Annotated in this window: 65 protein-coding genes and 1 pseudogene (2 of these 66 only partly in view); 37 read left to right on the forward strand and 29 right to left on the reverse strand. The window is 45.6% G+C overall.

The window, feature by feature from the left end; translation table 11 throughout:
• The 19 genes from rpmC to rplQ all read left to right on the forward strand — a co-directional run.
• Positions 1 to 42, forward strand: partial view of a 50S ribosomal protein L29 gene (rpmC, locus tag VIB_RS02995; protein WP_004394530.1) — the final stretch only. Its footprint begins 150 nt before the window's first position; the window shows 42 of its 192 coding nt (coding positions 151-192); its start codon lies beyond the left edge, outside the window; the stop codon is at positions 40 to 42.
• Positions 42 to 296: a 30S ribosomal protein S17 gene (gene rpsQ / locus VIB_RS03000; RefSeq protein WP_004394531.1), complete on the forward strand. Its 255-nt coding sequence runs from the start codon at positions 42 to 44 to the stop codon at positions 294 to 296. The genes rpmC and rpsQ overlap by 1 nt, the downstream gene beginning before the upstream one ends.
• 160 nt (positions 297 to 456) lie before the next feature.
• Positions 457 to 828, forward strand: a complete 372-nt coding sequence (gene rplN, locus VIB_RS03005; protein ID WP_004394532.1) for a 50S ribosomal protein L14 — start codon at positions 457 to 459, stop codon at positions 826 to 828.
• Positions 829 to 841: 13 nt separating this feature from the next.
• Positions 842 to 1,159 carry a 50S ribosomal protein L24 gene (gene rplX, locus VIB_RS03010; RefSeq protein WP_004394533.1) on the forward strand — a complete coding sequence of 106 codons (318 nt, stop codon included), beginning with the start codon at positions 842 to 844 and terminating at the stop codon, positions 1,157 to 1,159.
• A gap of 22 nt (positions 1,160 to 1,181) precedes the next feature.
• Positions 1,182 to 1,721: a 50S ribosomal protein L5 gene (gene rplE / locus VIB_RS03015; protein ID WP_004394534.1), complete on the forward strand. Its 540-nt coding sequence runs from the start codon at positions 1,182 to 1,184 to the stop codon at positions 1,719 to 1,721.
• Positions 1,722 to 1,738: 17 nt separating this feature from the next.
• Complete coding sequence (gene rpsN, locus VIB_RS03020) at positions 1,739 to 2,044, forward strand: 30S ribosomal protein S14 (RefSeq protein ID WP_004394535.1); 306 nt, start codon at positions 1,739 to 1,741, stop codon at positions 2,042 to 2,044.
• Positions 2,045 to 2,073: 29 nt separating this feature from the next.
• Positions 2,074 to 2,466 (forward strand): 30S ribosomal protein S8, encoded by a 393-nt coding sequence (gene rpsH, locus VIB_RS03025; RefSeq protein ID WP_004394536.1) that lies wholly within the window; start codon positions 2,074 to 2,076, stop codon positions 2,464 to 2,466.
• A gap of 16 nt (positions 2,467 to 2,482) precedes the next feature.
• Entirely contained in the window at positions 2,483 to 3,016 is a 534-nt protein-coding gene (gene rplF / locus VIB_RS03030; RefSeq protein ID WP_004394537.1) for a 50S ribosomal protein L6, read from the forward strand.
• Between the two features lie 9 nt (positions 3,017 to 3,025).
• Positions 3,026 to 3,379 (forward strand): 50S ribosomal protein L18, encoded by a 354-nt coding sequence (rplR, locus tag VIB_RS03035; protein ID WP_004394538.1) that lies wholly within the window; start codon positions 3,026 to 3,028, stop codon positions 3,377 to 3,379.
• A gap of 14 nt (positions 3,380 to 3,393) precedes the next feature.
• A complete protein-coding gene (gene rpsE / locus VIB_RS03040; protein ID WP_004394539.1) occupies positions 3,394 to 3,897 on the forward strand; it encodes a 30S ribosomal protein S5 in 504 nt (167 codons plus the stop codon).
• Between the two features lie 6 nt (positions 3,898 to 3,903).
• A complete protein-coding gene (gene rpmD, locus VIB_RS03045) occupies positions 3,904 to 4,080 on the forward strand; it encodes a 50S ribosomal protein L30 (RefSeq protein ID WP_000201159.1) in 177 nt (58 codons plus the stop codon).
• Between the two features lie 5 nt (positions 4,081 to 4,085).
• On the forward strand, positions 4,086 to 4,520 hold the full coding sequence (gene rplO / locus VIB_RS03050) for a 50S ribosomal protein L15 (RefSeq protein WP_004394540.1): 435 nt from the start codon (positions 4,086 to 4,088) through the stop codon (positions 4,518 to 4,520).
• Positions 4,521 to 4,540: 20 nt separating this feature from the next.
• The gene (gene secY / locus VIB_RS03055; RefSeq protein ID WP_004394541.1) at positions 4,541 to 5,875 is read left to right on the forward strand and encodes a preprotein translocase subunit SecY; all 1,335 of its coding nucleotides are present in this window, start codon (positions 4,541 to 4,543) and stop codon (positions 5,873 to 5,875) included.
• A 38-nt stretch (positions 5,876 to 5,913) separates the two neighbouring features.
• The gene (gene rpmJ, locus VIB_RS03060; RefSeq protein ID WP_000868186.1) at positions 5,914 to 6,027 is read left to right on the forward strand and encodes a 50S ribosomal protein L36; all 114 of its coding nucleotides are present in this window, start codon (positions 5,914 to 5,916) and stop codon (positions 6,025 to 6,027) included.
• A 149-nt stretch (positions 6,028 to 6,176) separates the two neighbouring features.
• Positions 6,177 to 6,533 (forward strand): 30S ribosomal protein S13, encoded by a 357-nt coding sequence (gene rpsM / locus VIB_RS03065; protein ID WP_004394544.1) that lies wholly within the window; start codon positions 6,177 to 6,179, stop codon positions 6,531 to 6,533.
• A gap of 19 nt (positions 6,534 to 6,552) precedes the next feature.
• Positions 6,553 to 6,942 (forward strand): 30S ribosomal protein S11, encoded by a 390-nt coding sequence (gene rpsK / locus VIB_RS03070; protein WP_001118870.1) that lies wholly within the window; start codon positions 6,553 to 6,555, stop codon positions 6,940 to 6,942.
• Positions 6,943 to 6,969: 27 nt separating this feature from the next.
• Positions 6,970 to 7,590 (forward strand): 30S ribosomal protein S4, encoded by a 621-nt coding sequence (rpsD, locus tag VIB_RS03075; RefSeq protein WP_040903976.1) that lies wholly within the window; start codon positions 6,970 to 6,972, stop codon positions 7,588 to 7,590.
• 24 nt (positions 7,591 to 7,614) lie between these two features.
• Positions 7,615 to 8,607 (forward strand): DNA-directed RNA polymerase subunit alpha, encoded by a 993-nt coding sequence (locus VIB_RS03080; protein ID WP_004394549.1) that lies wholly within the window; start codon positions 7,615 to 7,617, stop codon positions 8,605 to 8,607.
• A gap of 26 nt (positions 8,608 to 8,633) precedes the next feature.
• A complete protein-coding gene (rplQ, locus tag VIB_RS03085) occupies positions 8,634 to 9,020 on the forward strand; it encodes a 50S ribosomal protein L17 (RefSeq protein ID WP_001216361.1) in 387 nt (128 codons plus the stop codon).
• Positions 9,021 to 9,171: 151 nt separating this feature from the next.
• On the opposite strand, the gene VIB_RS03090 is transcribed toward rplQ, so the two are convergent.
• Together VIB_RS03090 and VIB_RS03095 are read right to left on the reverse strand one after the other, a co-directional pair.
• The gene (locus VIB_RS03090) at positions 9,172 to 9,663 is read right to left on the reverse strand and encodes a DUF2780 domain-containing protein (protein ID WP_004394550.1); all 492 of its coding nucleotides are present in this window, start codon (positions 9,661 to 9,663) and stop codon (positions 9,172 to 9,174) included.
• Positions 9,664 to 9,842: 179 nt separating this feature from the next.
• Positions 9,843 to 10,463 (reverse strand): BamJ family beta-barrel-assembly machinery protein, encoded by a 621-nt coding sequence (locus VIB_RS03095; RefSeq protein WP_004394551.1) that lies wholly within the window; start codon positions 10,461 to 10,463, stop codon positions 9,843 to 9,845.
• Between the two features lie 230 nt (positions 10,464 to 10,693).
• On the opposite strand from VIB_RS03095, the gene VIB_RS03100 reads away from it, so the two are divergent.
• Entirely contained in the window at positions 10,694 to 11,320 is a 627-nt protein-coding gene (locus VIB_RS03100; protein WP_004394552.1) for a LysM-like peptidoglycan-binding domain-containing protein, read from the forward strand.
• A gap of 18 nt (positions 11,321 to 11,338) precedes the next feature.
• Here the strand turns inward: VIB_RS03100 and VIB_RS03105 are convergent, their stop codons facing one another.
• Positions 11,339 to 11,791, reverse strand: coding sequence for a GNAT family N-acetyltransferase (locus VIB_RS03105; RefSeq protein ID WP_040903979.1), 453 nt, complete (start codon positions 11,789 to 11,791; stop codon positions 11,339 to 11,341).
• Positions 11,792 to 12,090: 299 nt separating this feature from the next.
• Here VIB_RS03105 and dbpA point away from each other — a divergent pair, with 299 nt between their 5' ends.
• Positions 12,091 to 13,476 carry an ATP-dependent RNA helicase DbpA gene (gene dbpA, locus VIB_RS03110; RefSeq protein WP_040903981.1) on the forward strand — a complete coding sequence of 462 codons (1,386 nt, stop codon included), beginning with the start codon at positions 12,091 to 12,093 and terminating at the stop codon, positions 13,474 to 13,476.
• 33 nt (positions 13,477 to 13,509) lie between these two features.
• Here dbpA and VIB_RS03115 read toward each other — a convergent pair whose 3' ends face one another.
• Positions 13,510 to 14,085, reverse strand: coding sequence for a Crp/Fnr family transcriptional regulator (locus VIB_RS03115; protein WP_040903982.1), 576 nt, complete (start codon positions 14,083 to 14,085; stop codon positions 13,510 to 13,512).
• 231 nt (positions 14,086 to 14,316) lie between these two features.
• Positions 14,317 to 16,278, reverse strand: a complete 1,962-nt coding sequence (gene cpdB, locus VIB_RS03120) for a 2',3'-cyclic-nucleotide 2'-phosphodiesterase (RefSeq protein WP_040903984.1) — start codon at positions 16,276 to 16,278, stop codon at positions 14,317 to 14,319.
• A gap of 255 nt (positions 16,279 to 16,533) precedes the next feature.
• On the opposite strand from cpdB, the gene cobA reads away from it, so the two are divergent.
• The 4 genes and pseudogenes from cobA to cysC all read left to right on the forward strand — a co-directional run bounded on the left by cobA (position 16,534) and on the right by cysC (position 20,461).
• On the forward strand, positions 16,534 to 17,415 hold the full coding sequence (cobA, locus tag VIB_RS03125) for a uroporphyrinogen-III C-methyltransferase (protein WP_040903987.1): 882 nt from the start codon (positions 16,534 to 16,536) through the stop codon (positions 17,413 to 17,415).
• 66 nt (positions 17,416 to 17,481) lie between these two features.
• Positions 17,482 to 18,393 (forward strand): annotated as a pseudogene (gene cysD, locus VIB_RS03130) (sulfate adenylyltransferase subunit CysD); the annotation flags it as partial.
• A gap of 17 nt (positions 18,394 to 18,410) precedes the next feature.
• The gene (gene cysN, locus VIB_RS03135) at positions 18,411 to 19,844 is read left to right on the forward strand and encodes a sulfate adenylyltransferase subunit CysN (protein ID WP_004394557.1); all 1,434 of its coding nucleotides are present in this window, start codon (positions 18,411 to 18,413) and stop codon (positions 19,842 to 19,844) included.
• Complete coding sequence (gene cysC / locus VIB_RS03140; RefSeq protein WP_004394558.1) at positions 19,844 to 20,461, forward strand: adenylyl-sulfate kinase; 618 nt, start codon at positions 19,844 to 19,846, stop codon at positions 20,459 to 20,461. The genes cysN and cysC overlap by 1 nt, the downstream gene beginning before the upstream one ends.
• A 69-nt stretch (positions 20,462 to 20,530) precedes the next feature.
• Here the strand turns inward: cysC and VIB_RS03145 are convergent, their stop codons facing one another.
• The 9 genes from VIB_RS03145 to msrA form a co-directional block, all read right to left on the reverse strand.
• A complete protein-coding gene (locus VIB_RS03145; protein ID WP_004394559.1) occupies positions 20,531 to 21,427 on the reverse strand; it encodes a TIGR03899 family protein in 897 nt (298 codons plus the stop codon).
• A 307-nt stretch (positions 21,428 to 21,734) separates the two neighbouring features.
• Positions 21,735 to 22,190, reverse strand: coding sequence for a DUF3299 domain-containing protein (locus tag VIB_RS03150; protein ID WP_004394560.1), 456 nt, complete (start codon positions 22,188 to 22,190; stop codon positions 21,735 to 21,737).
• A 58-nt stretch (positions 22,191 to 22,248) separates the two neighbouring features.
• Complete coding sequence (locus tag VIB_RS03155) at positions 22,249 to 23,508, reverse strand: ABC transporter permease (RefSeq protein ID WP_004394561.1); 1,260 nt, start codon at positions 23,506 to 23,508, stop codon at positions 22,249 to 22,251.
• Complete coding sequence (locus VIB_RS03160; protein ID WP_004394562.1) at positions 23,505 to 24,221, reverse strand: ABC transporter ATP-binding protein; 717 nt, start codon at positions 24,219 to 24,221, stop codon at positions 23,505 to 23,507. Before VIB_RS03160 ends, VIB_RS03155 begins: the two co-directional genes overlap by 4 nt.
• Positions 24,222 to 24,301: 80 nt before the next feature.
• Positions 24,302 to 24,922 (reverse strand): zinc uptake protein ZrgA, encoded by a 621-nt coding sequence (gene zrgA, locus VIB_RS03165; RefSeq protein ID WP_004394563.1) that lies wholly within the window; start codon positions 24,920 to 24,922, stop codon positions 24,302 to 24,304.
• Between the two features lie 59 nt (positions 24,923 to 24,981).
• On the reverse strand, positions 24,982 to 25,272 hold the full coding sequence (locus tag VIB_RS03170; RefSeq protein WP_040903996.1) for a DUF2607 family protein: 291 nt from the start codon (positions 25,270 to 25,272) through the stop codon (positions 24,982 to 24,984).
• Between the two features lie 69 nt (positions 25,273 to 25,341).
• Positions 25,342 to 25,899, reverse strand: a complete 558-nt coding sequence (locus VIB_RS03175; RefSeq protein WP_040903998.1) for a YtfJ family protein — start codon at positions 25,897 to 25,899, stop codon at positions 25,342 to 25,344.
• Positions 25,896 to 26,573: a hypothetical protein gene (locus VIB_RS03180; RefSeq protein ID WP_004394565.1), complete on the reverse strand. Its 678-nt coding sequence runs from the start codon at positions 26,571 to 26,573 to the stop codon at positions 25,896 to 25,898. Before VIB_RS03180 ends, VIB_RS03175 begins: the two co-directional genes overlap by 4 nt.
• Before the next feature lie 95 nt (positions 26,574 to 26,668).
• Complete coding sequence (msrA, locus tag VIB_RS03185; RefSeq protein WP_004394566.1) at positions 26,669 to 27,292, reverse strand: peptide-methionine (S)-S-oxide reductase MsrA; 624 nt, start codon at positions 27,290 to 27,292, stop codon at positions 26,669 to 26,671.
• Positions 27,293 to 27,587: 295 nt separating this feature from the next.
• Between msrA and tamA the strand changes: the two genes are divergently transcribed.
• The 3 genes from tamA to VIB_RS03200 are packed head-to-tail and all read left to right on the forward strand — an operon-like array spanning position 27,588 to position 33,423.
• On the forward strand, positions 27,588 to 29,306 hold the full coding sequence (tamA, locus tag VIB_RS03190) for an autotransporter assembly complex protein TamA (protein WP_004394567.1): 1,719 nt from the start codon (positions 27,588 to 27,590) through the stop codon (positions 29,304 to 29,306).
• The gene (gene tamB, locus VIB_RS03195) at positions 29,303 to 33,064 is read left to right on the forward strand and encodes an autotransporter assembly complex protein TamB (RefSeq protein ID WP_004394568.1); all 3,762 of its coding nucleotides are present in this window, start codon (positions 29,303 to 29,305) and stop codon (positions 33,062 to 33,064) included. The genes tamA and tamB overlap by 4 nt, the downstream gene beginning before the upstream one ends.
• Positions 33,065 to 33,075: 11 nt before the next feature.
• Entirely contained in the window at positions 33,076 to 33,423 is a 348-nt protein-coding gene (locus tag VIB_RS03200) for a gamma-glutamylcyclotransferase family protein (protein ID WP_004394569.1), read from the forward strand.
• An 80-nt stretch (positions 33,424 to 33,503) separates the two neighbouring features.
• Here VIB_RS03200 and ppa read toward each other — a convergent pair whose 3' ends face one another.
• Both ppa and fbp read right to left on the reverse strand, forming a co-directional pair.
• Positions 33,504 to 34,034, reverse strand: coding sequence for an inorganic diphosphatase (ppa, locus tag VIB_RS03205; protein WP_004394570.1), 531 nt, complete (start codon positions 34,032 to 34,034; stop codon positions 33,504 to 33,506).
• 254 nt (positions 34,035 to 34,288) lie between these two features.
• Positions 34,289 to 35,302 (reverse strand): class 1 fructose-bisphosphatase, encoded by a 1,014-nt coding sequence (gene fbp, locus VIB_RS03210; protein ID WP_004394571.1) that lies wholly within the window; start codon positions 35,300 to 35,302, stop codon positions 34,289 to 34,291.
• 301 nt (positions 35,303 to 35,603) lie between these two features.
• On the opposite strand from fbp, the gene mpl reads away from it, so the two are divergent.
• From mpl to thiQ, 5 genes are all read left to right on the forward strand, one after another.
• Entirely contained in the window at positions 35,604 to 36,965 is a 1,362-nt protein-coding gene (mpl, locus tag VIB_RS03215) for a UDP-N-acetylmuramate:L-alanyl-gamma-D-glutamyl-meso-diaminopimelate ligase (RefSeq protein WP_040904002.1), read from the forward strand.
• A 31-nt stretch (positions 36,966 to 36,996) separates the two neighbouring features.
• Positions 36,997 to 37,617 (forward strand): flavin prenyltransferase UbiX, encoded by a 621-nt coding sequence (locus VIB_RS03220; protein WP_004394573.1) that lies wholly within the window; start codon positions 36,997 to 36,999, stop codon positions 37,615 to 37,617.
• A gap of 253 nt (positions 37,618 to 37,870) precedes the next feature.
• A complete protein-coding gene (gene thiB / locus VIB_RS03225) occupies positions 37,871 to 38,884 on the forward strand; it encodes a thiamine ABC transporter substrate binding subunit (protein ID WP_004394574.1) in 1,014 nt (337 codons plus the stop codon).
• A 3-nt stretch (positions 38,885 to 38,887) separates the two neighbouring features.
• Positions 38,888 to 40,480: a thiamine/thiamine pyrophosphate ABC transporter permease ThiP gene (gene thiP / locus VIB_RS03230; RefSeq protein ID WP_004394575.1), complete on the forward strand. Its 1,593-nt coding sequence runs from the start codon at positions 38,888 to 38,890 to the stop codon at positions 40,478 to 40,480.
• A gap of 3 nt (positions 40,481 to 40,483) precedes the next feature.
• Positions 40,484 to 41,197, forward strand: a complete 714-nt coding sequence (gene thiQ / locus VIB_RS03235) for a thiamine ABC transporter ATP-binding protein (protein ID WP_004394576.1) — start codon at positions 40,484 to 40,486, stop codon at positions 41,195 to 41,197.
• A 112-nt stretch (positions 41,198 to 41,309) separates the two neighbouring features.
• Here the strand turns inward: thiQ and yjgA are convergent, their stop codons facing one another.
• Positions 41,310 to 41,837, reverse strand: a complete 528-nt coding sequence (gene yjgA / locus VIB_RS03240) for a ribosome biogenesis factor YjgA (protein ID WP_004394577.1) — start codon at positions 41,835 to 41,837, stop codon at positions 41,310 to 41,312.
• A 111-nt stretch (positions 41,838 to 41,948) separates the two neighbouring features.
• Between yjgA and pmbA the strand changes: the two genes are divergently transcribed.
• A complete protein-coding gene (gene pmbA / locus VIB_RS03245) occupies positions 41,949 to 43,292 on the forward strand; it encodes a metalloprotease PmbA (protein WP_004394578.1) in 1,344 nt (447 codons plus the stop codon).
• A 71-nt stretch (positions 43,293 to 43,363) separates the two neighbouring features.
• On the opposite strand, the gene mgtE is transcribed toward pmbA, so the two are convergent.
• The 12 genes from mgtE to VIB_RS03305 all read right to left on the reverse strand — a co-directional run bounded on the left by mgtE (position 43,364) and on the right by VIB_RS03305 (position 52,628).
• A complete protein-coding gene (gene mgtE / locus VIB_RS03250; protein ID WP_004394579.1) occupies positions 43,364 to 44,719 on the reverse strand; it encodes a magnesium transporter in 1,356 nt (451 codons plus the stop codon).
• Positions 44,720 to 44,877: 158 nt separating this feature from the next.
• Positions 44,878 to 45,156 (reverse strand): HPr family phosphocarrier protein, encoded by a 279-nt coding sequence (locus VIB_RS03255; protein ID WP_004394580.1) that lies wholly within the window; start codon positions 45,154 to 45,156, stop codon positions 44,878 to 44,880.
• Positions 45,157 to 45,162: 6 nt separating this feature from the next.
• Positions 45,163 to 46,023, reverse strand: a complete 861-nt coding sequence (gene rapZ / locus VIB_RS03260; protein WP_004394581.1) for an RNase adapter RapZ — start codon at positions 46,021 to 46,023, stop codon at positions 45,163 to 45,165.
• Between the two features lie 8 nt (positions 46,024 to 46,031).
• The gene (gene ptsN, locus VIB_RS03265; protein ID WP_004394582.1) at positions 46,032 to 46,484 is read right to left on the reverse strand and encodes a PTS IIA-like nitrogen regulatory protein PtsN; all 453 of its coding nucleotides are present in this window, start codon (positions 46,482 to 46,484) and stop codon (positions 46,032 to 46,034) included.
• A 1-nt stretch (position 46,485) separates the two neighbouring features.
• Positions 46,486 to 46,773, reverse strand: a complete 288-nt coding sequence (gene hpf, locus VIB_RS03270) for a ribosome hibernation promoting factor (protein ID WP_004394583.1) — start codon at positions 46,771 to 46,773, stop codon at positions 46,486 to 46,488.
• Positions 46,774 to 46,796: 23 nt separating this feature from the next.
• Complete coding sequence (locus VIB_RS03275; protein WP_004394584.1) at positions 46,797 to 48,251, reverse strand: RNA polymerase factor sigma-54; 1,455 nt, start codon at positions 48,249 to 48,251, stop codon at positions 46,797 to 46,799.
• Between the two features lie 99 nt (positions 48,252 to 48,350).
• Entirely contained in the window at positions 48,351 to 49,076 is a 726-nt protein-coding gene (gene lptB, locus VIB_RS03280) for an LPS export ABC transporter ATP-binding protein (protein ID WP_004394585.1), read from the reverse strand.
• Positions 49,077 to 49,078: 2 nt separating this feature from the next.
• A complete protein-coding gene (gene lptA / locus VIB_RS03285; protein WP_040904005.1) occupies positions 49,079 to 49,576 on the reverse strand; it encodes a lipopolysaccharide transport periplasmic protein LptA in 498 nt (165 codons plus the stop codon).
• Positions 49,557 to 50,120, reverse strand: coding sequence for an LPS export ABC transporter periplasmic protein LptC (gene lptC, locus VIB_RS03290; RefSeq protein ID WP_040904008.1), 564 nt, complete (start codon positions 50,118 to 50,120; stop codon positions 49,557 to 49,559). Before lptC ends, lptA begins: the two co-directional genes overlap by 20 nt.
• Positions 50,117 to 50,674 (reverse strand): 3-deoxy-manno-octulosonate-8-phosphatase KdsC, encoded by a 558-nt coding sequence (gene kdsC, locus VIB_RS03295; RefSeq protein ID WP_004394587.1) that lies wholly within the window; start codon positions 50,672 to 50,674, stop codon positions 50,117 to 50,119. The genes lptC and kdsC overlap by 4 nt, the downstream gene beginning before the upstream one ends.
• On the reverse strand, positions 50,674 to 51,648 hold the full coding sequence (locus VIB_RS03300; protein WP_004394588.1) for a KpsF/GutQ family sugar-phosphate isomerase: 975 nt from the start codon (positions 51,646 to 51,648) through the stop codon (positions 50,674 to 50,676). Before VIB_RS03300 ends, kdsC begins: the two co-directional genes overlap by 1 nt.
• Positions 51,649 to 51,662: 14 nt before the next feature.
• Entirely contained in the window at positions 51,663 to 52,628 is a 966-nt protein-coding gene (locus VIB_RS03305; protein WP_004394589.1) for a calcium/sodium antiporter, read from the reverse strand.
• Between the two features lie 371 nt (positions 52,629 to 52,999).
• Between VIB_RS03305 and mlaF the strand changes: the two genes are divergently transcribed.
• The 3 genes in view from mlaF to mlaD are tightly spaced (at most 2 nt apart) and all read left to right on the forward strand, a layout consistent with a single transcriptional unit that may run on beyond the window.
• Complete coding sequence (gene mlaF, locus VIB_RS03310; protein WP_040904029.1) at positions 53,000 to 53,803, forward strand: phospholipid ABC transporter ATP-binding protein MlaF; 804 nt, start codon at positions 53,000 to 53,002, stop codon at positions 53,801 to 53,803.
• Entirely contained in the window at positions 53,793 to 54,584 is a 792-nt protein-coding gene (gene mlaE / locus VIB_RS03315) for a lipid asymmetry maintenance ABC transporter permease subunit MlaE (RefSeq protein ID WP_004394591.1), read from the forward strand. Before mlaF ends, mlaE begins: the two co-directional genes overlap by 11 nt.
• Before the next feature lie 2 nt (positions 54,585 to 54,586).
• On the forward strand, positions 54,587 to 54,752 hold the 5' portion of the coding sequence (gene mlaD, locus VIB_RS03320) for an outer membrane lipid asymmetry maintenance protein MlaD (protein ID WP_040904011.1). Its footprint extends 323 nt past the window's final position; the window shows 166 of its 489 coding nt (coding positions 1-166); the start codon lies at positions 54,587 to 54,589; its stop codon lies off the right edge, out of view.

A 54,752-nucleotide genomic window follows, 5' to 3' on the forward strand; every position in this document is an offset into this window, starting at 1 on the left:
GCACGTGTGAAAACTGTTTTGACTGAGAAGGCAGGCGCATAATGAGCGATAAAATTCGTACCCAACAAGGTCGTGTTATCAGTAACAAGATGGACAAATCTATCGTTGTTGCTATCGAACGTTTCGTGAAGCACCCAATTTACGGTAAATTCGTTCGTCGCACGACTAAAGTACACGCACATGATGAAAACAACGAGTGTGGCGCAGGCGATACCGTTGAAATCCGTGAGTGTCGTCCATTGTCTAAGACTAAGTCTTGGACTTTGGTAAAAGTAGTAGAAAAAGCGAAAATTTAATTGAGCTTTTAATGCGAATACAGCGGCCCCGATTATTTTTGGGGCCGCTTGTTTTTTGACTACCCAATCACAAAAAAGGGTGGTACAATTCGCGTCCCTTTAAAGAGGCAGCCCGACCCGAGATGGGTCTAGTTTTTTTAATATTTAGCGGAGCACTAACATGATCCAAATGCAAAGTATGCTGGACGCAGCTGATAACTCAGGCGCTCGCAGCGTAATGTGTATTAAGGTTCTGGGTGGCTCTCACCGTCGTTACGCCCATGTTGGCGACATCATCAAAGTTACTGTGAAAGAAGCAATTCCTCGCGGTAAAGTGAAAAAAGGTGATGTATTGAAGGCGGTGGTAGTTCGCACCCGTAAAGGCGTACGTCGTCCAGACGGTTCTGTCATTCGCTTCGACCGTAATGCTTGCGTATTGCTAAACAACAATACCGAGCAACCAATCGGTACACGTATCTTTGGTCCAGTGACTCGTGAGCTTCGTAACGCGAAATTCATGAAGATTGTGTCACTAGCACCTGAAGTTCTGTAAGGAGCGGCAAAAAATGGCAGCTAAAATCCGTCGTAATGACGAAGTGATCGTTCTTGCTGGGAAAGACAAAGGCAAGAAAGGTAAAGTAACTAAGGTTCTAACAACTGGTAAAGTTATCGTTGAAGGTATCAATCTAGTTAAGAAACATCAAAAGCCAGTTCCTGCGCTTGGTATCCAAGGTGGTATCGTAGAGCAAGAAGCAGCGATTGATGCATCTAACATTGCGATCTTTAATGCAGCAACCGGTAAAGCGGACCGTATCGGTTTCCGTTTCGAAGATGGTAAGAAAGTTCGTTTCTTTAAGTCTAACAACGAAATCGTTTCTAACTAATAGAGTAATTTGGAGTTCTACTATGGCGAAACTGCATGATTACTACAAGTCGTCTGTAGTCGCTGAACTGGCCAAACAGTTCGGTTACACAAGCGTCATGCAAGTCCCTAGAATTGAGAAAATCACCCTCAATATGGGCGTTGGTGAAGCAATCAACGATAAGAAACTACTAGAAAACGCAGCTTCTGATATGGCGACCATCTCTGGTCAAAAGCCACTTATCACTAAAGCTCGCAAATCTGTAGCTGGTTTCAAAATCCGTGAAGGCTACCCAATTGGTTGTAAAGTAACCTTGCGTGGCGAGCGCATGTGGGATTTCTTAGAGCGTTTGATTTTTATCGCTCTACCACGTGTACGAGATTTCCGTGGTGTTAGCGCTAAGTCTTTTGACGGACGCGGTAACTACAGCATGGGCGTTCGCGAGCAAATCATCTTTCCGGAAATCGACTACGATAAAGTCGATCGTGTACGCGGTCTTGATATCACTATCACGACGTCTGCTGGTACCGATGAGGAAGGCCGTGCTCTGCTGGCTGCCTTTAACTTCCCATTCCGTAAGTAAGGTGAAGGGTTACTGTTATGGCTAAACAATCAATGAAAGCACGTGAAGTAAAACGTGCCAAGCTAGTAGTTCAGTACGCAGAAAAGCGTGCAACACTTAAAGCTATCATCAGCGATGTAAACGCATCTGAAGAAGATCGTTGGAATGCAGTTCTTAAACTGCAATCACTTCCACGTGATTCGAGTGCATCACGTAAGCGCAACCGTTGCAACCAAACTGGTCGTCCACACGGTTTCCTACGTAAATTCGGTCTGAGCCGTATTAAAGTTCGTGAAGCTTGCATGAAAGGCGAGATTCCTGGACTTCGTAAGGCCAGCTGGTAATTGCCACTTAATCATTTGGAGTAAAGTTTATGAGCATGCAAGATCCGATTTCGGATATGCTGACCCGTATTCGTAACGGTCAGGCAGCAAACAAAGTTGCTGTTAAAATGCCTTCTTCAAAGCTTAAAGTTGCAATTGCTGCACTACTTAAAGCTGAAGGTTATATCGCAGACTTCGCTGTTGAAGGCGAAGCAAAACCTGAGCTAGAAGTTACTCTTAAGTACTTCCAAGCTAAACCAGTAATCGAGCAAATCAAGCGCGTGTCTCGTCCAGGTCTTCGTGTTTATAAGAAGAAAGACGAACTACCATCAGTGATGGGCGGTCTTGGTGTTGCTGTTGTTTCCACTTCCAAGGGTCTCATGTCAGACCGCGCTGCACGTAAAGCAGGTCTTGGCGGTGAAATCATTTGCTACGTAGCTTAATAAATAGGAGTAGAACATGTCTCGTGTTGCTAAAGCACCTGTCGCTATTCCAGCTGGCGTAGAGGTGAAACTAAACGGCCAAGAGATCACGGTTAAAGGTCCTAAAGGTGAACTATCTCGTGTAGTTCATACTGGCGTCGTGATCGCACAGGAAGAAAACAACCTAACGTTCGGTCCTCGTGAGGGAATCGCAAACGCTTGGGCTCAAGCAGGTACTGCTCGTGCACTAGTGAACAATATGGTTGTTGGTGTTACTGAAGGCTTTACTAAGAAGCTCGTTCTTAAGGGTGTAGGTTACCGTGCTGCTATGAAAGGCAACGCTGTAGGTCTAACTCTAGGCTTCTCTCACCCAGTTGAGCACGAGTTGCCAGCGGGTGTTAAAGCCGAATGTCCAAGCCAAACTGAAATTGTCCTAACTGGTTGTGATAAGCAAGAAGTTGGTCAAGTTGCGGCTGACATTCGTTCTTACCGCGCGCCTGAGCCTTATAAAGGTAAAGGTATTCGTTACGCAGATGAAAATGTGCGTACTAAAGAAGCTAAGAAGAAGTAAGGTAACACTATGGATAAGAAAGCATCTCGCATCCGTCGTGCTACACGCGCACGTCGTAAGATTGCAGAACTGGGTGCAACTCGCCTAGTAGTACACCGTACTCCTCGTCACGTGTACGCTCAAGTGATTGCAGCTAATGGCTCTGAGGTTATCGCCGCAGCTTCTACTGTAGAAAAAGCGATCCGTGAGCAAGTGAAGAATACTGGTAACATCGATGCAGCAAAAGCAGTAGGTAAAACTGTTGCTGAGCGTGCGCTTGAAAAAGGCGTATCGTCAGTTGCGTTTGATCGTTCTGGTTTCCAATACCACGGTCGAGTAGCCGCGCTAGCAGAATCTGCTCGCGAAGCTGGTCTGAAATTCTAAGGTAGGGTTGGAAGATGGCTAAAGAACAACAAGTTCAAGCGAATGATTTGCAAGAAAAATTAATCGCAGTTAACCGTGTTTCTAAAACGGTTAAAGGTGGTCGAATCATGAGCTTCACTGCACTAACAGTTGTTGGTGACGGTAATGGTCGTGTAGGTTTCGGTTACGGCAAAGCACGTGAAGTACCTGCAGCGATTCAAAAAGCAATGGAAAAAGCGCGTCGTAACATGTTTACTATCGCACTTAACGAAGGCACTCTTCACCATCCAGTGAAAGGTCGCCACTCGGGCTCTAAAGTTTACATGCAGCCAGCTGCAGAAGGTACAGGTGTTATCGCCGGTGGTGCGATGCGTGCTGTACTTGAAGTTGCCGGCGTACATAACGTTCTATCTAAAGCATACGGTTCTACGAACCCTATCAACATCGTTCGTGCTACGATCGATGCTCTAGTAGATGTTAAGTCACCAGAAATGGTTGCAGCTAAACGTGGTCTAACTGTTGAAGCGATTTCGGAGTAAGAACACATGGCAACGATTAAAGTAACTCAAACTAAAAGCTCAATTGGTCGCCTACCAAAGCATAAAGCTACTTTGCGCGGTTTAGGTCTTCGTAAAATCAACCATACAGTAGAACTTGAAGATACACCGTGTGTACGCGGTATGATCAACAAGGTTTACTACATGGTTAAAGTTGAGGAGTAATCAGAATGCATTTGAATACTCTATCGCCGGCTGCGGGTTCTAAGCCTTCTAAGAAGCGTTTAGGTCGTGGTATCGGTTCTGGCCTTGGTAAAACTGGTGGCCGTGGTCACAAAGGTCAAAAGTCACGTTCTGGCGGCGGTGTTCGTCCAGGTTTTGAAGGCGGTCAGATGCCTCTGAAACAACGTCTACCTAAATTCGGTTTCACTTCTCGTAAGAGCCTTGTGACTGCTGAAATTCGTCTAGCTGAGCTAGCGAAAGTAACGGGTGATGTTATTGATCTAAACAGCTTGAAAGCAGCAAACCTTGTAACGAAGAATATTGAATTCGTTAAAGTTGTTCTTTCTGGCGAGATCAATAAAGCAGTGACTGTTAAAGGTCTACGCGTGACTAAAGGCGCTAAAGCTGCAATCGAAGCTGCAGGCGGTAAAATCGAGGAATAATCTCGAGGATTGAGGTACAGATGGCTAAGAAACCAGGACAAGATTTTCGTAGTGCTCAGAGCGGCTTAGGTGAGTTAAAGTCGCGCTTATTATTCGTAATTGGTGCACTTTTAGTATTCCGAGCGGGCTCTTTTGTGCCGATTCCTGGTATTGACGCTGCTGTACTTGCCGATTTGTTCGAACAGCAAAAAGGTACCATCATAGAAATGTTTAACATGTTCTCTGGTGGTGCTCTTGAGCGTGCATCTATATTAGCACTGGGCATCATGCCGTATATTTCGGCGTCAATTGTTGTCCAGTTGCTAACTGTAGTTCATCCAGCGTTAGCCGAGCTCAAAAAAGAGGGTGAAGCAGGCCGTCGTAAGATAAGCCAATATACACGCTACGGCACGCTTGTACTTGCAACATTCCAAGCGATAGGTATTGCAACAGGCCTACCAAACATGGTCAACAATCTGGTTGTTATTGACCAAACCATGTTTACCCTGATTGCGACCGTGAGTTTAGTAACCGGTACCATGTTTTTGATGTGGTTAGGTGAACAGATTACAGAGCGAGGGATTGGGAATGGTATCTCCATTCTTATATTTGCAGGTATTGTTGCTGGATTGCCATCGGCAATAGGACATACTATCGAGCAAGCGCGTCAAGGTGAACTGCATGTGCTTCTTCTGTTGTTGATTGCGGTATTAGCTTTTGCTGTTATCTACTTTGTTGTTTTCATGGAGCGTGGTCAACGTCGTATCGTTGTTAACTACGCAAAACGTCAACAAGGTCGTAAAGTTTTTGCAGCGCAAAGTACTCACTTGCCATTAAAAATCAATATGGCTGGTGTTATACCTGCAATTTTTGCATCAAGCATTATTTTGTTCCCAGGAACACTCGCTCAGTGGTTTGGTCAAAATGGTGAGAGCCAATGGTTCGGTTGGTTAACCGACGTATCATTAGCGCTTAGCCCTGGTCAACCATTGTATGTAATGCTTTATGCCGCAGCGATTATTTTCTTCTGTTTCTTTTATACGGCGTTGGTTTTCAACCCACGTGAAACAGCTGATAACCTGAAGAAGTCAGGTGCATTCGTACCCGGTATCCGCCCAGGCGAACAGACAGCAAGATACATTGATAAAGTAATGACTCGTTTAACCCTAGCCGGTGCGTTATACATTACCTTTATCTGTCTGATCCCTGAGTTCATGATGGTCGCGTGGAACGTACGTTTCTACTTCGGCGGTACATCATTACTGATTGTAGTAGTGGTTATTATGGACTTTATGGCACAGGTACAGACTCATTTGATGTCAAATCAATATGACTCTGTGTTGAAAAAGGCAAATTTAAAAGGCTATGGCCGCTAATACGGTCGCCATTTAAGTTAGATTTACGGAGTTTAGCAATGAAAGTTCGTGCTTCCGTTAAAAAAATCTGCCGTAACTGTAAAGTTATCAAGCGTAACGGTGTCGTTCGCGTGATTTGCAGTGAGCCAAAGCACAAGCAGCGCCAAGGCTAATAAGCAGAAATTTTTACTTGAAAATTAAAGGGTGGTCGAGTATATTTCTCGGCCTACCTTTTGCGTGCAAAAGAAGTAGTATCCCGCAGCGTATCCTCGACGGGCTTTGCTGCGGATAATTCTTTTATAGAAAGTACTAGGAGTGAATAGTGGCCCGTATAGCAGGCATTAACATTCCTGATCAAAAGCATGCTGTGATCGCATTAACTGCAATCTACGGCATCGGTAAAACCCGTTCAAAAGCTATCCTAGCTGACGTGGGTATTGCTGAAAGTGTTAAGATCAGTGAACTAACTGAAGAGCAGATCGATCAACTGCGTGATGGTGTAGCTAAATACACTGTAGAGGGTGATCTTCGTCGTGAAGTTTCCATGAACATCAAGCGTCTTATGGACCTTGGTTGTTACCGTGGTCTTCGTCATCGTCGCAGTCTACCACTACGTGGACAGCGTACTAAAACCAACGCTCGCACCCGCAAGGGTCCGCGTAAGCCGATCAAGAAATAATCGGGAAGGGTAGAGTACAATGGCTAAACAACCAACTCGCGCACGTAAGCGTGTACGCAAGCAAGTTGCTGATGGCGTAGCGCATATCCACGCATCTTTCAACAACACAATCGTAACCATCACTGACCGTCAAGGTAACGCATTAGCTTGGGCTACTGCTGGTGGTTCAGGTTTCCGCGGTTCTCGTAAATCAACACCGTTTGCTGCACAGGTTGCTGCTGAACGTTGTGCTGAAATGGCTAAAGAATATGGCCTAAAGAACCTAGAGGTTATGGTTAAGGGTCCAGGTCCAGGTCGTGAATCTACAGTTCGCGCACTGAATGCTGCTGGTTTCCGTATCACAAACATCGTTGATGCGACACCAATCCCTCATAACGGTTGTCGTCCACCTAAGAAACGTCGCGTTTAACGTTTCTGGGAACATTGGAGAAAGATCATGGCAAGATATTTGGGTCCTAAGCTGAAGCTTAGCCGCCGCGAAGGTACTGACTTGTTCCTTAAGTCAGGCGTTCGTGCGATTGATACCAAGTGTAAAATTGATAACGCACCAGGTGTACACGGCGCTCGTCGCGGTCGTCTATCTGAGTATGGCGTTCAGCTTCGTGAGAAGCAAAAAGTTCGTCGTATCTATGGCGTTCTAGAAAAACAATTCCGTAACTACTACAAAGAAGCTGCTCGCCTAAAAGGTAACACAGGTGAAAACTTACTTCAGCTTCTTGAAGGCCGTTTGGACAACGTAGTTTACCGTATGGGTTTTGGTGCGACTCGCGCTGAAGCTCGTCAGCTAGTTAGCCATAAAGCTATCCTAGTAAACGGTAGCGTTGTAAACGTACCTTCTTTCAATGTTGCGGCTAACGACGTTGTTGCAATCCGTGAGAAAGCGAAAAAGCAATCTCGCATTAAAGCAGCTCTAGAAGTTGCAGAACAACGCGAAAAACCAACTTGGATTGAAGTAGATGCAAGCCAGATGGAAGGTACATTCAAGCGTAAGCCTGAACGTTCAGACCTATCTGCTGACATCAACGAACAATTGATCGTCGAGCTTTACTCTAAGTAAGGTTTAAACTAAAGAGAGGACACAATGCAGGGTTCTGTAACAGAATTTCTTAAGCCACGTCTTGTTGATATCGAACAGGTCAGCACGACACACGCAAAAGTAACTCTTGAGCCATTAGAGCGTGGTTTCGGCCATACTCTTGGTAATGCACTTCGCCGAATTCTTTTATCATCTATGCCGGGTTGTGCCGTAACAGAGGTAGAAATTGAAGGCGTACTTCATGAGTACAGTACCAAAGAAGGTGTACAAGAAGATATCCTTGAGATTCTTCTTAACCTGAAAGGACTGGCTGTTCGCTTAGGCGAAAATAAAGATGAAGTGTTCATTACATTAAATAAATCAGGCTCGGGCCCTGTGGTTGCAGGTGACATCACCCATGATGGTGATGTAGAGATCGTAAACCCTGAACACGTTATTTGTCATCTCACTGATGACAACGCTGAGATCGCTATGCGTATCAAAGTAGAACGTGGACGTGGTTATGTTCCTGCTTCTGCTCGTATTCATACTGAAGAAGATGAACGTCCAATCGGTCGTTTGCTTGTCGACGCAACATTCAGCCCAGTAGACAAAATTGCCTACTCTGTTGATGCTGCTCGTGTTGAGCAACGTACAGACTTAGACAAACTCGTCATCGATATGGAAACGAACGGTACTCTAGAACCTGAGGAAGCTATCCGCCGTGCAGCAACGATTCTTGCTGAACAGTTGGATGCGTTCGTAGATCTTCGTGATGTACGCGTTCCTGAGGAGAAGGAAGAGAAGCCAGAATTCGATCCGATCCTACTGCGTCCTGTAGACGATCTTGAACTAACAGTTCGCTCTGCTAACTGTTTGAAAGCAGAAGCGATTCACTACATCGGTGATCTAGTACAGCGCACTGAGGTTGAGCTACTGAAAACGCCTAACCTTGGTAAGAAATCTCTTACTGAGATTAAAGACGTGCTTGCATCACGTGGTCTTTCTCTGGGCATGCGCCTAGAAAACTGGCCGCCAGCGTCAATCGCTGAAGATTAATCGATATTAGTTAGAAGGATTTGGTCATGCGCCATCGTAAGAGTGGTCGTCAACTCAACCGCAACAGCAGTCATCGCAAAGCGATGTTCAGCAACATGGCTAGCTCTTTAGTACGTCATGAAGTTATCAAGACTACTTTGCCAAAAGCGAAAGAGCTGCGTCGCGTCGTTGAGCCTTTGATTACACTAGCTAAGACTGACAGTGTTGCTAACCGTCGTCTTGCATTTGCACGTACTCGTGATAACGAAGTTGTTGCAAAACTATTTAACGAATTAGGTCCACGTTTTGCTGCACGTCAAGGTGGCTACACTCGTATTCTTAAGTGTGGTTTCCGTGCTGGCGATAAAGCTCCAATGGCTTACATTGAGCTTGTTGACCGCCCAGAAGTAGCTGTTGAAGCTGCTGCTGAGTAATCAGTTCGCGAATAAAAGGCCGAGCATTAGCTCGGCTTTTTTATTACCCTATCGGGGTATCTTATCTATAGCTCACGTCAAACATAATCTTGTCTTCCGATCCTCTGCTTGGATTTTCTTTGTCCTTTAATATTGGACCGTTCTCTTATTGTTATTTCCAGAGACCTTGCAACGCACCAACTAAACTGCTTCCAGCCCCCTGACTTGTTAAATACTGAATAATAATTGGTGTAAATTGTCCGATCATATTGGCATCCAAACCTAATTGGTTAAAGACATGAGTAACGTCGCTGAGATTAGCCATCTTTGCTGGCGATAAACCGGTTGTCGATAAGCCTAATTGAGTGAGTTGCTCAAGGTTAGGGATTAATCCGTTAAGTTCAGTTTGATGTTGATCCGCTAATTGATTCTCGGCGAGGGCTAATAATGCTGCTATTCCACTACCAGCCTGTTGGTCTGAGATTGGAAGTTGACTTTTTACTTGGTTAATCAGTGTGGTATGTTGCTTGGTTTCCAATAAGCCACTACCCACTAATGTGGCTAGGTCTTGATTTGATTGTCCACCAATTTTGATAAAAGCCATGCTAGGTGTACTACTGAGTAGCGTTGAGATCAGTAGTGTACGGAATAAGGTTTTGTTCATGGGGGGATAGGCTCCTAAAATGCTATTGATCACTTTTTGTCGTAAATAGAGGTTATGTGTCTGAACAGTGTAGCAAACCTATGATGACTGATTCATCTCTGGCGATTAATCTCAGAAAATTCGTATAAAAAAAGCGGTGCATTGCACCGCTTAACAATAGAATAGCGTATTAATGATGATTAAAGAATATCGAGCAATTCTACTTCAAATACGAGTGCGGCAAAGGGTGGAATTGCTGCGCCAGCGCCACGTTCACCGTATGCGAGTTCATGTGGAATATACAGTTTCCACTTTGAGCCTACAGGCATCAATTGTAGGGCTTCGACCCAGCCTTTAATAACGCCGGTCACAGGGAACTCTGCAGGCTGGCCACGAGAAACTGAACTATCAAAAACGGTACCATCCGTCAGCTCACCATGATAATGGACACGGACAGATTTATCAGACGTCGGAATTTCACCAGAACCTTGAGTGATCACTTCATACTGTAAGCCTGAGTCAAGCACGGTAACTTCTGAGCGTAGAGCATTATCTTTAAGGAACGTTTCACCTTCTGCAGCAGCGACTTTAGCGGCCGCTTGCATTGCTTCTTCAGCACGCATATGCATCGCTTGTAAGGCTTGGTTAATTTCGTCGATTTCAATTGCCGGCATATCACCGACAAGCGCTGTCGCGATACCAGCAGCAATGGCATCCACATTTAGCCCTTCAAGGCCGCTGCCCGCTAGTTGTTGGCCCATTTGTAGACCAATGCCGTAGCTGGCTTTTTGTTCTACGGTTTCAAATTTTACGTCAGACATACACGTCACTCTTTGTCACAAAAAGAAAGCCCACAGAATACCAGCTTCAGCGCTATGATGAAATGCTTGACGAAGATTCATGTTATAAAGGTGCCAAGGTGTGATTCAGATCGAGACTTCAAGCTTTAATCTTCAAGATTGTGTCAACCTTTGGTTGAAGCAGGGTCATGCTCTATACTCTTAGCGCATGAGTTTTTATACTGTACCAAGTCAATGAAGGGCGGATAAAAATGAATCGTCGACACAGAAAAAAGCAACAGCCCCATTCTCTGGGGAAAATTAAACAACAATGGTTGCATCAGTGGGCGGCTATTGATTGGCGATCTTATGCTAAGCGGCTGGCTCAGTATCCTATCTGGTTACGTCTTAAGCTTCTTTGGGGGCAACTGCCGGTTTATCATCAACGCGGCTTAATGGTTTTGATTCCGGTTGTGATCTTGTTGTTATTTTTCCCTTCCTCACCGAAACAGGATGCTCCAACTCGTACTCCCGCACCAGCCAGTACTCGAGTCTCGATTGCTCTTAATACCCAAGGTTTAAGTGAACAAAGCGTCGAGCAACCTACAGCGGTGACTATCTCTGCTACCCCTCAGGAAAAGGTATGGCAAGAATATATTATTAAGCAAGGGGATACTTTGTCACAGGTGTTTAGAAGCAACAACTTGCCCTTAGCTGATCTTAATGCGTTAGTAAGAATTGAAGGTAGTGATAAGCCCTTGAGTCAAATACAGCAAGGGCAACGGATCCGTTTTAAGTTAGCCGCAGATGGGCAACTGGATATTTTACAGTTAGAACGTAATAATCAGTCAGTGATGTTTTTCCGATTATCGGATGGCGGCTTTGGGCGCAGTCAATAATCGAGAGTGATAAACACGCTACTTAACCAGCTTCATATCGATGTGAGGAATACCGTCTTCTAAGTAGACAGCAGAGGTTGGTTGGAAACCATAGCTCTGATAAAAATTCTCTAGATAATGCTGTGCACCGATTTCTATGTCCTTATCTGGCCATTGATGTTGGCACTCGACCAATGCTTGATCTAGCAATTGTCGTCCAAGGCCGTTTCCCCTTGCTTGTTGTTGGGTGGCGACTCTACCAATACTTGCAGAAGGGTAGCTGATTCCCGGAGCGAGTAGTCTTGCATAAGCAATCAAGGATTGATCTTGATAGCCTAACAAATGCCATACGTCAGACTGAATATCTTTATCATCGAGTTCCGGGTAAGCGCAGGCTTGTTCGACGACAAACACATCCACTCGCAGTTTGAGTAATTCATACAGTTGTTGAGTGGTTAAACCCGTAAAGGGAAGGCATTGCCAAGTGATCATCGTGAGCTTCCTTTGAAAATGAAAACTTGACTCTAGCAAGCTTAACAACAGGATTCATTAACAAAGGTTAATATTGATGAAGAATTTCACCGCTATCCCCTTTCTACTTGAAGCTGCGGGGTGTTGGCTACGTTCGTTCACCCCAATCATAGAGTCTGTCTATGCTCATGGAGATGAACTCACTTGCCGCCCACCTGTAACTCCACGTTGTTTGGGTATAGATCATTAAAGATTCACTAGCCACACGAGGTTAAATAACGATAATAGACGTTTAATTTCGTCTAACCAAAGGACGCCCCTTGAGTAATTGTGCATTTTCGACCGTACCACTAAAACCTGAACTACTTTCTAATCTTGAGACGTTGGGATACACCCAAATGACTCCCATTCAGGCATTAAGTTTACCGACCATTTTAGCGGGCAGGGACGTTATCGGCCAAGGAAAGACAGGCTCAGGGAAAACGGCCGCTTTTGGATTAGGCGTTTTATCCAATCTTGATGTCAAACGCTTTCGCGTGCAAGCGCTAGTGCTCTGTCCTACTCGTGAGCTGGCCGATCAAGTGGCGACTGAAATCCGTACGTTAGGTCGCGCTATCCATAATATTAAAATTCTCACCTTGTGCGGTGGTATGCCGATGGGGCCGCAAATCGGTTCATTAGAGCATGGCGCGCATATTCTGGTTGGCACACCAGGACGTATTTTGGATCATCTTGAAAAAGGACGGATTGATCTTTCCGAGCTGAACACTTTAGTACTCGATGAAGCAGATCGAATGTTGGAGATGGGCTTTCAAGATGCGTTAGATGCGATTATTGCTCAAGCGCCAACAGTCAGACAAACCTTACTATTCAGTGCCACTTTTCCTGCACAAATCAAGCAGGTGGCTGAGCGGATCATGCGTAATCCGGAAATGGTTAAAGTTGAATCTACCCATAGCTCAACCACAATTAAACAATACTTTTATAAACTTGAAGGTGCGGAGGCACGAGATAAAGCGTTAGCCCAGTTGTTATTGCATCATCAACCAGAATCAGCGGTGGTATTTTGTAATACCAAAAAGGAAGTCACTCATGTTGCCGAGCAGTTAAAGCATAAAGGGTTCAGTGTGATTGAGCTACACGGTGATTTAGAGCAGCGCGATCGTGACCAAGCCTTGGTGCAGTTTGCCAATAAAAGTATCTCGATTTTGGTCGCTACCGATGTGGCCGCTCGTGGACTGGATGTCGATAACTTAGATGCCGTGTTTAACTTTGAGTTGTCCCGCGATCCTGAAGTGCATGTGCATCGTATTGGTCGTACCGGGCGCGCTGGTAGTCAAGGATTAGCGATCAGTTTCTTTAGCGACAATGAGATGCATCGCGTGGCGATGATTGATGAATACATGGATATGCCCATTGAGCCTGCTCAATGGCCAGATATGAGTGGGCAGAACACTACGCCTTATCAAGCGAATATGGTAACGATCCAGATCGATGGTGGTAAAAAACAAAAAGTTCGTCCAGGTGATATTTTAGGCGCTTTAACCAGTGATGATGGGATTGATGGCAAGTTCGTTGGTAAGATTAATGTTCTGCCAATGCGTGCTTACGTTGCTGTACATAAATCGGTAGCTAAGCGAGCGCTGAAGACAATGGAAACCGGCAAAATGAAAGGCCGCCAATTTCGTGCCCGTTTATTGAAATAAAGCCGCACTGCGGTGTTGTTACAAGGCCAGCGTTTAGTCGCTGGCTTTTGCGTTTATGCGGGCTTTAATTCGACTTAAGCTGATGGGAGTGATCCCTAAGTAGGCGGCAATCTGACCATTGGTCAACTGTTTTTTAAGGGCTGAAAAATGGTCATTAAAAAGTTGATAACGTTCTTCGGGGCTATAAAGCAGCATAAAGCGTTCTTTATTTTCTTTATGCATCAACTGAGTTTCCAGTAGTTTGAGGTAGAGAGAGTGACGAGTCGCGCGCCAAGAATGTAAGATGTGGATCGGCAATTCAATTAAACGCACTGGGGTTAACGTTTCTAATAAATAGGGAGAAGCTTGATGCTTGATGAGACTTTCAAAACCAATTACCCAGTCTTGAGCCCAATAAAATTCTTTACTGAACGACTTACCTTGCTCGGTTAGATAGCAAGCATGACACACGCCCTCTAACACGAAATAGATCTGTTGGGGGATGTCGCCTTGGTGAATTAAAATATGTCGCGTCGGTAGTTCAAGCGGTTGGCTGCATGAAATTAATTGATTGATCTCATGTGGTTCAAATCCATCACTTGAGAGTTGTTGTTCAAACTCGACATACATATCAGGCTGTCCAATTGAAATAAGAAATTGATATCACCATATTACCTGAAATTGTAGCGGTATTGGTTAGCTTCGTTCGCTCAATGACATCGTTATTGATACTGATAGAGATAGCTTTATTTAGCGTCGACTGGCAATGTCATGTTGTGTCGTTAGACGAACTTGAAGGTCAGTTAATATCATCAAAACCCATGAACCTCATTATTCGGTTCATGGGTAAGTGATAAAAACTTATTGGGTGAGATCAATCCGGTAAATAGCAAAGCCGAGGGGATCGCGAGCGACTTTTTGCATGGGGTACTGGCCTTTGGCCTCAATAAATTGTGCCGCCTTGTCGCTAGGCGAGGTTTCAAAACGCACATCTAAGCGAGCATCGGTTTTGATAGGCGCAAATGACCAATTGTTATCAGCACTAGGGGTAACGTGGCCTTTTTCTGCGCTGATGCGCGAAATATAGCTTGCTACCACGGTGCGGTTTTCATCTGGTGAATCAAAGGCAACAAACTCACTGCCCGTACCAGCAAATTTATTACTGTAGGCGCGATAGTTATTGGTAGCAACCAAAAAGGTTTGCTTAAGATCCAGCGGTTGACCTTGATAAGTTAAACCGACAATACGCTCAGCCTCTTTATTGATTAGCTTACAATCACCGTCGTATTTTGCCGGTTGAGTGATATCAATTTGATAATTGACCCCATCGATGACATCAAAATTATAAGTACGGAAACCCTGCCAATTAATCAGACTTTGTGGCTCTGTACTGTGTGGGTCAATCTGATTAAATTGACCAGCACTGCACTCTAACCACTCTTTGACCTCTTTACCGGTCATTTTCAGCGCCACCAGTGTGTTAGGGTAGAGATAAAGATCCGCCGCGTTACGGAAGGTCAGTTGTCCAGCTTCGACTTCAGTAAAGCCATTAGGATCATCTTTACGGCCCCCGACTTTAAAAGGTGCAGCTGCTGATAAAACGGGTAATCCAGCCAGATTGGCATCGCCTTGGATAAAGCGTTCAACGTAATCTTTTTGGGCTAAGTTGACGATTTGTATGGTTGGGTCATCTTGCACTAGAGCTAAAAAGCTGTACATCACATCATCGGCTTTACCTATGGGTTGATTGACAAACTCTCGTGTTGCTTGATGGTCATTAGCTAAGGCTTTGACGATATTCTTATCTGCCGACACCAGCGCTTGCTGCGTTTTACGATCGAAAATTGGCCGAGCTTCGGCACGTCCGTTTACGACTTGCCATTGGCCGTTATCATTTTTTAGGGTTAAATCCATCACGCCGACGTGACTGCCCCAGCGACCGGGCATCACAGCAGGAATGCCATTGATAGTACCTTGATTAATATCAGCACCTGGTAAGTTGGCATAGTCTGCACTTGGGAATACCGCGTGTGAGTGTCCAAAGGCGATTGCATCAATGCCTTTGACTTGGGTGAGATAATAAACCGAGTTTTCCGCCCCAGCTTGATAAGGATCGGTCGAGATCCCTGAATGAGGAATCGCGATGATTACCTCGGCGCCTTGCTGTTTCATTTGTGGAATAAGCGTTTCTGCGGTTTGCTTAATGTCTTTAGCAAACACTTTGCCTTCAAGATTTTTCTTATCCCAGACCATGATCTGCGGAGGGACAAAGCCAATGTAACCCACCTTCACGGTTTGAGATTGACCACTTTGATCAGTAAAAGTGTGGGTTTTAATCAAATAGGGTTGGAAATAGTGCTTGCCAGTGTGTTGATCAAACACATTGGCATTAATGTAAGGAAAGTCCGCTCCCTTGATCGCCTGCTGGAGAAAATCTAAACCGTAATTAAACTCGTGGTTACCAATGTTGCCCACATCGTAGCCGAGTTGATTCATTGCTTTATAAGCCGGGTGAATCTCGCCTGGAGTGATGCCTTTTGCCGCCATATAGTCACCCATAGGGCTACCTTGCAGTAAATCACCGTTATCGACCAGTACCGAGTTGGTCACTTCTTGCTGAGCTTGCTTGACTAAGCTTGCCGCACGAGCCAACCCTAATTGTTTGGATGGCATATCTTTGTAGTAATCATAATCCATTAAATTGGTATGAATATCAGTAGTTTCAATAATCCTGAGTTGGAGTGTTTCCGCCATTGCTGGTCCTGCCATGCTTAAAAGACCCGTTAACACGGCGATGGATAAAGAGTGATGTACTGATGGCATAGGTCATTTCCTGTTGATTATCTGGGGTACGGTTTGAGTTACCTCATTGGCAATGGCTGCAAATGTAACAAATTGTGATGCAATGTGTCGGACTGAACATCACAAAGTGTGAGTTATTCCGGGTCTTTTACCGCTTAAAAGTCAGGTGAGTGACTGCTTATCAGCTTTTAGTATAAAAAATGAAATTTTAGAATTTCGAGTAATAACATCCACCGCTCATAATGACGTCATCAATTTGAGTTAAGGATGACAACGATGGCGGGTTTTCAACACGTTACGACCACAAAGGTCAAACAGGCAACGCTGGTGGCATTGGATGGAGGGGCAACATCGAGCCCTTATACTCGCCTGTCTCGTAGTCAATTGCGCGCCGGCGAAGTGGCGTTGATTGGTGCCGGTCCTGGCGATCCTGAACTGCTGACGGTCAAAGCGCTCAACTATCTACAACAAGCGGATGTTGTGCTCTATGACTATTTGGTCTCAGAGGACATTATGGCGCTGATCCCCAGCACAACCATTTTAGTTTGTGTGGGGAAACGGGCTGGTCATCATAGTGTTCCACAAGAAAAAACCAATCAACTGCTGGTCGATTTTGCCCAATTGGGTCATCGCGTGGTGAGGATCAAAGGCGGTGATCCTTTTATGTTTGGTCGTGGTGGTGAAGAGTTGGAAGTGTTGGCGGATGCTGGCATCGCATTTCAAGTGATCCCTGGCATTACTGCAGCAGCAGGAGCGACCGCGTACGCTGGTATTCCATTAACCCACCGTGATTATGCACAATCGGCTTTATTTATTACCGGACACTTAAAAAATGACACCATTGATGAGATGGAGTGGCCGACCTTAGCGCGCGGTCATCAAACCTTAGTCATCTATATGGGATTGATGAATGCCACGATGATCACGCAACAACTCCTCCTACATGGACGTCAAGCCTCGACGCCGATTGCGATCATCGAGCGCGGTACTCAACAAGCCCAAAAAGTCTTTCGAGGCGTTTTGCAAGATTTACCCCAATTAGCGACTCAAGCGCAATCACCGGCCTTAATTGTGATTGGTGAGGTGGTCGCGTTAGCCGATAAATTGGCTTGGTTTGGCGAGCAAACTGAGCGTCCCACTCACTACCACTATGCCTAATTGATTATTTTACTCTTGCCATTTTCTTGTTCGAGATAATGACAAGGCAGCGAAAAGGAAACCGACAGAATGGATCCACAACGTTTAACCCATTTACAGCAGCTTGAAGCGGAGAGTATTCATATTCTTCGTGAGGTGGCGGCAGAATTTGCTAACCTAGTGATGATGTACTCGATAGGTAAAGACTCCTCCGTGATGTTGCATCTGGCTCGCAAAGCGTTTTATCCGGGAAAAATTCCTTTTCCTTTACTGCATGTGGATACGGATTGGAAATTTCGCGAGATGATCGAGTTTCGTGATGCGGCAGCTGAAAAGTATGGTTTTGAACTTTTGGTACATAAAAACCCAGAAGGATTGGCGATGGGGATAAATCCCTTTGTGCATGGCTCCTCAAAACACACCGATATCATGAAAACCCAAGGGTTGAAACAAGCTCTCAATCACTATGGGTTTGATGCCGCTTTTGGTGGTGCGCGTCGTGATGAAGAAAAATCTCGAGCCAAAGAGCGGGTCTATTCGTTTCGAGATCAAAACCACACGTGGGATCCGAAAAACCAACGTCCAGAGCTATGGAAAACCTATAACGGGCAAATTAATAAAGGGGAAAGTATTCGCGTATTCCCTTTATCGAACTGGACGGAATTGGATATTTGGCAATACATCTATCTAGAAAACATCGATATTGTGCCGCTGTATCTTGCTGATGTTCGCCCGGTGGTTGAGCGAAATGGCATGTTAATTATGGTCGATGATCAGCGGATGCCATTACAACCAGGTGAAGAGGTTCAATATAAGCGAGTTCGGTTCCGAACCCTCGGCTGCTATCCCCTGACCGGAGCCGTAGAATCTGAAGCCGATACGTTGACCGGGATTATTGAAGAGATGTTGGTGGCAACGTCCAGTGAGCGACAGGGGCGGGCGATCGATCACGATCAGTCTGGATCGATGGAACTGAAAAAACGCCAGGGTTACTTCTAAGGATTTGAGGAAAGAAAATGAACAGTGCAGTGCATGCTCAACTTGCTGAGCTGGGTATTGAAGGATACCTCAGCCAACATCAACATAAATCATTATTACGCTTTCTAACCTGCGGCTCGGTTGATGATGGAAAAAGTACGTTAATTGGTCGTCTGTTGCATGATTCTAAGCAGATCTATGAAGATCAGCTCGCCGCGGTTCATTCGGACAGTCAGCGCGTGGGAACCACCGGAGAGCGGCCCGATCTCGCGCTATTGGTCGATGGTTTACAAGCCGAGCGTGAGCAAGGAATCACTATCGACGTTGCTTATCGCTATTTTTCCACTCAAAAACGCAAATTTATCATTGCCGATACCCCAGGGCATGAACAGTATACGCGTAATATGGCTACTGGGGCATCGACCTGCGACTTAGCGATTATCTTGATTGATGCTCGTAAAGGGGTATTAGATCAAACCCGCCGACATTCGTTTATTGCCCATTTATTGGGGATCAAACACTTTATCGTCGCGATCAATAAGATGGATTTAGTGGATTATTCCCAAGCGCGATTTGAAGAAATTGCTCAGCAATACGCTGATTTTTCAAAGCATCTTGCCCAAGATATTGCTATTCAGTTGATTCCTATCTCCGCGCTAGAAGGTGACAATGTCGTCGAGAAAAGCCAATTTATGTCTTGGTATCAAGGTGAATCACTGCTCGAGCGATTAGAAAACGTGCAGATTAAGCCACCGAGTCTCAACGCAGATTTTCGTTTTCCCGTTCAGTATGTCAATCGTCCCCATTTAGATTTTCGTGGTTTTGCTGGCACGGTTGCTGCGGGCACAATTCATGTTGGTGATAAGGTCAAAGTGTTACCGTCTGGAAAAACCTCTGCGATTACGCGGATTGTTACTTTTGACGGAGACTTAAGCCACGCCAATGCAGGACAAGCAGTCACCTTGACGTTACAAGATGAGATCGATATCAGTCGTGGTGATCTGTTAGTGTTGGCCGATGCTGATGTTTCGCTAACCTCGCAACTCGTCGCGGATGTGGTATGGATGACAGAGCAGCCACTACAACTTGATCGTGAATACGATATTAAAATCGCTGGTAAGAAAACTCTGGGTCGAGTGACCAGCATTGAGCATCAATACGATATTAATCAGCTAAGCACCTTCAATACTGAACAGCTACCACTGAATGGTATTGCCCGTTGTCAATGGCGCTTTACCCATCAACTGGCGGTGGATAACTATCAAGATTGTGCGGATACTGGCGGTTTTATTATTATTGATCGTTTGACTAACGTTACGGTCGGAGCGGGTTTGATTCGCGAGTCGCTGCAAGCCGTAGACTTACCAACCGCAACGGGATTGTCGGCTTTTGAGTTAGAATTTAATGCGTTGGTCCGAAAACATTTCCCTCATTGGGACGCGAAAGATCTCAGCCAGTTTAAGGGGCAATAATGCACACTATCGATAATGTCACTGAACCGACGATCGTTTGGCATGAGCATCATGTTGATAAAGCCCATCGAGCACGATTGAAACAACAGCGCCCAGCGGTATTGTGGTTCACTGGGCTATCTGGAGCTGGAAAGTCAACCATTGCGGGAGCTCTAGAACAACGCCTTGCTGAGCTTGGTTACCATACCTATTTATTGGATGGCGATAATGTGCGTCACGGATTGTGCGCAGATTTAGGTTTTTCAGAGCAAGATCGCCGAGAGAACATTCGCCGCATCGGTGAGCTTGCCAAATTAATGGCAGATGCAGGATTGATTGTGTTAACGGCTTTTATCTCGCCGCATCGTGCTGAAAGGCAACGAGTTCGAGCATTAATGCCTGAAGGTGAATTTTTGGAAGTGTTTGTGAATACTCACTTAGCGGTGTGTGAGCAGCGTGATCCAAAAGGTTTGTATAAAAAGGCTCGAGCTGGTGAAATTCCCCAGTTTACTGGGATTGATTCAGTGTATGAAGCGCCGCTGGAGGCAGAGATTGATTTGCCCGCTGGTGAAGAGCCCGTTGAGGTATTGGTTGAGCGCTGCATTATGGCGTTACAGCAACGAGGGATTATTCGTTAAAGCGATACCAATCACCCCTTGATCGTGAAAGCCATTCATCCCGATGAGTGGCTTTTTTATGCGTGCGATTTATACCGTGTGATGAATGGTACTGCTGGCGTCACTATGGACAATAAATTTTTGTCCTAACAGAGCGATCAGTTGATCATAGTAACCACTATTGGGTTTATTGCCTAATAGTCGGCAGAGTTCATTACCGGTAGGAGTGAAGCGATAGTACAGCAAGTGCACTCCTTTGGCAGTGACGTTTAATGTGAGCTGTTTACCTTGGTAGCTTAGCGTGAGCGGCGGATCAAATTCAATTGCCCCCGATTCTAATTCTGTGGCATGCAGTAAGCCAAGTTCGATTAATACCAGTAAGCTGGAATAAGGTAATTGGTGACTACCAATATTTAATGTTGAGGTGATATTGCGTTTGCCTAAACTAAAAATACTGTTTTGTACTTTAAGACCAAACAGTAATTTCAAACTCGGATCGCTGCCGAAACTGCAACTCAAACCGGCGGCACGCTGTAAAATTTGCGCTTCTTTGGGGGTCATGTTTTGCAAAATACTCAGTGCTTTCATCGAAGTAAACCCTGGGTTGGTCACTTCACGTTTCAGAACTTGAGCCCATAGACGTTGCATGGATGAGTTATGAATATCTTGCGCCATATCGAAGAAACGGTATAGCCAGTCTTGATCAGGATCGCCCGCCGTTTCGTTATGACACGAGAGATGCGCAAGACGCACGATCTGCTCCAGATTTTTTTGTCGCTGCTCTTTTCTCTCTCGCTCACGTTTTAACGCTCTATCTAACGGCGTTTTTTGCGGCTTTTCATCCAGTAATAACGCATCTAACCCATGTTGCTGAGCAATCGATGAGATACGACTCGCGCTATCTTTCAGATAACTGGATTTTTTCTCTGTGTGTGAATGGGTCGTGGTTGGATGCTCAATCACAACCGAGGATTTTAGCTCAGCCATGGGTTACCAAATTTTACCATTGAATCATACTCTAAAATGTACCGTGGATTGGCTAAGGTAACCAGTGAAACTCTTGGTGATAGCGCACAAATTTGCGCTATCATAAATGATAATAACTTGTTAAAATTGTTATCAACAACTGTGGGGGCGCACTGACACAATGAAGTACGATAAAGAAAATCGCTGGTTTAAGCATCTATCGACCACTTTACTGTTTTTGATCTATTTGGGGTTATTAAGTTATTTAGCCAAATACATGATGTAACGAGTAAGGTGGTCTTTGGTTTAGCAATTATTTAACAAATGGTTACATATCATCGTAATCTTCGATCGCGGTTCCTTCAATCAGATAGGCGGTTTCCGCCAGCTCAGCACTGACCACTTCGGTTTTCAATGTTCCTATCACATACACCACATCCCATAACTGTTGAATCGGCGCTCCTTGAGGGTATTTGACGTAAATGATCTGATTCGGTGGCGGTGGTGGGACATGAATACAAGCCCCAAAGTAAGGAACCAGTAAAAACTCGGTGATGGAGTTTTCGTCTCCCTCAAGAGGAATGACAAACCCCGGAATTTTTACCTGACTGCCATTGAGCTCACTGCGTACACTGCCCACTTTGATTTGCTGGGCGGGTAAATCGAGGTTGTGATCGATCATCGGCATGCCCATCGCGTTAAATTGATTGCGCTCATTTTCTGGGATCAGATCAATCCAGTCTAATTGCAGCGGTTCACTATTGGCGTAGACGTTAAAGCTCATCGCCGTAAGTAGTGGCAAGAGTATATTCAGTAACCATTTATGCATGTCTTTGTTTCTCCTAGAGTCGTATCGTCATACCATCACTGAGTGATTGACGGTAGGCACGCAGTGCAGGAATAAAGCCTATCATGGTGCCAGCCACTTGCACATAGCCAAGCAGTTGCCACTCATAATGAGTGAGGGCTTGGAGTTGTAGTTGAATACCATATTGACTCGCGACGATAGGGGAAGCGACAGCAAGCACAAGATATAAGCCGATTAAACCGGTGACAATGCCTAATAAGGTTAAGACACTCGCTTCGCTGATCAGTAAGGCAAAAATGTGTTTTGGTTGTGCGCCCATCGCACGTAAAATCGACATTTCACGACGACGTTCTTGCAGGCTAGTCAATAAGCTACTTAGCATGCCGAGTAATCCGGCAATAACGACAAAAACCGACACCGTCATTAATGCTTGCTCTGCAACGGACATCATTCCCCACAGTTCATGCAGTGCTACACCGGGTAGAATGGCACTTAATGGTTCCGCTCGGTATTGGTTAATTTGTCTTTGTAGCGCAAAGGTCTGAATTTTTGAATGCAAACCGAGTAGCATCGCCGTGATTTGCTGCGGTTCAAATTCGCGCTGCTTTAACTCTTCTTTGCTCGGGGTATTGCCTAAATTTGCCCCAGACTCCCAGCCAACATGGATCGCTTCAATCGCTTCAAGAGATACGTGGACGGTTTTATCTACTGGTGTGCCGGTTGGCGCTAAAATGCCGACGACAGTAAAAGGCAGATTATCGTGCCGACTGAAGCCGACATCACTGATGCCATGAGCGATAATGATCTCACTGCCTAAGTGATAACCGAGTTGTTTGGCGACGTCGGCACCGAGTACAGTCTCAAATAAGCCGGAAAACTCTCTGCCTTGAGAAAAAGTAAGTGGTTGCTTACTTCCATAGCGAAAGTGTTCAAAGTAGTTATGGTTGGTGCCCATGACACGAAAACCACGGTGTGAATCGCCCAGTGAAATCGGGATAGCCCATTTTACGGCGCGATGCTGGCTAAATTCTTGATAGCTTTTCCAATCAATATTATTGGTCGCGTTGCCAATCCGAAATACCGAATAAAGCAGAAGATTCACTTGCCCAGAGCGGCCTCCGACAATCAGGTCGGTGCCTGAAATGGTATTAGCAAAACTGCTCTTTGCTTGGGTGCGAATGCGCTCAACGCCCATTAATAAAATGACGGAAATTGCTACGGTAAGAATGGTTAATACAGCGGTGCTTTTACGATTCAGTAAGCTTTTCCAAGCTAACGTAGTGATTACGTTCATGCAATACCTCGGGCTTGATTGATGGTAGGTAAGTACACACTTCGCTCAAACAGTTTCTCTAAAGTTGGATCGTGGCTAACAAAAACTAGGGTTGTGCCGACACGATTGGCTTCATCTAATAACAGCTCGATAAAGGCACTGCGGTTATCGTAATCGAGTGCGGAGGTGGGCTCATCGGCAATCAGTAGTGGCGGATCGCCAATCAATGCTCTTGCTGCGGCAACGCGTTGTTGTTGACCGATACTTAATTCCGTCACCGGCTTATTAAGCAGTGTGTCACTGAGCTTCAGTTGAGCGAGTAACTGTTTGGCTCGCTCGCGGATATCTCCCGAGACGTTAGTGCGACGATGAGCTGAAAATTGACAGGGCAGAATGACGTTATCAATCACTGACAAGTAAGGTAATAAGTTAAATTGTTGGAAAATATAACCAATATTGTCAGCGCGAAATTTATCTCGTTGGCGAGATTTGAGTTTAGCTAAGTCATGACCGAGTAAGTGGACATGGCCTTGAGTGGCGGTATTAATTCCGGTCAGTAAGCTTAGTAAGGTAGATTTACCACAACCACTTGGACCCTTTACAAAAAGATGTTGCTTGGCAAGCACGCTCAAAGCATCAATATGGAGGGTTGGTTGAGGATTATTTGGCCACTGAAATTGTACATCGATAAGGTCAATTACGGGAGTGGCGCTTGGCAGCGGTTGGCTGTTCATCACTTATCCTTATTTGATGGAAAATCGGGTAAGCCTGGCTTACCCGATTGGGGCGTGAACGCTTACATCGGCTGATGCATTTACAGTGACAGGCGAGTTTGTTGTTTGGTCAGCTCAACGGCGGTTTGCGTACGCTCGGTGAGTAAATTAACCAGCATTTTTTCCGTGCTTGGGAACAAGGCGAACCATTCCGTATTGATCTGAGTGAGCGCGCCAACATTTTCACATTGATAGTGATATTGCGCAGTAAATTCACCGTGTTGATGCTTGTGATCGTGATGCTTATGATCGTCATGGTCATGGTCATGGTCATGCTTATGATCATGTCCGTGATCATGATGAGCATGATCGCTATGATCGTGGTTATCTTTGTCGCCACTTAGGGTGTGGCTAACATGGGTTTCTTCCAATTGACATTTCGCTGCCGAGCTTAAGGTAAACAGTGACTCTGCTTGTCCTAAGATATCTAATGCGCGATTAAGTGCTTGAACTTGGGTTTCGTTGTGTGGTGCGTGCTCAAAACCCACCACATCTGCGCCCGGAGCAGTGATCTCAATCAGCAAATCCGTGCCATCTTGAGCGATGTTAAGCTCAACTTGTCCATGAACATGAGCATCGTGTTGACGAAATTCTTGATGAGCAAACGCGGCGGTTGATAATACGGCAGAAATACTTAAGGCAAGCAAAGGTTTAGTTAGCATAGTGTTGATTCCATAACATAGGGATAGTAAATATTGTGTTGGTTAATGTATTGAACGGTTCAACGTTTTGGTGGTGAACGTGCTACATAAGTAATGTAGTCGAGTACCAAACAAAATGGGCTAACGATGGCTAGTATAAAACCCTGTGCTGGCCAGATAGGGATGATCAGAGTGGCATGCTCAAGGCCATGTTTCATTACGGAAAACAGTTGGCAATGATGATCGGTATGTTGAGTTGGATGAATGTCTAATTGATGATTTATCACGGCGATATTGAGCCACAGCACCAACAATACGGTCAGTATACTGACAGTGTTGGTCGATAGACGTAAAGGCTGTGGTTTGACCATCATCTTATACCCAATACAACAAGAAGATTGTTATAGTATAACAATCTTCTTGTCTGGCAAGCCTTAAGGTTATTTTTCTAGCTGTTGTTGAATGAGCGATAGTAGGTTTTGAATAGCATCGTCATTTAAAGCGCCTTCTTGGACAAATTGCACGATACCCTGTTTATCGAGCACGATGATCGCTGATGAGCGGTTTTGTAACTGCCAACTTTGTGCCACGATACCCGCTTGGTCAAGGACAATCGACGACCAAGGGAAATCGGTTTTGCTGCTTTGAGCCGATGATTTTACAAACGAGCCCGTTCCCCATACCGCATCATTTTGATTAATGATCGTTGTAGTTTGGTATACATCACGAGGAAACTCTGCTGCGGTGAGTGCGGTCATGAGAGGGGCGTTCATTTCCTTGGCGGCGCTTCGACCAGCAATAGCTTGAATCACTCGAACCTTACCTGGGAGTTGAGTGCTACTCCATGGTACAAACTGAGTGTCTTTACCCTCCAATATCACTTCGCCATATTTTGCGACGTCGACGGCTGGCAGTGGTTGACCGAGTACTAGATTGTGTGCTGACGCAACGAGACTATGAGTGGCGATCAATAGAGTGAGTAGTATTTTTTTTATCATGGTAAGTCCGTTTTAGTAAATAAGTGGTTTAAGTTGATGGTGTATCGGTATGCAAGGACCGCATTGTGTTCTTGAAATTGGTAATTACTGTTATTGACGTAGGGACTAAAATTATAGAGCAAGAACGCATGTTTGCCTTTTTTGATCTCTAAATAAACCCCGACCGCCTGACCAAACTCACTAAGTTTGATGTTTTTTGTCTCGCCAAACTCGGGATGTAGGGGCTGAGTAATTTGATAATTACCACTCAGATTAAGATAACCTAGCCCAATACCAATCCCCGTTTTTACTTGCCATTTCTCTGGCTGGTGGCGATTAAAATGGTAAAAAAATAATGGCATCGCATACAGCGCATAGCCAGATATTTTGGTATCAAGATTGGTTAGCTGATTGTTTTGATGAAGCGTTTGTCGATTAACTTTGACGAGATTGCCATCCAGTTGAAATTGTACGCCCAACGCACTTTGCTCTGAAAGATAATAGCCTTTTGATAAGAGAGAGACCGTTGGAGAAAGAGCGAGCTTATTATTCATTTGTGCAATGTTTTGATCGGACTCGTCGCGCACATCAATGTTGTTGGTGGTTAATTGTAGACCCAGATTGAGCTCAATAGCGCAAATTGGGAGGCTATAGCAAAGAGTAAAAATAACGCTCGTTCTTAAATAATTGATCATAACAGAATGCTCTTTCATCATTTAATGAGCCATTAATCAGCTCGCTTCGTTGATATTGCTGAAGCGAGCGTTATATTAGTGAGCTCGATTATTCCTCACAAAAAGCACACCCCTGTACCACCAAGGCCACAATATCCTTGCGGGTTTTTAGCGAGGTATTGCTGGTGAGAACTTTCCGCAAAATAATAAGCGCCAGCAGGAGTAATTTCGGTGGTGATCTCCGTTTTATGGTGTTCGCTTAGCAAAGCTTGATATTCTGCGCGGCTTTGCTCTGCTAGCGTTTGCTGTTCATCGGTGTAAGTGTAGATCACCGAACGATATTGAGTTCCTAAATCATTGCCTTGGCGCATACCTTGGGTTGGATCGTGATTTTCCCAGAAGGCTTGCAACAGTGTTCTCAAGGGTAACACCTTAGGATCGTAGATCACTCGGACGACTTCCGCATGGCCAGTTTTACCCGTACAAACTTCTTGATAGGTTGGGTTTGGAGTAAAGCCGCCAGCATAGCCGACAGAAGTAGAAACGACACCGTCTAAACGCCAAAATAAACGTTCCGCTCCCCAAAAACAGCCCATTCCAATCAGTAATTGCTCTTGTCCCGCGCTAGGTTTGCTGCTTAGGGGGGTATGATGGATAAAATGTTTGTCTTCAAACTCGATGGGAGTAGCACGGCCTGGTAAGGCTTGATCCGCTGAAATAAGCGAAGATTTGTTGAGCATAGCAATTCCTTATTAGTCATAGTCAATGGAACGTTGAGTGAAATTCTGTGTCTCACTGATACAATTTTTATTCAACATCGGATGCGATTGATCCAGAGTATTGTTCTGGAATATCAGCATTGATGATGTGATGACGTTCGTTGTTCGTCTTACGTGCCGAGATCGCTTTATCGCCACATCTGCGTGTAATCTATTGGCGCGTGAGCGATTATCCTACAGACTTCTTATCCTATAGTCGGTATGATTTAAAGTCTATTAACCTGAATTGCGGTAAGGCGCTTAACCACTATTTAACATGAGATCACTCCCATTCTATGTACTATTCGCGACGTTATTCTTCTCCTGCACTGTGTTGGCGAAAGTCGATTTAACCATTCGAGGATTAAGCGGCGATCTAAAAGATAACGTCGATGCCTATCTGTCCTCAATATCGACCAGCGATTACTCGACCCAGTTACGTTTTCAGTCGCGTCTAGAACAAAGGATAACCGCTGCATTAAATGCGCTAGGTTACTATCACCCGACGTTTGTTTTTGAAGTCACGGAACCGGATCGAGCGATGACGGTGCATGTTTCTCCCGGAGAAGTGGTACGTTTGGCGGTGGTTGAGATCGTGATTGAGGGAGAAGCGCAGCAAGATGCGGATTTTGCTCGCGTGATTGAACGTAGTGGCTTAAAGGTTGGTGAGACACTGAATCATAGCCAATACGATAGCCTTAAATCCTCCTTGCGTAACTTAGCGCTCCAAAAGGGGTATTTCGATGGCGATTTTCAGTTAAGTCGTTTGGAAGTGGTTCCCGATCGGCATCAAGCGTTCGTTCGTTTACACTTTGACAGTGGCATTCGCTATCATTTTGGCGCCACGTCGATCTCTGGGAGTCAAATTGAAGAGGTTCGTGTTCGTTCACTGCAACCGTTTAAACAAGGTGATCCTTATTTAGTCTCACAAGTTGGTCAATTTAACCTTAACCTAGCCAATACGGATTGGTTTTCATCGGTATTCGTCAAACCCGATTTGGAACAGTTAAATCCTGAGCAGCGTGAATTACCTATGGTGGTTGCTTTAGCGCCAAAAGCGCGTAATCAACTAGAAACGGGTATTGGTTATTCAACCGATGTTGGCGTAAGAGGCTCATTAAAATGGAAGAAGCCGTGGTTAAATGAGTATGGCCACAGTTTTGATAGCAGTCTATCGATATCGGGTCCTGAACAGAGTATTACCGCAGGGTATAAAATTCCTCTCGAAAATGTGCTTCATGAGTATTACCGTATTCAATATGGTATGAAGCATGTCGATAATCGAGATACTGAAAGTCTTGAATCTAATCTCGTGCTAGAGCGTCATTGGTTGCTTGATAGTGGCTGGCATCGAACGGTGTTTTTGCGCTATCTGATTGAAAGTTATGAGCAGGGTTTACAAGATGATGGAGCGCAATTTTTAATGCCAGGCATTACTTATACCCGTACTCGTACACGGCTGAATCGCTCGTTATTAACTTGGGGCGATAAGCAAACTATCACCTTAGAATACGCCGATCCCTCAGTGATTTCGGAAACTCGAGCCACTCGAGTCCAAGCTGGTAGCTCTTGGGTCAGAAGCTTAGGTGAGCGTCATCGTGGCCTATTCAGAATTGACGGCAGTGCCAACTTTGCCGACGAGTTCGATAAGCTCCCTCCTTCGCTGCGTTTTTTTGCAGGTGGAGACAACAACCTACGTGGTTATGGTTATCAATCTATTTCGCCGCGGGATGCCAGTGGCTCGTTAACGGGGGCGAAATACATGGCCACCAGCTCATTAGAATATCAATATCGAATTGGTGGTAATTGGTGGGCTGCGCTGTTTGTCGATTATGGTGATGCTTTTAATGACACCCCTGATTGGAAAACGGGGACCGGATTTGGTTTGCGTTGGGTTTCACCCGTGGGGCCGCTGCGACTTGATTTTGCATGGGGATTAGACTCTGAGCCCGGCGATCGATTCAAACTGCATTTTACGTTAGGGCCTGAATTATGATTAAGCGAGCGATGAAATGGACCGGTTGGTTATCCGCAAGCTTGGCTGGCATCGTCACGCTTCTGTTGCTGTTGTTTGCTGGGTTATTTTTTACCAACAGTGGCTTAAATGTCTTAGTGTGGGGCGCTCAAAGAGCGTTACCCGATTTCTCGGTTCAATCGACCCAAGGGGCTATTTTTCCCCGTTTCACTCTTTATGGCATTGAATATCAAGAGCCATCATCCTCTATTGCTCTGCAGCTTGAACAGTTAACGCTCGCGGTAAATGCGAACTGTTTGCTAGAACCGATGATCTGTATTAATGAGGTGATTGTCTCGGGATTGCAGCTCAATGTAGAGTCTATCGCTGATTCAACAAGTGAGCCGTCAGAACGTGCAGCGGCTCCAATGACCACGATGTCAACCCCAGTGCCAATCAAATTGGGTAGATTAACCTTGAATAATATTCAGCTTAATCTACTCGGTAATCAGATTGACTGGCAGCACTTTACGACCAGTGGCTCGCTACAAGGCGATCGATTAACCATTGATCGCACGTTATGGCGAGGCGTACGCATTGCGTTGGCTGAAGAACCGAAGGAGCCGTCGACTGCGACGAACAGCTCTTCATCCGATGCGCTGCCGATAAGCTTACCGGAGGTTATTATCCCACTGCGGATTGAGCTGAGTCGGTTTGAGTTGCGCGATTTTCTCCTCGAGCAAGCATCACCAATCGCTATTAATCAGTTGGTGCTACAAGCTCAAGCCTTTCAGTCTCAAGTTGACGTAAAAAACATGACCCTTGATATGCCAGAGCTGGATGCCTCTCTGACGGGGCGTGCGACTTTGCGTGGTGATTATCCTCTGAATCTCACTTTTCAGTCATTGCTGAAGTTACCAGAAGCGAAGGGGCAAACTTTACAATTTAAAGCCTCAGGCAGTATGGCGGCTCTCTCTCTGGAGGCGCAACTTGCAGGATTGGCACAGGCCCAGTTGCAGGCGAAATTAAAACCGCTACAACCCGATATGCCTTTTGATATCACGGTGCAGCAGCTAAAAGCACAGTGGCCGCTGGTCGGTGAAGGCAATTATGTTGTGCAAGCCCCTTTGCTTAACGCAAAGGGGGGGATCAATGACTATCAGCTAGCCATCGAAGCAACATTATCGGGACTGGATCTCCCTGAGATGAACTTGGCCGTTCAAGGACAGGGGTCATCGGCCCAGATAGCCTTGCATTCACTGCTTTTGAAGACCCTAAATGGTGAGATTGAGGGCGAACTGCAAGCCAACTGGCAACCAAACATTGATTGGCAAGCCAAGCTCAACGTTAAGCAGATTAATCCCGGTTTGCAATGGCCTGAAGCACAAGGGATGATCAGCGGCCAGTTAATCACTTCTGGCAAGTTGACCGAGCAAGGCGGCTTTGATATTGCCCTGCCATTACTGGCTATTCATGGTGATTTTCGTGGCTATCCGTTGGATATTAAAGGGCAACTCAATGCTGCCGATCCGCGAGGTCAAGGGGAGTATCGCGTCTCTACCTCTGGGTTAACGTTCGCGCACGGACCAAATCGATTGACCGCCAAAGGCCAATTAGACCAACAGTGGCAAATGGATATTGCTTTATCGTTAAAGGATTTAGCGAAAACAGTGCCGGATCTATCGGGGCAAGTAACAGGTCAAGTGACGCTACGTGGGCAACTGGCGAAACCTGATATTCAGCTTGATCTTCGCGCCGAACAGTTGGCTTGGTTAAACGAGGCAACGATTCGTGAATTATCGTTAGTCGGCCAGTTAACGCCGCTGCCTTTACCTCAAGCGGATTTACACCTTTCTATTGCTGATATTCATTATCAAGATCAGAGCATTGAGTCACTTTTGTTATCCTTGAGTGGTCAGCAAGAGCAGCACCATTTAACGCTAGAGGTTAATTCGCCGATAGTTTCCAGCCAACTGGCAATCACAGGACGTCTTACTGAGTCGACCGCTTGGCGCTGGGATGGTCAGCTTGAGCGTATGAACATCGAGTCAATTCAAGGGCCATGGCAGTTAAATCATGCTACTGAGATCAGTGTTGATCTTGAGCAGTCACGAGTGAAGGTTGCTCCTCACTGTTGGTTACAAGCGGATGCATCATTGTGTCTTGAAGAAAGTGCCAGTTTGGGGGATAGCGGGGCGGTTCAAGTGGCATTAAAGGATTTCCAGTTTAGTCAAATTCAAGCGTTACTGCCTCCGGAAACCCAGATAAAGGGAGGGTTTGATGGTCAATTGTCGGCTCAGTGGTCAACACAGGCGGCACCACAAGTAAAACTTTCCGTTACCTTACCTGCCGGTGAGGTGGAGCAAAATTTGTCACAGCCGATCACGTTGGCTTGGGATGCGATAGAACTCAACGCTGAGCTGGCGAACAATGGATTAAAAGCGGATTGGCAATTTCAAATAACGAACAATGGTCATCTGTCGGGAAATCTTCACATTATTGATGTCACAAAAGAGGACCCACAATGGCAAGCAGGATTAAAGTTAACCCCTTTTCATCTTGATTTTTTGCAGCCATTAGTCGGTGAGTTTAGTCAAGCAGATGCGACGATAACGGCCGATTTAAGTTTGCAAGGAGCCATGCTTCATCCACAGGTGATGGGCAATATTGAGTTGACGGGGTTACAGCTCAAAGGTGATATCTCTCCGATTGATATAGACTCAGGCCAAGTTACGCTAGACTTTTCTGGTTATCAAGCGGCGCTAAATGCGCAAATTGGCACGCCAGAGGGCTTACTGAATGCCACTGGTGAGGCTGATTGGCACAATATCGACGATTGGCGAGTAAACAGTCGAGTGTTTGCTGATTCGCTGCTGGTGGATATGCCACCGATTGTAAAAATGAAGGTGATCCCTGATTTAACCTTAACCATGCAACCAGATGTGGCACAAGTCACAGGATCGATCCATCTGCCTTGGGGACGGATTACGGTCGAAGAGCTACCACCGAGCGCTATTGAGGTGTCCAAGGATCAAGTCATACTGAGTAAAGATTTACAGCCTTTAAGTGAGCAAAGTCGTTTACCGTTGCGGCTTGAAACAGATTTAGAGATTGTGATTGGTGATGACTTTCGTCTGAGTGCTTTTGGTTTAGAGGGGGGCCTTCGAGGCCGATTGAATTTTACTCAGCGCGATCGTGGGCCCATGGTGATTGGTGAGGTAAATATTTTGCAGGGGCAGTATCGCTCATTTGGCCAAGATCTACAGATCCAAGAAGGTAAAATTTTAATGAATGGCCCAGTCGATCAGCCTTTTGTGTCGATCAAAGCGATTCGTAACCCAAACAATACCCAAGATGGTGTGATTGCCGGTATCCAAGTAACGGGACCCGCTGATGAGCCGATGATCACCATTTTCTCTGAGCCAGCGAAACCACAAGCCAATGCTTTGTCTTATTTATTGCGCGGGCAAGATATTGATGGTGAAGCAGGAGGAGATGCGATGACCATGACCCTGATTGGGCTAAGCTTAGCGCAAAGCGGTAAAGTGGTGGGGCGAATTGGCGAAGAATTTGGTGTGCAAGATCTGCAATTGGATACAGCAGGTTCGGGGGAGGATGCACAAATTACTGTGAGTGGCTATATTTTACCTGGGTTACAAGTCAAATATGGAGTAGGTGTCTTTAATGCGCTAGAGCAATTTACTATTCGCTATCGTTTGATGAGGGATCTCTACTTAGAGATTGTTAATTCAAGAGAGAGTAATACGGTTGATTTACTCTATCGCTTCGAATTTAACTAAGGAGGGTTACATTGCTGTCTCTAGTGTTTGTCTATGGCACCTTACGACAAGGTGAAAACCATCACGATTATTTAAGTGAGAGTAAGCTCTTAGGCTACTTTGAAACACCGCCAAGCTATGCGTTACACGATCTTGGCCCGTATCCGGGATTAATTGCAGGTCAGCAATCAATCAAAGGGGAAGTGTATCAAGTCGATGAGCAAACACTGGCAAAACTCGATGTATTAGAAGATGTCCCCGTTGAGTATCGACGTGAAACGATTGATACTCCTTACGGTCTGGCGTGGATATACATTTATCAAGAGGCTTCGCGGCTTGATTCTGAAATTGAATCTGGCGATTGGTGCCAGCGTATTTAAGCCGTATTTTCTCAATAAAAAAGCCAGCAATGCTGGCTTTTTGAGCTTATTCATCCTGACTTAATCAGGGAAAACGAGCATTATTTTTGCTGTGCACGCTCGTAAGAAGAAAGGATTTCAGCACGCGCAGAAGCAGCATCTTCCCAACCTTCTACTTTTACCCATTTACCGCTTTCTAGCTCTTTATAACGCTCGAAGAAATGCGTGATCTGAGCTTTCAGTAGGGCAGGGATATCATTCACATCTTGAATGTGATCGTACTCTTTAGACAGCTTAGAATGTGGTACGGCGATGACTTTTGCATCTTCACCTGACTCATCACTCATCTTCAGAACACCCACTGGACGACAACGAATCACAGAACCAGGGATCAATGGGTATGGTGTTGGAACCAATACATCAACTGGATCACCATCAAGAGATAGCGTGTGGTTCACATAACCGTAGTTACATGGGTAGAACATAGGCGCAGACATAAAACGGTCAACGAATACAGCACCAGAATCTTTATCTACTTCGTATTTGATTGGATCAGCGTTCGCAGGGATCTCAATCACTACATAGATATCATCTGGCAGAGATTTTCCTGCTGGCACATTATTTAAGCTCATTACGGTTTCCTTTTGGTTAGCCGGATTTTAAAAAGTGTCGCTCATTATTATGCAAACTGCACGTCGGTGCAAAACCGACGTGCAGAAAAAGGCGAAGTTTACCTGTAAAAAGCCGGATACCCAAGTAGCAGTGATCAACTCGATGAGCTTTTAGCTCCTGCTACCTTTAAGGATCAGCGCTATTGGTTAGATTTGCTCTATGGTTGTTCGATATTTACCGACAACGCTCGGTCAGTTGAGCCCCATTCAGATGACTATTCATCTGGGTAGGTTTCAAGGAACTGAGAGACTTTTTCTACCATCTGTTTTGAACCGACAAAAAACGGTACGCGTTGATGTAACTCAGTCGGTTTGATATCAAGGATACGTTGTCTGCCATCTGTCGCTAAGCCCCCCGCTTGCTCAATCAATAGTGCCATCGGGTTGCATTCATACAGCAAACGCAGCTTACCGTTGGGGTGGCTTTGAGTGCTTGGATAAAGATAGATGCCGCCTTTGAGCAAGTTACGATGAAAGTCGGCGACGAGTGAACCAATATAACGTGAGGTGTAAGGGCGGTTATCTTCCGGTACGCTCTCTTGGCAGTATTTAATGTATTTTTTTACGCCGGTTGGAAAGCGGATGTAGTTACCTTCGTTGATGGAATAAATTTTTCCCTGCTCTGGGATACGCATATTTTCATGAGAGAGACAAAATGAACCAATCGACGGGTCGTAAGTAAAACCATTGACGCCATTGCCTGTGGTGTACACCAACATGGTTGAAGAGCCATAAATCACATACCCAGCAGCAACCTGCTTATGGCCGGGCTGAAGGAAATCTTCTGCAGTTGGCGGTCCGCCAACGGGAGAGATACGGCGATAAATCGAGAAAATGGTCCCCACTGAAACGTTGACATCAATATTCGATGAGCCATCGAGCGGATCCATTAACACGACATATTTCGCATTTTGGTTGAGTTCTTTATTGAAGGCGACCGCCTCATCTTCTTCTTCACTAGCAACGCCGCAGACTTGATCGCGCGCTTCTAAAGCCGCTTTAAACTTATCGTTAGCGTAGACATCCAGTTTTTGTTGTTCTTCACCTTGAATATTATCGTTACCCGATGCGCCAGTAATATCGGCTAATCCAGCTTTGTTGATTTCTCGGTTAACGATTTTGGCGGCAAGACGAATGGACGCAAGTAGAGAGGAGAGTTCACCGCTTGCATGGGGGAAGTCGTGTTGTTTTTCAACAATAAACTCACCAAGGGTGCGCATCTTCGACATGTTATTTCCTTAACACTTATTGGTTCTGGGGGAGAAAGGTAACGCGAGAGAGTAGGATCATCGGCGTTGGTGTTCTTACTCCTTGAGAAGAAAGCAAATTTAGCTACCTTTTCAAGGTGTTTCGTTATAGCGGTGATTTTAAATCCTAGAACTTTTTACGAGTAATAAACTAACTGCCGAAGATCTCAATTTAGATGTCGACTTTCGATAAATTACATTGTGGCGATTTGCGGTACTCGCTTTTATGGTATGAATCAGGATAATGGTCAGGCAGACAAACAGCACAAGTGAGATCAGGTTGATGCATATTCATATTTTAGGGATTTGTGGCACTTTTATGGGCGGATTGGCGATCCTCGCTCGTCAGTTAGGTCATCAAGTGACGGGGAGTGATGCCAATGTCTACCCACCAATGAGTACGATGCTATCATCACAAGGGATTGAAATTATTGAGGGTTTCAATCCTGATCAGCTAAACCCACGTCCTGATCTGGTGGTGATTGGTAACGCGATGAGTCGTGGCAATCCTTGTGTTGAGTATGTCTTAAACCATAATTTACGCTATAGCTCTGGGCCGCAATGGTTACATGATTTCTTATTGCAAGATCGTTGGGTTCTGGCTGTGGCGGGAACGCATGGTAAAACGACCACCGCGAGCATGTTGACGTGGATTTTAGAACAGTGTGGGTATCAGCCCGGTTTTCTTGTCGGTGGCGTATTAGGCAACTTTGATCTCTCTGCCCGTTTGGGAGAAAGCATGTTTTTTGTGGTCGAGGCAGACGAGTATGACAGCGCTTTTTTTGATAAGCGTTCTAAGTTTGTTCATTATCATCCTCGCACCTTGATCTTGAATAATTTGGAGTTTGATCATGCGGATATTTTTGATGATCTCGAAGCGATCAAACGCCAGTTCCATCACTTAATCCGCACTTTACCGGGTAATGGGCGAGTGTTTGCTCCGCAGCAAGACTCGGCCTTAGCGGATGTGTTGAGTCGAGGATGCTGGAGTGAACGAGAATTTATTGGTCAGCAGGGGCAATGGCAGGCTAAAAAACACAACCCGCAAGGCTCACAATTTGCGGTCTATTTTCAAGATCAGCGAGTGGGTGACGTTGAGTGGTCATTGATTGGTGATCACAATGTAAATAATGCCTTAATGGCGATTGCCGCGGCGCGTCATGTGGGAGTCACGCCAGATTTAGCCTGTCAGGCATTAGCAAGCTTTATCAATACTAAGCGCCGTTTAGAGCAAAAAGGTCAGGAAAATGGCGTGACTGTTTATGATGATTTTGCTCATCATCCGACGGCGATTGAACTAACTTTGTCTGGCTTACGTAACAAGGTCGGCAGTGAGAAGATCATTGCTGTCGTTGAACCTCGCTCTGCAACCATGAAATTAGGTGTGCACAAAGGCACGCTGGCGGCATCTTTCGCGCAAGCTGATTCAGTCTATCTTTTTCAGCCTAACGAATTAGCGTGGTCGGTTGATGAGGTGGCTCAGCAATGCTCCTCACCCGCTTATGTGAGCAATAATATCGACGACTTAGTTGAGAGAATTTGCGCAGCAGCCAAACCGGGCACGCACATTTTAGTGATGAGTAATGGTGGCTTTGGCGGCATACATAACAAGTTACTTGCAACGCTTAAAAAGCGCGCTCAGTAACACTTTAGGCATTAAATAAAAAGTGACCGACATGACAACACATAACCAAGCCATTACATTAGCCTGGACCGGAGCCTCTGGCGCACCCTATGGACTGCGTCTTTTAGAATGTTTACTCACCAGTGATCACACCGTGTATTTGCTTATCTCATCGGCCGCCAGAGTGGTATTAGCGACGGAACATGGTTTGCAATTGTCTAGTCAACCCCAAGCGGCGCAGCAGCAGTTGGTTAAGCTGTTTAATTGCGATCCGAATAAACTGATCGTCTGTGGCAAAGAAGAGTGGTTTTCCCCCGTGGCTTCAGGCTCTGCGGCACCGAAAAAAATGGTGGTTTGTCCTTGTTCAGCAGGCAGCGTTGCTGCTATCGCCCATGGCATGTCGGACAACTTGATTGAGCGCGCTGCAGATGTGGTGCTCAAAGAACGAGGACAGTTACTGCTGGTGGTTCGTGAGACACCGTTCTCTACTTTACATTTAGAGAATATGCATAAATTATCGCAAATGGGCGTCACCATTATGCCGGCAGCGCCCGGTTTTTATCATCAGCCTAAATCGATCGATGATTTGGTTGATTTTATGGTAGCTCGAATTCTCGACCATCTAGGGATTGAACAGGGACTTGTGCCGCGTTGGGGTTATGATCAGCGTTAAGTAGCTTCTTTCATGTTTTAGCATTACAATCTTATTCACTCATCGGGGAGCCTACCATTCATCGTCGAATGGCGCTGAGATCAAGCCATGCTTGGGACCCGCATTAGTCATCGTCTTGACCGTCAAGCGATACTGACTAAACACCTGAACCAGATAATACTGGCGTAGGAATTGAGCAGGAGATTCGACACAGACTCATGGACGCTGTCTTACTCTTTCTCAAGCCTGTGCCGCTCACCATGGAGCGCAAGCCTTGAAAAATCAATACTCTATCATCGCATTAACTGGCCTATTCTGTTCTTCCCTCGCGCTTGCCGCGCCACCCACGACAACCGATAAACCAACCTTGACGGTGTATACCTATAGTTCATTTATCGCTGATTGGGGGCCGGGTCCGGTGATTCAAAAAGCGTTTGAAGCCGAGTGTAACTGTCAATTGAACTTAGTTGGTTTGGATGACGGCGTATCGATTTTAAATCGCTTACGTCTTGAAGGTCGCCATACTAAAGCGGATGTCCTGTTAGGGCTGGATAATAATTTGATGGCCGAAGCAGAACAAACAGGACTATTGGCTCCTCATTCCGTCGATTTATCAGCGCTGACGCTGCCGAATGGTTGGAGTGATAAGACCTTTATCCCTTACGATTATGGCTATTTTGCGTTTGTGTATAACCAGCAAACCTTAACTCATCCGCCACAGAGTCTGCGGGAACTTGTCGAACAGCGTGATGACTTGACTGTTATTTATCAAGATCCGCGGACCTCAACTCCAGGTCAAGGATTGCTACTATGGATGAAGTCGGTCTACGGTGATCAAGTGGCCACCGCATGGCAGCAGTTAGCGAAAAAAACCGTCACGGTGACCAAAGGATGGTCGGAAGCTTATTCGATGTTTTTAAAAGGGGAGGCCGATATGGTGCTCTCTTATACGACTTCTCCTGCTTATCATAAGATGGCTGAAAATGACCATCGTTATACCACGGCTAACTTTGCTGAAGGTCACTACATGCAGGTTGAAGTCGCGGCTAAGGTGAAAAGTAGTCCGAATCAAGCATTAGCGGCTCAATTTATGCAATTTATCGTCAGTGATGCCTTCCAATCGGCTATCCCAACCACCAACTGGATGTATCCTGTAACCAATGTGGCTTTGCCTGACGCCTTCTCTGAATTACAACAACCCAGCCAATCATTGACCTTTAGTGCCAACGAAGTAGCGGCACAACGTCGCCATTGGATTCGTGAGTGGCAACATGCATTGACTTTTTAATCGATGATCTTATCAACGACGCCTAAATTGGGTATAGGGGTCGCAACGTTGGTTGCGGCCCTAGTTATTAGTGCATTGGCCGCTTTGTTGTGGCAACCCCCTTCTTTTGCGATTAGTCAATTATGGCATGACGCTTATTACCGTCATGTTACTTGGTTTAGTTTCTATCAAGCATTTTTGTCTACGTTACTGAGTGTGGGTTTTGCTATTCCAGTCGCTCACGCCTTAAGTCGTCGCCGCTTTAAAGGTAAAGATCTTCTCCTCAAGCTGTTTGCGATGACCTTGGTGTTGCCCGTTTTAGTCGGGGTATTTGGTTTACTCGCGATTTACGGCAATCAAGGATTAGTCGCCAAAATACTTGGCTACTGGCAAATCCGCCTGCCTTTTTCGATTTATGGTTTAAACGGAATTTTATTGGCCCATGTATTTTTTAATTTGCCCTATGCAAGTCGATTGTTATTGCAAAGTTTGGTCGCGATTCCACTTGAGCAGCACAAGTTATGCGCCCATTTAGGCATGAGCAGTTGGCAAAAATTTAAATGGGTTGAGTGGCCAAGACTGCGCCAACAATTACCTCATGTCGCTAGTCTAGTATTTATGCTCTGTTTTACCAGCTTTGCTACGGTTATGGCATTAGGCGGAGGACCGAAAGCGACAACCATTGAGCTGGCAATTTATCAAGCGATTAAGTTTGATTTTGATTTAGCGACGGGGGCGTTATTAGCCATTTGGCAAATGTTACTCTGTGGATGCTTATATTTTTCGATGCAATGGTTTACTCGTTGTTTACCTGCAACTCAAGGAGGGGATTATCCTGTCCAAGTTTGGGGGGGGGACACTCGATTAAAACAATTGTGGGATGGAATGTGGATTGGTGTGGTGATCTTATTAGTCATTCCTCCGTTACTAATGGTGGTCTTAAGTGGTTTAAATAGCTACCTCTGGCAAGTGTTGAGTAGTCAGGAATTTTGGTTTGCCACCGCTGCCTCTTTTCAAGTGGCCAGTGTTACCGGTGCGATAGCGTTACTCGCAGGATGTTCGATTGTCATAACGAGTCGTCATTGGCGAATCAATCAACAGTCCATAAAAGCCAATAGTATCGAATGGGTGGGCACCATTATTCTGGTTACGCCTGGCTTGGTGATCAGTACTGGGTTATTTTTGTTACTGCGTCAGGCGATAGATATCTTTAGCATGGCTTATTGGTTGGTGGTCGTCGTCAATAGTGTCATGGCTCTGCCTTATGTGATTAAAACCTTATCGCAACCGATGCTGCATCTGGCCCAGCAATATCATTTACTGTGTGCCAGCCTTGGTTTAAGCGGTTGGCAGCGTTTGCGACTGATTGAGTGGCGAGCGCTAAAAAAGCCGTTTGCCCACGCTTTCATCATTAGTTTTTTAGTCTCAATGGGTGACTTGAGTGCGGTAGCGCTATTTGGTAGTCAGCAGTTTCGCACCCTCCCGCTGTACTTATACCAACTCATGGGTAGCTATCAGATGCAGGCTGCCGCGGTAGTGTCATTAGCTTTATTGGTCTTTAGCGTGGGTCTTTATTACGGCGTTGAACGGCTATTGCAGATTAAACAGAGAGAGTAAATCATGCTAAATATTGCAAAGCTTACTTATCAATATCAAGATGAGAGTTTCATGTTTGATTTAACGATCAAGCAAGGCAGTATCATGGCGTTGATGGGACCCAGTGGGGCAGGTAAGTCAACGTTGCTCAGTTTAATTGCTGGTTTTATCGACCCTCAAAGTGGTCAGGTTGAGGTTGAGGGGCATTCTGTGCTCGGTCAACCACCCCATCAGCGACCTTTTGCAATGCTGTTTCAAGACCACAATTTATTTCATCATCTCACCGTCTGGGAAAATATTGCACTCGGGCTAAATCCAAGCCTTAAATTAACCGATAGCCAGCGACAACAAGTGGTTGAGGCGGCACGGCAAGTGGGGCTTGAAGCGTTACTGACGCGTTTGCCTGAGCAACTCTCCGGGGGCCAAAAACAACGGGTAGCCTTGGCGCGATGTTTTGTACAAGCCCATCCTATTTGGTTGTTGGATGAACCTTTCTCGGCTCTTGACCCGTTATTACGTGAAGAAATGTTGGAATTGGTTAAATCATTAGCTAAAGCGCGCTCAGTGACGGTATTGATGGTCACGCATCATCTTAACGATACTCAAACCATTGCTAGTCACTTTGCGTTTTTAGCTCAAGGTCAAGTACAGGTGACCGGCGAGATTGAGCAGTTGCACGAGCGCAACGCTCACCCATTATTTAGCGAGTTTGTCCGCGCAGGAAGTCATCGTAGCTAATGGTCACGATGACTGGTTGATCTGATCGTTAACCTTGCTCCGCTTTGCCCTCAATTCCCCGGTGAGTTGAGGTTATTGAAGGCGAACGGTTTTATTCCAACGGCGGAGAAGTTTAGCTATCTTGCCCATAAAGGGTTTTGATCATTTGATAAATTTCTCGCGCCGCTTTGGGCGGCTTTTGACCTTGTTTCTCTTTACTGGCTTGACGAGCCAATTGGCGTAAACGCTGTCTATCGGCTTCAGGATAGTGCTCCATCAAAGCTTCAATCGCGCTATCACCTTGTTCAACAATTTTATCTCGCCATTGCTCTATCTTATGCAAGATAGCGGTAGTTTGAGCGTGTTTATTGCGTAATTTATCCAAAGCGATTTGAATTGGCTCCGGATCAACGTGACGCATCATTTTGCCAATGTACTGTAATTGACGGCGACGTGCCTCGTTTTTAAAGCGTTGTGCATCTTTCACCGCTTCGGCTAACTCTTCAGATAGCGGGACTTTTTGCAAGGCAGATGGTTTTAACTCCACCAATTCTTCACCGAGTTTTTGTAAGACAATCATGTCATTTTTCAGCTCAGTCTTACTGACTAAGATGATCTCTTCTTCCTCTTCCCAAGGGGCTTTCTGGTTTTTACGCGCCATAGTCTTCACTAATTAGTTATTTATCTCTGCTATTTTAGCAAGAATCGTGGGGAGAAAGCGAAATTCTTGTTATCCTAAGACGATAAAAGCTCAATTAGTTGTGGATGAGAGATGGATATTAGACAGCAAGTGATGATCCAACGTGCCGAACTTGAAGCGGCGGTAGCTAAAGCACTCGATATGGCCTCTGCTCAAGCGGATGCCGCCGAAGTGGCAATCAGCAAAAGTACCGGGTTAAGTGTTTCCACTCATATGTGTGAAGTGGAAAATGTTGAATTTAATAGCGATGGTGCCTTGGGGATTACCGTCTATCGAGGTCAACGTAAAGGCAGTGCATCAACCTCTGATTTGAGTGAGAAAGCCATTCATCAGACCGTATTAGCGGCTTTAGATATTGCTCACTTTACCTCGGAAGATCCGTATGCTGGCCCTGCGCCCAAAGCGTTAATGGTCAAACAGATCCCTGATTTAGACCTGTTTCACCCTGATGAGCCAAATCCAGACCGGGCCGCTTCTATCGCGATTGCGGCCGAGCGTGAAGCTCTCAACTACAGCAGTAAAATCAAACAAAGCGATGGCGCGAGCTACGACAGTCATTACGGCGTCAAAGTTTATGGTAATAGCCACGGTTTATTAGCCAGTTATGCTTCGAGTCGTCACAGCATCAGTTGTAGCGTCATCGGTGAAGGCAAAAATGGCGAGATGGAGCGAGACTACAGCTATACGGTGGCACGTCATCGGGATGACTTATGGACACCCCAGCGTGTTGGTCAACAAGCGGCAGAGAAAACCATCCAACGTTTGGATGCTCGCCAACTGAAAACGGGTCAATATCCGGTGATGTTTGCTGCCGATGTCGCGACTGGCTTAATGGGCCACTTAGTGACGGCGATCAGTGGTGGCAGTCTGTATCGTAAATCCTCTTTTTTGTTGGATCATTTAGGTCAGCAAATTCTGCCCAGTTGGTTCACGATTAATGAGCGTCCACACTTATTGCGCGGCCTCGCTTCGACCCCTTTCGATAGTGAAGGGGTGGCGACGATTGACCGAGAGATCATCACTGATGGTGTTCTAGCAACGTACTTATTAACCAGTTACGCCGCACGGAAGATGAACATGCAGCCAACAGGGCATGCTGGTGGGATCCATAACTGGTTTATTGCTTCTACTGGGCAAGATTTTGCTCAATTACTCAAAACAATGGGCCGTGGTTTGTTGGTTACTGAGGTGATGGGGCAAGGTGTGAATACGGTGACTGGAGATTATTCTCGCGGCGCAGCAGGATTTTGGGTAGAAGATGGCCAAATTCAGTATCCTGTATCTGGTGTAACCATTGCTGGTAACTTAAAAACCATGTTTCAGCAATTGCTGGCGGTCGGGACTGATGTCGAAACTCGTTCACAAATTCAAACGGGTTCGATGTTGATCGAATCAATGAAAGTTGCCGGTGAATAACGCTAACAGCTAGGCCCCAAAGCGCTGAATACCATCAGCGCTTTGAGTCATCCGACATTAAAACGATGTCGCTAAATCAGTAGTGTCGCTAAACCCAAGAAAACCGATAAACCGACCACGTCGGTCACGGTGGTTAATGCCATACCACCAGCTAATGCGGGATCGATATTCATTTTTTTGAGTAGGATAGGAATCGTCACACCCGCGACGCCCGCAATGAATAGGTTGGCCATCATGGCGGCAGAAATAATCCCACCCAACAGCCATTCTCCTTTCCATAACACGACGATCGCACCAATGATCAGCGCCCATAATATGCCATTAAAAAAACCGATCGCGGCCTCTTTAAGCAACAGTTCGCGTTTATTACTATCACCAATGTGGCCAAGAGCCAATCCACGGATCACCAACGCTACGGTTTGATTACCAGCTACCCCCCCCATAGAGGGTACAATGGTCATTAATACCGCAATGGCAGCCATTTGCTCTAATGTCGCTTCAAACATATTCGACACCGAAGCGGCAGTCAGTGCCGCTAAGACGTTGGCACCTAGCCAAATACTGCGCTTACGAGTCGATTTTAACACGGGGGCAAAGGTATCTTCATCGTCATTCATGCCCGCCATGCTCATCATTGAGTGCTCGGCATCTTCACGAATCACATCGACCACATCATCGATGGTAATTCGACCCACTAAGTGTTGGTGCTCATCGACCACCGGAGCAGAGACCCAGTTACGTCGCTCAAACAGACTAGCGACATCCGAGTCTTTAGCATCGACCTTAATCGCTTCATCGGCATCTTCCATCACTTCACTGACTTGAATGTCAGGCTGAGTCGTGATGAGGGTGGCTAAAGGTAGGTAACCAATCAGTTTGCTCTCTTCGTCAATGACGTACAGTGAGTCTGTGGCATAGGGCAGTTGGCCTTTCATCCGTAAATAACGCAGTACAACATCAACATCAACGTCACCACGAATAGTGATGACGTCAGTATTCATTAGACCGCCAGCGGTATCTTCTGGATAAGACATCGCTGTTTCGACACGTTGACGCTCGGCGGCATCCATTTGTGCCAATACTTCACGAGAGACGTCATCCGGTAAGCTACGCAGTACATAAGCTAAATCGTCACTGTGCATCCCTTCGGTTGCTTCGATGAGCATCTCTGGAGCCATCTTCGAGACTAACGCATCTTTGACGTCTTCGTTGAGCTCTTCAAGGATCTCGCCGTAATCTTCAGGGTCGGTCAATTGCCACAAAACATCACGAGCTTTGCGGGGAGAGGCTTCTAACAGGTGGGCTATATCTTCCGGTTCCATGTCCTGCAGTTGCCTGCGCACATGAACAAAGCGGCCATTTTCTAGGGCTTCAGTAATTTCTTGGAGGGTGTTATGGGCTTGGTCAAATTCAATCGGTTCGGCCATGCTTCCTCCTCACGGTTATTAAGTTTTTGACAATAGACAGAATAGTAACTTAATTTGCGAATCAAGTAACCTGAAGATATTGGAGCGGTCAATGTCAATAGGATTAACAACGAATTAACATTCGACGGTAGGGATAGGTGAAGAAGACCCGATAACGTTTATTCGCTCTCATCAAATTTACTTTCAATCAGTTGGCATACCGCATCCAGAGCCGTGCTGGCATCGTCGCCATCAGCACAAATCGAGATTCTCTGTCCTTGGGCCGATTCGAGCATCAGCAAGCCCATCACACTGTCGGCGGTGGCTTGCTTATCATCTTCGCCTTTAATGGTAATTACCGCTTGAAAAGATTGAGCGAGCTCGACTAGCTTCACCGCAGCACGCGCATGTAGCCCCAGTTTATTTTGAATAAAGACCGTACGATGCTCGTGTGCCATAAGGGATTATCCTTGGTGTTTCTCTAATGAATGATGGCGTATCTGGACTTGATGACCCAGTTGGGCGAAGTACTCACCGAGTTGTTGAGTGAGATACACCGAGCGATGTTTGCCCCCTGTACAGCCAATCGCAATGGTTAAATAACTGCGATTGTTTTTTTCCAGCAGCGGTAACCAATATTCAAAAAAACGTTGAATATGCAGTTTTAATTCAAGGACGTCGCTGTGACTTTCAAGAAACGATTTGATGGGCGCATCAAGTCCAGTGAGAGGGCGTAAATCCGGCTCCCAATGAGGGTTGGGCAAAAAACGCACATCAAACACGTAATCCGCGTCGCTTGGTATACCATATTTAAAGCCAAAGGATTGGAAGACCATCACTAAATCACGCCGTTCACGCCCTTCGACTCGCATACGTACAGTTTCGCTCAGCTCATGCAAAGATTGATTGCTGCTGTCTAGTAACAGATCCGCCTGCTCTTTTAATGGTGCTAATAGACACTGTTCCCGCTCGATGGCTTGAGCTAAGGTCGGTTTATCATCTTGTAATGATAAGGGGTGAATGCGGCGTGTTTCACTGTAGCGTTTGAGCAGTGTCTCTTTGCTGGCATCCAGAAAGAGCACACTGACGTCATTATTTTTTTTGAGTTGGTCTAAAACATCTTCCACCAAACTCGGTTCTTTCGGTAAGTTACGGATATCAATACTCACCGCGACATTTTGCTTGCTGTCTTGCACCGATTGTATGAAGGCATCTAATAAGCTAACGGGCAGATTATCGACACAATAGTAACCTAAGTCTTCAAGGACTCGTAAGGCGACACTTTTCCCCGCGCCAGATTGACCACTCACTACAATTAAACGCATCACAAGACCTATTGAGGTTGATTGAGCATAATATCGTATAGCTCTTGGTCGCTTTCGGCGTGTCTGAGCTGCTTAAGAATTTGCTTGTCGTTGAGGCGTTCGGCCATGCAAGATAAGGTTTTCAAGTGCTCTTTACACTGCTCTTCTGGAACCAGTAAAGCAAACAAAAGATCAACCGGTCGGTTATCAATGGCATCAAACTCAATCGGTTCAGCACACTGAATCAATACGGCGACCGCCTTTTCACTGTCAGTCATTCGGGCATGGGGAATCGCAATACCATTACCGATGCCAGTACTGCCCATTTTTTCACGACTGAGCATGCATTCAAACAGCTCAGTGGCATTTTGGCCGGTATGTTGAGCGGCGATTTCACTGATGATTTCTAATGCTCGTTTCTTGCTAGAACATTGGACTGCACTTTTGGTGCAGTCCAATGAGAGTACTTCGCTTAATTGCATGTTAATGGCTACTTAGCTTTTCTTTATGCTTGTTGAGTTGACGAGAGAGTTTATCCACTAAACTGTCGATCGCGGCGTACATATTTTCATCGTCTGCCGTCGCGTGGATTTCTCCCTGGTTTACGTGGAGCGTAGCTTCGGCGATCTGGCGAAGTTTTTCAACCCGTAAAATCACTTGAGTGGTATTGATATGCTCGAAAAAGCGCTCAAGCTTTTGAAACTTCGAATGAACATAGTCTTGCATTGCATCGGTAAGATCAATGTGGTGGCCTTGGATATTGATTTGCATAGACATTCCTTCTCTGTTGGGCCTTATAACAGGCGTTTCCGCTGACTCGAGGGCGCAATGGCCAAAGATTCACGGTATTTCGCAATTGTCCGTCTTGCTACCTGAATCCCTTGATCAGCGAGTAGGGCTGCGATTTTACTATCACTTAATGGCTTCGCTGGGTTTTCTGCCGCCACCAATTTTTTAATCAGGGCGCGAATCGCAGTCGATGAACACTCTCCGCCATTATCGGTACTGACATGACTCGAGAAAAAGTACTTTAATTCAAAAATACCCCGTGGGGTGTGCATGTATTTCTGGGTCGTCACTCGAGAAATGGTTGATTCATGCATTTCCACGATCTGTGCCACGTCATTTAACACCATCGGTTTCATGGCTTCTTCGCCATATTCGAAGAAATCACGTTGATGTTCAACTATGCACTTGGCAACTTTGAGCAAGGTCTCGTTTCGGCTTTCTAGGCTCTTAATTAACCACTTTGCCTCTTGCAAATTCGACCGAATGTAGTTGCTGTCGGGATTATTACCGCGGGCAAGACTAGCGTATTGCTGATTGATCTTTAATTTCGGGACACTATCAGGATTAATGCTGACTTGCCATTTACCTCGGTCTTTATAAACCGAGACATCGGGAACGACATATTCCGCTTGTTCTTGAGAGATTCGATTACCTGGACGAGGATCTAACTGTTGAATCAGTTGTAGCGCGTCACGTAAGGCCTCTTCTTTGAGTTTGCTCTCTTTAACAATCAATTTAAAGTCACGGTTACCCAACAGGTCGATGTAATCAGTGAGTAGCAGTTTGGCTTCGCTTAACCAAGGTGTCTCACTTGGATAGGTTGCCAATTGCAGTAATAAACAATCTTGCAGATTGATCGACGCGACGCCAAGGGGATCAAACTGTTGGATACGTTTTCGAACCGCTTCGACTTCATCCAGTTCGATCTCTTGTTCTGCGAAGTTTTCTAAAATCTCACTTAGGGGGACGGTGAGATAACCGTGATCGTCGATCGCGTCGATTAACGCTCGGGCGATGGTACGATCGGTATCACTAAAGGGGGTCAGATCGAGTTGCCACAATAAATAATCTTGTAGCGTTTCGGTGGTCTCTCCTTGATAAACCGGTAAGTCATCGTCGAAGGCTAACCCCGTACTGCCACTGTTAGCGCTGTAGACATCATCCCAAGTGGCGTCCATTTCTAGTTCGGCACTGATTTCTGATTTTTCGATTAATTGTGAACTGTCTTCTGGTTCGCTCGCCTCTGCACTCGGAGCTGGGTCTTCATTGCGCGCAGAGTTGTCGTTAGCCGAGAACTCTTCAATGGTCTCTTCAACATCCAATAGCGGGTTAGAGATCAAGGCTTCTTGAATCTCTTGTTGTAGATCCAAGGTAGAAAGTTGCAGCAAACGGATGGCTTGCTGCAACTGGGGAGTCATGGCTAACTGTTGACCAAGCTTGAGCTGTAATGAAGGTTTCATTCAGTATTAACTACCTTGTCTAGGTGATGCCTTACTTGATGTTTATCCTGCGACGTTGATGCCTATCCTACTGATCATTGATAAGTAGTCGTACTGTAATCATAGACGGAATTGTTCACCAAGATAAACCTGTTTTACTTGTTCATTATTCAGGACTTCGTGTGGAGTGCCTTCGGCAATCAAACGTCCTTGACTGACAATATACGCTTTTTCACACACGTCGAGGGTTTCTCGTACGTTATGGTCGGTGATCAGCACACCCAGTCCACGATCGCGCAAGTGCTCAATGATTTTCTTAATATCAATGACTGAAATAGGATCGACGCCAGCAAATGGCTCATCGAGTAAGATAAATTTCGGATTGGCAGCCAATGCGCGGGCAATTTCTACTCGGCGGCGTTCACCACCTGACAGTGCCATGCCCGCACTGTGACGAATATGTTGAATATGAAACTCTTCGAGAAGATCTTCAAGTTTATCTTGTCGCTCTTCATGGGTCATTTCTTCACGCGTTTGTAAGACCGCCATGATGTTATCCTCGACCGATAATTTGCGAAAAATCGAGGCTTCTTGCGGTAGATAACCAATGCCTAGTCGTGATCGGCTGTGCATCGGCAAAATGCTAATGTCTTTATCGTCGATCATGATTGAGCCTTCATCGCGCGCGACCAAGCCAACAATCATATAGAATGAGGTGGTTTTACCGGCACCATTGGGGCCAAGTAAACCGACGATCTGCCCAGATTCAACTTGTAGGCTCACATCGGAGACAACTTTACGTTTTTTATAGCTTTTGGCTAAATGTTCTGCTTTGAGTATCGACATAATTAATCTTGCTGCACGGCTTGAGGTTGAAGAATGGTAGAGACGCGTTCCGATCCCTGTCCATCAGCAATCAGTTTTTGTGATGAGATCTGATAGCGAATTTGCTGACCCCGGATCTCGCTGTCATCTTGAGCTAACATCGCTTGACCAATCATCAGCAGTTCGTCGTCAGCCATTTTGTAATACAGCTGCTTTGCTTGACCGTGCAAGGTTTTTCCCTCATCGGTCAACTGGGAAAAGGTAGCAGGATTGCCATAACCTTCAATTTGTTCGATTTTGCCGTTTTCCGGATTACGAATCACGACCAGTCGTTCAGCATTGATATTAATACTGCCCTGAACAAGTTTAACATTAGAAATATAGGTCACTCGGTTGTTCTTCATATCCAACTGCAGGCTATCTGAGTTGATATGAATGGGCTGTTGGGTATCAGTAGACAGAGCCAATGTCGGTGCCGAAGCAAATAAACAAGCCAAAAGACTAAGGTGTGAAAGTTTCATATCTACCTTGTACATGGTTATAGAGAACCGCCGAATGGTCAGACAAATTACCCTTCATCGCCTGCCCGTGAGTTTCAAACTGTGGCCCGATCAATGTGACTTGGCTATCAGACCAAAAGTCACGATTATCGAGTTGAATGCTAAATTTACTGGTTGTGAGTCGTTCAAAGCCAGAATCCGCCAATAAATTATGGGCCACAACGTCATCATAAAGGATCAACACTTGCTGTTTAGTGAGAATTCCGCGTTTTGCCGTTAATTGCCACTCTTGGGTTGTTCCATCTCGATACACTTTAAGGACGGGATACTCAAACGTCGTGTTGCCACTTTCCGCATAAAAATCTAAGTGTTGTGAGATAATCTCATAATTCCGTACACCTTGTTGATTGTAGGTGACGTTGTTGAGATGTTTGCCGCTGAACATCGGCAGCTCAAAATTTGGGGTAACTTGAATCGCCGTCGATTGATCTTTATCCAGCAGATAATACCCCGACCAAGCAGCAACAAAAAATAAACAAAGATAAAGGATACGAGTCAAGCTCATATGCTCAGACCTTGATAGGTTTCCAGTTGATCTCGAGCTTGTAAAATAAGATCACAGACTTCACGTACCGCCCCATGTCCCCCTTTAATATGAGTGACATAATTGGCTTTTTGAACCAGCAAAGGGTGTCCATCAGCGACACATACTTTGAGTGCGACCTTGTCCATGACGGGCCAATCGATCAGATCATCGCCAATATAAGCGGTGTGTTCTGGGGTAATGGCCAGCTTTTGACAAATATCGTGATAAGCACTGAGCTTATCATCTTGGCCTTGGTAAACCAGTGAAATACCTAACGCTTTCATGCGATTTTCGACTATTTTTGACTGACGACCTGTAATGATCGCAATCTGAATTCCCGCCTTCATTAGAGACTTTACGCCATAGCCATCGCGGGTATGGAAGGTTTTTAGCTCTTCCCCCTGGTTACCCATGTAGACCAACCCGTCAGAGAACACACCGTCAACATCACAAATCAGCAGTTGGATCTGCTTAGCGATGGCGAATACGTTGGCATCCACTTGGCCATATAAAGTGGTGATTGGTTGAGTCATCACATCACTCCTGCTTTGAGTAGGTCGTGCATATTTAAAGCGCCAACCAACTTATGGTTATCGACCAGCATTAAGCCATTAATGCGTTTCTCTTGCATTAAGTTTAGTCCTTCTACCGCGAGTAGGTGGGGGGAAGCAACGGTTGGGTTTTGCGTCATGACTTGCTCGATAGTCGCGCTATGAATATCCACTCGTTTATCGAGAATTCGGCGCAGATCGCCATCAGTGAAAATCCCCACTAAGCGGTCATCGTCGCTGACGACGGCGGTCATGCCTAAGCCTTTTTGACTGATTTCTAGTAGTGCTTCTCTGATCAGTGCATTAGGCGAAACTTTAGGCAGCGCTTCTCCTTGGTGCATGATATCCGATAGCTTAAGCAGTAATTTACGGCCAAGGGCGCCCCCAGGATGTGATAACGCAAAATCTTCAGCGGTAAACCCCCGTGCTTGCAGAAGTGCAACTGCTAATGCATCGCCCATGACTAACGTGGCTGTGGTGCTTGATGTCGGTGCTAACCCTAGCGGGCAGGCTTCTTCAGGAACGGTGATTTGTAAGTGGATATCGGCCAAGTTCGCCATGGTTGAACGGGGGTTACCAGTCATACTGATGATGCGATTATTGAGCCGTTTTAATACCGGAAATAGCGCTAGAATCTCAGAAGATTCACCAGAGTTAGAAATGGCAAGCACAATATCACCGCGTTCTATCATACCAAGATCGCCATGCGAGGCTTCGCCTGGGTGTACGAAAAAAGCCGAAGTGCCTGTACTGGCTAAGGTCGCGGCAATTTTTTTACCAATATGCCCAGATTTACCGATCCCCATTACGGCGACTTTACCCTGTTTATTCGCGATAATCATTTCACACGCTTGAGTAAAATCAGCATTAAAGTACTGTTCTAATTGTTGTAATCCGGCAATTTCAGTGGCCAGCACTTGCTGAGCAACACGGCGGTAATCAAAGTTTTCAGACATTCCCATTCCCTACATTAAGCAGCCATATTCATCAATAAATACCCTTGATAGGCAATGAATATGATAAACAGTACAGCACCCTCGAGACGGTTAATACTGCGTGATTTACCAAGGGCCATGATCACTAGTAATAATGAGACCGCTAACATGACCCAAAAGTCACGGCCCATGATGCTATCGCTCAGTATCGATGGGTTTAAAATCCCAGGAATACCCATCACGGCAAGAATATTAAACACATTCGAGCCGATGATATTGCCGACGGCCATATCATCTTCACCTTTTAATACTCCAGCCAGCGAGGCGGCAAGTTCTGGTAAGCTGGTGCCAACGGCAATGATCGTTAGTCCAATAACTAAATCACTCATACCAAAATACTTAGCAATAATCACCGAGTTATCAACGAGCATACTGGCTGCAAAAGGCAGTAGTATTAGACCAATAACGACCCAGATGATGGCTTTTTTATTACTAACGTCTGTTGGAATCTCTGATTCACATTCAGCCAATAAGGCATCACCATTTTGCTGCTCTTTACGGCTAATCTGTAACATCGCTAAGATAAACACCGCAAAGAGAACAAACAGCAGAATACCTTCATAAAAGCCTAAATAGCTATTCCAGAGCAGAAGACCGGATAATAACGTCACGCCAACCATCAGTGGTAATTCGCGACGCAAGACCATTGAACTGATCGATAATGGTTTGATTAATGCCGTGATGCCGAGGATCAACGCAATATTGGCGATGTTCGAACCGAGTACGTTACCGACCGCGGTATCCGTTTTGCCATCTAAAGCGGCGGTAGCTGAAACCATCATTTCAGGCGCTGATGAACCCATCGCTAAAATAGTCATCCCGATAACTAAGGGAGAAATGCCGACGTTACGTGCGATGGCGGCAGCGCCGAAAACCAGTTTATCGGCACTCCAAACCAGTAGAATCAGGCCGACAATCAGTAATCCAGAGGCTTCGAGCATGGCGATTCCTAATCTCAATAAAAAATGAATGAGTAACCGCTAATTTTGACGTGTTGGTCACTAAAAGGGAAGTCGAAGATAACATTTATTGTGGCATTTTTATCAAGGGTTTTCATGCGTGATTGCGCTTAATTGAGAGAAATCGGACGCTTTGCTTACACTTTGTTACCGATTTTTCCGGATAGTGAAAGGTTCGATGACGTTTTCATCACTGTTCTTATCGTCAGTGATGTAAGGTTATTAGAGGAAAATATCATTGGCCAGAGAGAGGGCTTATCGAATGACTAATTGAACAGCGCTTTTAATTTAAGCCTAATCTGCTTATGATTGCGCATTATCTGGATGGAAAACCACAACAGCGAATCGAGAGTATGTCCGAAACTGATCTAGTGACCATCAATAAGTTAACCTTTTCCCGAGCCAATCGTCTCATCTTTGATCAGGTGAGTTTGCAGGTACCGAAAGGGAAAATCACCGCCATTATGGGTCCTTCTGGAATAGGCAAGACGACCTTATTGCGTTTGATTGGTGGTCAACTCCTGCCTGAAGCCGGTGACATTTGGTTTGATGGCGATAATATTCCCCATTTATCACGTAAACAGCTTTATCAAGCTCGTAAAAAAATGAGCATGCTTTTCCAATCGGGTGCTCTATTTACCGATCTTAATGTGTTTGATAATGTCGCCTTTCCACTCCGCGAACATACGAAATTAAACGAGGCGTTGATAAAAACACTGGTCCTTCTTAAGCTTGAAGCGGTGGGTTTGCGTGGTGCTGCCCATTTAATGCCAAGTGAGCTGTCTGGTGGTATGGCTCGTCGAGCCGCCTTAGCGCGAGCCATCGCGCTCGATCCGGAACTGATCATGTACGATGAACCGTTTGTTGGCCAAGATCCTATCACTATGGGGGTTCTGGTTGAGCTGATCCGTAACTTAAATCAAGCATTAGGTTTAACGTCGGTGGTGGTATCTCATGATGTGCCCGAGGTCATGAGTATTGCTGATTGGGTTTATTTATTGGCGGATGGGAAGGTGATTGCTTTTGGTACGCCGCAGGAACTGGAAAATAACCCAGATCCACGCGTGCAACAATTTTTACGTGGTGAAGCGGATGGGCCTGTCCCTTTTCGTTTTCCTGCGCAGTCGATAGAGAAGGACTTGTTTGATGGCCAATAATTGGGAGCAAGCAATCAGTCGCTTTGGTCGGCGCTGTTTAGGCGTTGGCGAATCTTTTGGGCGAGCGAGCTTGATGCTGTTTGGGGCTCTGGTGGGAAGACCAAGACCGATCCAACATTTACCTCTGCTGATGAAACAGTTGTACAGCGTGGGCGTACAGTCTCTGGCGATTATTATCGTCTCTGGCCTGTTCATTGGTATGGTTCTCAGCCTGCAAGGTTATGTGATCCTAGTTGATTTTGGGGCTGAAACCAGCTTAGGGCAAATGGTGGCTTTGTCGTTGTTGCGTGAGCTTGGCCCTGTTGTCACGGCATTGCTGTTCGCGGGACGAGCCGGTTCGGCGTTGACGGCAGAAATTGGCTTAATGAAAGCTACCGAACAAATTTCCAGTTTAGAAATGATGGCCGTGGATCCGCTTAAGCGAATCATTGCTCCACGTCTGTGGGCTGGACTGATTTCGATGCCTTTACTGGCGATGATCTTTATGGCGGTGGGCATTTGGGGGGGACATTTAGTCGGCGTTGATTGGAAAGGTATTGATCAAGGTAGTTTTTGGTCGGTAATGCAATCGTCGGTTGAATTAGGTAGAGATATTGGTAATAGCGTGATCAAATGTGTGGTCTTTGCGATCACGGTAACTTGGATCGCGCTGTTTAACGGTTATGACGCTATTCCTACTTCAGAAGGGATTAGCCGAGCGACAACACGCACCGTGGTACACTCGTCTTTGGCGGTGTTAGCACTGGATTTTGTTCTGACCGCATTGATGTTTGGGAATTAAACATGCAGCAAACACGAAAAGTAGAATTTTGGGTAGGGAGTTTTGTGCTAGCAGGAATTTGCGCAATTCTTATTATGATTTTTCACGTAGCTGACGTGAAAGGGTTAGGTTCAAACGATACTTACTCACTAACCGCTGAGTTCGATAATATCGGTAACTTGAAAGTTC

Origin of the sequence: Vibrio metschnikovii CIP 69.14 (genome assembly GCF_000176155.1) — a bacterium.
In the GTDB taxonomy this organism is placed as follows: domain Bacteria; phylum Pseudomonadota; class Gammaproteobacteria; order Enterobacterales; family Vibrionaceae; genus Vibrio; species Vibrio metschnikovii.

What these genes read in the sequence shown, in the direction of transcription:
- rpsQ (WP_004394531.1), top strand. Translation starts at nt 42, where the DNA reads ATGAGCGATAAAATTCGTACCCAACAAGGTCGTGTTATCAGTAACAAG.
- rplN (WP_004394532.1), top strand. Translation starts at nt 457, where the DNA reads ATGATCCAAATGCAAAGTATGCTGGACGCAGCTGATAACTCAGGCGCT.
- rplX (WP_004394533.1), top strand. Translation starts at nt 842, where the DNA reads ATGGCAGCTAAAATCCGTCGTAATGACGAAGTGATCGTTCTTGCTGGG.
- rplE (WP_004394534.1), top strand. Translation starts at nt 1,182, where the DNA reads ATGGCGAAACTGCATGATTACTACAAGTCGTCTGTAGTCGCTGAACTG.
- rpsN (WP_004394535.1), top strand. Translation starts at nt 1,739, where the DNA reads ATGGCTAAACAATCAATGAAAGCACGTGAAGTAAAACGTGCCAAGCTA.
- rpsH (WP_004394536.1), top strand. Translation starts at nt 2,074, where the DNA reads ATGAGCATGCAAGATCCGATTTCGGATATGCTGACCCGTATTCGTAAC.
- rplF (WP_004394537.1), top strand. Translation starts at nt 2,483, where the DNA reads ATGTCTCGTGTTGCTAAAGCACCTGTCGCTATTCCAGCTGGCGTAGAG.
- rplR (WP_004394538.1), top strand. Translation starts at nt 3,026, where the DNA reads ATGGATAAGAAAGCATCTCGCATCCGTCGTGCTACACGCGCACGTCGT.
- rpsE (WP_004394539.1), top strand. Translation starts at nt 3,394, where the DNA reads ATGGCTAAAGAACAACAAGTTCAAGCGAATGATTTGCAAGAAAAATTA.
- rpmD (WP_000201159.1), top strand. Translation starts at nt 3,904, where the DNA reads ATGGCAACGATTAAAGTAACTCAAACTAAAAGCTCAATTGGTCGCCTA.
- rplO (WP_004394540.1), top strand. Translation starts at nt 4,086, where the DNA reads ATGCATTTGAATACTCTATCGCCGGCTGCGGGTTCTAAGCCTTCTAAG.
- secY (WP_004394541.1), top strand. Translation starts at nt 4,541, where the DNA reads ATGGCTAAGAAACCAGGACAAGATTTTCGTAGTGCTCAGAGCGGCTTA.
- rpmJ (WP_000868186.1), top strand. Translation starts at nt 5,914, where the DNA reads ATGAAAGTTCGTGCTTCCGTTAAAAAAATCTGCCGTAACTGTAAAGTT.
- rpsK (WP_001118870.1), top strand. Translation starts at nt 6,553, where the DNA reads ATGGCTAAACAACCAACTCGCGCACGTAAGCGTGTACGCAAGCAAGTT.
- rpsD (WP_040903976.1), top strand. Translation starts at nt 6,970, where the DNA reads ATGGCAAGATATTTGGGTCCTAAGCTGAAGCTTAGCCGCCGCGAAGGT.
- VIB_RS03080 (WP_004394549.1), top strand. Translation starts at nt 7,615, where the DNA reads ATGCAGGGTTCTGTAACAGAATTTCTTAAGCCACGTCTTGTTGATATC.
- rplQ (WP_001216361.1), top strand. Translation starts at nt 8,634, where the DNA reads ATGCGCCATCGTAAGAGTGGTCGTCAACTCAACCGCAACAGCAGTCAT.
- VIB_RS03090 (WP_004394550.1), bottom strand. Translation starts at nt 9,663, where the DNA reads ATGAACAAAACCTTATTCCGTACACTACTGATCTCAACGCTACTCAGT.
- VIB_RS03095 (WP_004394551.1), bottom strand. Translation starts at nt 10,463, where the DNA reads ATGTCTGACGTAAAATTTGAAACCGTAGAACAAAAAGCCAGCTACGGC.
- VIB_RS03100 (WP_004394552.1), top strand. Translation starts at nt 10,694, where the DNA reads ATGAATCGTCGACACAGAAAAAAGCAACAGCCCCATTCTCTGGGGAAA.
- VIB_RS03105 (WP_040903979.1), bottom strand. Translation starts at nt 11,791, where the DNA reads ATGATCACTTGGCAATGCCTTCCCTTTACGGGTTTAACCACTCAACAA.
- VIB_RS03115 (WP_040903982.1), bottom strand. Translation starts at nt 14,085, where the DNA reads ATGTATGTCGAGTTTGAACAACAACTCTCAAGTGATGGATTTGAACCA.
- cpdB (WP_040903984.1), bottom strand. Translation starts at nt 16,278, where the DNA reads ATGCCATCAGTACATCACTCTTTATCCATCGCCGTGTTAACGGGTCTT.
- cobA (WP_040903987.1), top strand. Translation starts at nt 16,534, where the DNA reads ATGGCGGGTTTTCAACACGTTACGACCACAAAGGTCAAACAGGCAACG.
- cysN (WP_004394557.1), top strand. Translation starts at nt 18,411, where the DNA reads ATGAACAGTGCAGTGCATGCTCAACTTGCTGAGCTGGGTATTGAAGGA.
- cysC (WP_004394558.1), top strand. Translation starts at nt 19,844, where the DNA reads ATGCACACTATCGATAATGTCACTGAACCGACGATCGTTTGGCATGAG.
- VIB_RS03145 (WP_004394559.1), bottom strand. Translation starts at nt 21,427, where the DNA reads ATGGCTGAGCTAAAATCCTCGGTTGTGATTGAGCATCCAACCACGACC.
- VIB_RS03150 (WP_004394560.1), bottom strand. Translation starts at nt 22,190, where the DNA reads ATGAGCTTTAACGTCTACGCCAATAGTGAACCGCTGCAATTAGACTGG.
- VIB_RS03155 (WP_004394561.1), bottom strand. Translation starts at nt 23,508, where the DNA reads ATGAACGTAATCACTACGTTAGCTTGGAAAAGCTTACTGAATCGTAAA.
- VIB_RS03160 (WP_004394562.1), bottom strand. Translation starts at nt 24,221, where the DNA reads ATGAACAGCCAACCGCTGCCAAGCGCCACTCCCGTAATTGACCTTATC.
- zrgA (WP_004394563.1), bottom strand. Translation starts at nt 24,922, where the DNA reads ATGCTAACTAAACCTTTGCTTGCCTTAAGTATTTCTGCCGTATTATCA.
- VIB_RS03170 (WP_040903996.1), bottom strand. Translation starts at nt 25,272, where the DNA reads ATGGTCAAACCACAGCCTTTACGTCTATCGACCAACACTGTCAGTATA.
- VIB_RS03175 (WP_040903998.1), bottom strand. Translation starts at nt 25,899, where the DNA reads ATGATAAAAAAAATACTACTCACTCTATTGATCGCCACTCATAGTCTC.
- VIB_RS03180 (WP_004394565.1), bottom strand. Translation starts at nt 26,573, where the DNA reads ATGATCAATTATTTAAGAACGAGCGTTATTTTTACTCTTTGCTATAGC.
- msrA (WP_004394566.1), bottom strand. Translation starts at nt 27,292, where the DNA reads ATGCTCAACAAATCTTCGCTTATTTCAGCGGATCAAGCCTTACCAGGC.
- tamA (WP_004394567.1), top strand. Translation starts at nt 27,588, where the DNA reads ATGAGATCACTCCCATTCTATGTACTATTCGCGACGTTATTCTTCTCC.
- tamB (WP_004394568.1), top strand. Translation starts at nt 29,303, where the DNA reads ATGATTAAGCGAGCGATGAAATGGACCGGTTGGTTATCCGCAAGCTTG.
- ppa (WP_004394570.1), bottom strand. Translation starts at nt 34,034, where the DNA reads ATGAGCTTAAATAATGTGCCAGCAGGAAAATCTCTGCCAGATGATATC.
- fbp (WP_004394571.1), bottom strand. Translation starts at nt 35,302, where the DNA reads ATGTCGAAGATGCGCACCCTTGGTGAGTTTATTGTTGAAAAACAACAC.
- mpl (WP_040904002.1), top strand. Translation starts at nt 35,604, where the DNA reads ATGCATATTCATATTTTAGGGATTTGTGGCACTTTTATGGGCGGATTG.
- VIB_RS03220 (WP_004394573.1), top strand. Translation starts at nt 36,997, where the DNA reads ATGACAACACATAACCAAGCCATTACATTAGCCTGGACCGGAGCCTCT.
- thiP (WP_004394575.1), top strand. Translation starts at nt 38,888, where the DNA reads ATGATCTTATCAACGACGCCTAAATTGGGTATAGGGGTCGCAACGTTG.
- thiQ (WP_004394576.1), top strand. Translation starts at nt 40,484, where the DNA reads ATGCTAAATATTGCAAAGCTTACTTATCAATATCAAGATGAGAGTTTC.
- yjgA (WP_004394577.1), bottom strand. Translation starts at nt 41,837, where the DNA reads ATGGCGCGTAAAAACCAGAAAGCCCCTTGGGAAGAGGAAGAAGAGATC.
- pmbA (WP_004394578.1), top strand. Translation starts at nt 41,949, where the DNA reads ATGGATATTAGACAGCAAGTGATGATCCAACGTGCCGAACTTGAAGCG.
- mgtE (WP_004394579.1), bottom strand. Translation starts at nt 44,719, where the DNA reads ATGGCCGAACCGATTGAATTTGACCAAGCCCATAACACCCTCCAAGAA.
- VIB_RS03255 (WP_004394580.1), bottom strand. Translation starts at nt 45,156, where the DNA reads ATGGCACACGAGCATCGTACGGTCTTTATTCAAAATAAACTGGGGCTA.
- rapZ (WP_004394581.1), bottom strand. Translation starts at nt 46,023, where the DNA reads ATGCGTTTAATTGTAGTGAGTGGTCAATCTGGCGCGGGGAAAAGTGTC.
- ptsN (WP_004394582.1), bottom strand. Translation starts at nt 46,484, where the DNA reads ATGCAATTAAGCGAAGTACTCTCATTGGACTGCACCAAAAGTGCAGTC.
- hpf (WP_004394583.1), bottom strand. Translation starts at nt 46,773, where the DNA reads ATGCAAATCAATATCCAAGGCCACCACATTGATCTTACCGATGCAATG.
- VIB_RS03275 (WP_004394584.1), bottom strand. Translation starts at nt 48,251, where the DNA reads ATGAAACCTTCATTACAGCTCAAGCTTGGTCAACAGTTAGCCATGACT.
- lptB (WP_004394585.1), bottom strand. Translation starts at nt 49,076, where the DNA reads ATGTCGATACTCAAAGCAGAACATTTAGCCAAAAGCTATAAAAAACGT.
- lptA (WP_040904005.1), bottom strand. Translation starts at nt 49,576, where the DNA reads ATGAAACTTTCACACCTTAGTCTTTTGGCTTGTTTATTTGCTTCGGCA.
- lptC (WP_040904008.1), bottom strand. Translation starts at nt 50,120, where the DNA reads ATGAGCTTGACTCGTATCCTTTATCTTTGTTTATTTTTTGTTGCTGCT.
- kdsC (WP_004394587.1), bottom strand. Translation starts at nt 50,674, where the DNA reads ATGACTCAACCAATCACCACTTTATATGGCCAAGTGGATGCCAACGTA.
- VIB_RS03300 (WP_004394588.1), bottom strand. Translation starts at nt 51,648, where the DNA reads ATGTCTGAAAACTTTGATTACCGCCGTGTTGCTCAGCAAGTGCTGGCC.
- VIB_RS03305 (WP_004394589.1), bottom strand. Translation starts at nt 52,628, where the DNA reads ATGCTCGAAGCCTCTGGATTACTGATTGTCGGCCTGATTCTACTGGTT.
- mlaF (WP_040904029.1), top strand. Translation starts at nt 53,000, where the DNA reads ATGTCCGAAACTGATCTAGTGACCATCAATAAGTTAACCTTTTCCCGA.
- mlaE (WP_004394591.1), top strand. Translation starts at nt 53,793, where the DNA reads ATGGCCAATAATTGGGAGCAAGCAATCAGTCGCTTTGGTCGGCGCTGT.